We start from the raw sequence: 42021 nt of genomic DNA, 5'->3' as shown, positions 1-42021 counted from the left end.
GCTATTCCATTGCAGTACTCTTTTTGACTTCAAATGCTGCAGTAGAGGACACTCAGCTTTAAGCTCAGAGTCAACATGAAGCTCGAAATTTTGCAATGTTTCTATTAATTGCGAAATGGCTATATACGTATAGGGTATTGTCCATAATTTTTCTGCAGGGTGCCATCATCTGCCTTGAATCAATTTAATCGCTGTGACAATTTCTCCACTATATTCAAATTGAATTGCAAGTAATGAGTCTGTTAACTTTGACAAATAAACTCCCATATATATCCACCTCATTATACCTTTATTTTTAATATTTGGTAACAAAAAGAGGTCTGCAGTTCAGTCCTGTTGGACCTTTGCAAACCTCCGATTCTTTCGGAACATTAAAAATATATTTTTAATAGTTGTCTAAATTATTAAGTTCTAAAAACAAAAAAAATGCGACTAGATAGCCATTTATGTCAAGATCACATCTAAAGCAATTTTAGACCAATTTTCTAAATGATCATAATCCAATTTCAACTCTTCAGCCGAAGAAAGCTTCCCAGCTAATTGATCGACTTCTTTCACATGAATTTCAGCTCCTTCAGGGTATTCCAACTGAATCAAAATACCAATATGTACTTTCCCCACTTCATTAGAATCATCATTTATAAAGCCAAGTGTGGTTAGTTTAGGTTCAGCATTAGACTTAATTTCTAATTCTTCATTTAGCTCTCTCTGAAGATTTTCTAGAAGAAGCTCGTCCCAGCCTTTACCCTCTATTGTGTTCATATGTCCACCAAGGCCAATGGAGATCATATTATGAAGTCTTTCCTCTCCGCCTTTGTTGAGCCTCTTATATGTGAATAGATCGGCCCCGACTTTCACGATTGCATAAGGGATCGGTTGTTTATAGAGCGGATTTGTTTCAGCGTCTCCTCTTCTCATTTCTTCAAAATGCCTAGACAAATTCCTATTCATACACTCAACATTCTTTTTATCAGCTGTAAACCCTTGAAATTCATTAATTTCTTGAAAAAGCTTTTCTCTTTCTATAACAACGATAATTTCATCATTTTTACTCATTAACAATCTTCCTTTCAAAGTTAAAAATACTGTCTGTTATGATGGACCTTTCTCTATAATAACAGAATATGAGCATTAACTATATCGCTTATCATTTCCTCTCTAGGAACGCTAAAAAGCCGAGTGCATTTAGCACTCGGCTCATCAAATGAGCTTTGATTTCAAAAGCCCATGTCCAGTTATGAACTAATAATTGAAACTGCCTCTTGCTTTAACTTAGGGCAAGTAGAGCAATAATCCTCTTCAACGCAGGTCTGATAATAAAGACAGCATGTTTTCCGTATACGAATCGGCTCGTCGGATTTCGCTGTTAGCACTTTAGGTTGATCAAACTTAGCTAGCGGGTTTAGGGTTTCACCGAACAGATGCGCAGGTGCAGCTTTGAGCAAGTATCGGAAGTCATCTTCGATCCTCATTTTCTGTTCGGCCGTAGCACCCTCGCTCATTCTTTTCTCGTACAGCCAGTATACGTAAATGGAAGTGTTTTCCCATAACACAGACTTCGAAATAGAAGCTGTTTTAGACATCGAACGCCATACTACCGCGATATTTTCTGCAAAAATATGACGGATCACTTGATCCCGCCATTCTTCCCGTTTTCCATCAACAGGCTGGGATATATCCCAGTGGGCCAAACGCAGATTTGGGAGCCATAATTGTTCATCTTTGCTATAATCGATATAGCAATTTTCAATGGAATAATCAAATGCTTTATCGAACATGGTCATCGCATACAGGCTTGAAGCGATCATCAAATAACTGTATCTTTTAGAAAAGAGTGAGGCAGCCACTACTCGGGTAGAGGCGTTCAACAGCGTCGATACCTCATTCAAATAATCTAATAAAATGTACGGTTCCAATAAATCAATCGCATGTATGGAAAAGGAATGGTCAGCCGATTGTTCAAGCGCTAATCGATAATCCTTCGTTAATACATGTATCTCTTCAGGTTTAAACAAATTTGCCACCACGCTTTACTCCTTTTACCTATATATATGTGACTGATAATTTTTATTAACTTTCCTGCTACTCGAAAATTTCGTGCGTATTTATCAAAAATGATAATCATTATTAATTAGAATTTTATCGCATATTGCTGCGGTTGTCCATTCCCTTACATTCGAGAGGTATTTTTAATAAAGGAGGCAGATTTTTTTGGAAAAAAACTATCTAAAACATTAAAAAGACTGGTTATGATTATAGGAATAATTATCGGAGTATCAATCATAGCCTCAAGTTGAAAGAAGACATCTGCTCCTTTTTTGGATAGATGCCTTCTTTTTGTTTTTAACTGCGAAAGATTGAGAACTGCCACATTGTCGCTTTAACTTCGCCTTTGGGCATCCATACAATGCGATATAATTGCTGACCCCAAATATGCCTAAGCTTTTCATCGACAAGTTCAATCGGTTCAATCTTACATTCCAGGGACGGTCCGCTAATCTGAACTCGAGCAACCTCCCGTTCTTCGAAGAACAATCGAACTTCATTATTAGTTACAACCTTTGGTAAACAGGGAGTCATCCAATGCATGGCGATGTTAGCCGTTTCTTCACGCAGGATGACGTTTTCTTCTAGAGTTACTTTCGGCGTTGTCGTACGGTCGAGTATTAAACTTCGCCTCCAACGTTCCACTCCTGCCTCCACCGGATACGCACCTGCCAACTCCACAGTGAAGCTGGCCTGATCCTGTTTTACTTCATAGTCACAGGAACGAGCTGCGTATTCTCGTCCGGCCTGTTGTTGAAAACCGTTGATCGCGGGCAGATTGTGATAGGAAGATTGCATGCACCATATCTCATAACGCTGGTCGGAGAAGGTCTGCGCGGTATATATCTCTACTCCCGGGTCTATTAAAAGCGGCTTGCCATCAAGATAAACAATGAACTGCCCCACATCATTATGATTGTGGTTCTCTGCGTTGTTTCCTCCCTTGGCGGACAAGTAGAAACCTTCGGCCGATCCCGATGTTTCTCTTGCTGTTGCAATCTGCAAATCCGGCATCCATGTATCTTGAAGGAATATCTCTCCTTCCTCATCAGCTGTCAGACGTTCGTAACAAGCGAGTTCCTGCAGCTCGCGATACAGGGAATTTGCCTGTAACAGTTCGCCTTGCTTGCGCCCCTCTCGATGAAGACGTCTTCCCAGCGAGGCTAATCCCGCATCTACAATCCGCTCACCGTACCTGTATAGACAAACCGGTGTACCCAAATGACGTGCCGAGCCGTCCGCATAGTTCACAAAATAATCATCAGCTATATATGTCTTCAGCATAAAACGTCCAATCTCACCAATCAGCCGTTCATTGTATATACTAATTTTTCCACCACTGGCCGTATAGAGAAGTTCAAGGCAGTCAAACAGCGATCCTCCTGCACGATACCAATACGAGCTGCCTTCATCGCAGCCGCCGTCGGCAGGATAACTCGCAATGAACAAATCCAGCGTACGCATACTTTTGGATACAGCCTTCATGCGCTTGGATTCGTCCGCCTCCAGCAGCAGAATAACGCCTAGACAGTTAGAAGTGCACCAGGGAGCCCAATTATTGATTCCAAAAGGGTTAACTTCCAGCATCCACCAATAATCATTACGTTTCAGATAAGGATCTATGATTCGCCGCTTTAGCTCATGCTGAATGCGCTCTACCAGCAAAGGGCTTACTCCTGCGAGCGCTGGCTCGAGCAAATAATGCGCCCATGCAAGCTCGGCTCCCGTTTCGCTGGCGAATAAATCAATTATGGGCTCGGAGACATCCGCAATTGGTTCATGCTTCTTACTCGCCATATAAAGATGGGCAGGCAATATCCATGTCGTCTCTTCGCAAATCGCCCAAAGACCATTGATAATATCGTCCAGAAATCTCCCTTTCCCTTCGATCCACTCCCCCATAATCAAAGCATGGAGGGCATTACGACGGATGAAATAAGGTTTTTCATAACGTGCTCTGTTGCCCGTTCTAACAAAATCCATGAACAATGTTGCGCTCAAGGACGGCCAGTCAAAATGCAAATATTTTTCTGCACGCTCCAGAATAAATGACTCTAGTTCATCAGAAACTCCCCGTTGCGCAGACCATTTTGAGTCGAACGGAAGGAAGTTTTCCAAAGGCACAAGCAGATTCTTTAATTGACTTGCATATCGCTCAGTCAGCATTATAAATCATTCCCCACAATCCCTTTTTCAGCAGTTTGTCAACATCAAACGGGCAGTTGCCACCCCTTCTCCCTCCACAACTACCTGAATAGGTCCAGGCTCATCGCTGGAACGGATCACAGCCAAACATCGGCCCTTATATGCATGGCAACTGTCGGATCTGTAGCTTGTATTGCTAGTCAGATCGGCGGATATCACCCCCAGCAAACTTCCACTGCCCTTGACCTTGACAGTCACCCTGTTTGAAGCATCGGGTACCACAACTCCACTTTCATCTACAACAGCAATTTCAATTGCGGTATCCTCCATCCTCGCTCCCTGAATAGCGTTGTCTTGACAATTCAATTGAATCCGCGAAGCACGTCTGGAGGTCACAAGCTCGCTTGTGCATACAGGCTTGCCCTTTATATATCCGATTGCCTGCAAGATGCCTGGCGCATATTCCAGATTCCACTCCATAGCAAAAGGATTGTCTGGCTCCGTTCTGCGCAAGCCTAGTGATATCCCATTTAAGACGAGCTCTACCTGCTCACAATTTGTAAAGCAGTAAACAGTTTTGTTGGCTCCTTTGTCTGGAAAATTCCAATGCAAGTCAGCCTTCAAATAACGGTAATGTCCGTAATCTTCCTCGTTTTCTGCTTTTACGGCCAACTGAAGGACGGAGGTATCAGACCAAATACTGGCTCTGTAGAAATATTCACCATTAGGTGTATCAATGCTGTCCACCATACCGTAAGCATAGCCGTGTCGCAATATCCGATCCGCGCTTTTATTGGAACTAGCCAATCGCGAAATATCGAAGGTATCTCCCAAGCAGGCGTCCTCTCCAAAACGATCTATACCCTCTCCTATATAATCGTACCCAACCCACAGAAACTGACCTATCGCGTAGTTCTGCTTCTGGATAGCCTGCCAGTGCTCCGGATCAAAGCTTGTCTCCGATCCTACAACTACCTGACTGGGACGTTGCCGATGTATGTTGGCATAATAGGACTTTCCTTCACGATTGGAAACATAATTGTACCCGGCCACATCCACCTGATCCATGATCCCTTCATAAATGGGAAGCATGTGGATGCCCTCCGCACATACCGTAACAGGTCGGGTGTTATCCTCTTCCTTGCAAATCTTCACCAGTCTTTTTAGAATATCAATGCCATCTTTAAAATATAATTCCGGTATTTCATTTCCTACACTCCACATGATGACGCTTGGGTGATTACGTCCGCGACGGATCATCGCACGCAGATCGGTATCGTGCCACTGTTGAAAATCCAGGTAATACCCATATCTGTTTTTACCATAGGGCTGGTCGCTGTATCCCCTTGTCCACCCGGACTGCCATTCGTCAAATGCCTCATCCATAACCAGGAGACCTAAAAAGTCGCAGACATGATAGAACTCGGACGGGAACGGATGATGTGCCGTACGAATCGCATTGACTCCGGCTTTCTTCAGCAGACCAAGCCTCCTTACCCAGGTTTTATAAGGCACCGCTCCTCCGTAAATTCCCGCATCCTGGTGGAGACAGACACCCTTTAGCTTCATCGTTTTCCCATTAATAGAGAAGCCTTCATTCTGGTGAAACGAAAGCGTCCTTATCCCTAAAGGTGTCATGCAATCATCCACCAGTTCTCCATTCGCCAGCAGTCTGGAGCGAATACGATACATTTCCGGATGTGTCGGACTCCATAAAGAGGGCTTGTCTACCCGCAGCTCCTGTGTGAACTCATGCCTGCTGAACTCAGGAAACACCTTCGATTCCTGCGCCTCTGCCACGATGCGCCCTTTGCTGTCGATAATGGAGGTGATTAATACCGCATTTTTCTGTACCTCGTGATTATCTTTTATTCCTGTGCCTTGCCAGTTAAAGGCGTTCCATATTGTATCCTTATAGCGCTCAACGCGGACATTGGTGCGAATTGTAAGTTCAGCACGGTCTTCATCGGCGGCTGCGATGTCCGTCCTGATTCCCCATTGCTCGATATGCAGGGCATTCATGGAGATAAGAAAAACTTGGCGGTATAAGCCCGCCCCCGTATAAAATCTGGAATACGGCTGCAGGGAACTGTCCGCCCTAACAGCAATAATATTGACCGCCCCTTCTTCATGATGAATAAAAGGGGTGATGTCACACCAGAAAGGGGTAAATCCGTAAGGGTGCTGTCCCAGAAATTGTCCATTCAGCCATACCTGACTCTTCATGGCAACGCCGTCAAACAGTATATAATACTTCTCCTGTCTGTGACCGGTGGGCAATATCAAATGCTTCCGGTACCAGAGCACACCGCTTTGCACAAATCCGTTGGCCTCATGTTCTTCAGAAAATTGTCCCTCAACAGAATAATCATGTGGAATATTCAGCGTACGCCAGGAGGAATCATCAAAGTCTTCCCGAAATGCATGGGGAACATCGTGCGGACAAAATTTCCAATCCTTACATAAGGATCGCACTTCTCTGGCCTCCAAATCAGAGGTCATCCGATCCATGTATGATGCGATGGTAGAGTTAAGATTCGTGCTCATGACAAACCTCCGTAAACAAATTGTCAAAAATCCCAAGGCAGAAGGATGTTGCTGGGCTGCAGACGCAAAATAGACTCGTACAAAAAGTAATCTCCATAGATTAGACTTTGATTGGAATAGATGTACTTCCGATCTTTTTCTTCCTGGCTGCCCTCCTTGTACGCAGGCCCCACGCTTCCATGCAAAAGAAAAGCATGAACGTAAGGAGAGGTTGGGGGGCGATGGGCTTGAAGCAAGCGGGATATAATCCGCTCCGCCACCTCCTGCAATTCTCCGTCGACAGAATCGTGCAAGCCCAATTCTAGAATCCCGCAGCTTGCAATACTCATGGCGGAAGTATCCACAGGGAGCCATTGATTGCGTGGTGCGGCAAAATCCCAAGGAGCATCGCCTTCAGGTAGCGTAGACTGTATCCAATATTGCAGGCAGCGCTGTGAAGCCAGGAGGAAATCCTTGTTGCCCGTATACCGGTATGCTGGCGCGAATCCATATATGGCCCACGCTTGGCCCCTGGACCAAGCAGAAGTATGGGAATAGCCTTGCACAGTGCTCCCGCCAAGCGGACTTCCAGTTTCGTGATTGAAATTATAGGTATGGTATGTGCTGCCATCATCCCTCACAATGCAGCGTGCCAATTGGTTGGCATGAGCCTCCGCAGCTTTCCGGTAGCAGTCTTGACCTGTTTCTTTGGCTGCCCAGAATAGGAGCGGCACATTCATCAGACTGTCAATGATGGCCTTCCCCTTTTTTTCCTGCCGGAATTGCGGTGTATCCGTTTCCCAGTCATTCCATGCACGGATATAGCTGCCGTTCTTCTGATAACGACCTAGCAGCACTTCCGCTGACCGCAGCCCTACCGTCCTTGAAGACCTCGAACCAGTCAATAAATAGTGGTAAACAGCAGTGAGATGAAATATGAAGCCTACATCATGATCCAGATCCATATATCCCCTGCTTTTATTAACCAATGAATCATTATTTACCCGCTCCTCCAGAAACGGCATATACCGCTCATACTCTCGCAACAGCAGATCATCCTGATTTCCCGAGTATGCCAGCAAAAGCAGCCCTGGCCAGAAACCGTCGGTCCACTGTCCTTTTCCCGACAAGGCGTGCTGCCCATCCGCGGAACCGACAGCAGTGGGAATGTCTCCATTGTAATGCAGACAGTTTCTATATAATTTCAGATTTAGATCCCGCATCGCATCATATCGTTCTATTTCATAATCGGTCACGTTTGTACTATCATTAATCATATTCTTTTTCATCCCTTAACCGCCCCCAGCGTAACCCCTTTGACAAAGTATTTTTGCAAGAATGGATACAGCGCTACAATCGGCAAAGCTGTCAATATGACCGTTGCCATCTGAATGGAAACCGCCGGAGGCAAGGGGCGGTCCGAGTCATTGAGATTAAACATGTCGAACTGCCCGACCGTTACCACTTGCCGGAGAAGAACTTGCAGTGGCCATAATGTTGGCTTATTAATGTAAATAACGGCGGAAAAGTACTGATTCCAGTTGCCGACGGCATAAAACAAGGTGAATGTGGCAAGAGAAGCCGTGGAAAGAGGCATCATAATCCGCCAGAAAACTCCCCAATCAGAGCATCCATCAATTTTTGCCGATTCAATAATCCCTTCATCAATACTTCGGAAAAATTCCCGAATGATAATAACATTGAAGGCCGAAACCGCACTGGGAATCATCATGGCCCACAAGGAGTTGATGAGACCAGTTGCTTTAACCACCAGATAAGTGGGTATAAGTCCGCCTCCGAACATCATGGTGAATATGATCATCAGCATAATCCAACGTCTTCCTGAGAAGTTATGCCGAGACAAGGCGAAAGCTGTAAACGTTGTTAGCAGCATGTTAAGCGCAGTACCTAGCACAGTAACAATGACCGAATTGCGAAATGACTGAAAAAAGATGCCAGTGTCAAATATATATATATAAGAGGTAAAATCCCAAGTTCGTGGCCAAAGAATAAAATCGCCGGACATTTGATCCTTCACTGTCGCTGTAGACATAGCAAAAACATGAAAGAAAGGAAGAATGCAAAGCAAAGCGAAAATAGATAAAAACACCACATTTAAAATGTCAAACCATCGGGAAACCGCTTTCTCAGTCAAGGTATTAGCTCCTCTCCAAACCTCAGGACCTGTCAATACAGTCCCTGTCCGTTTATTTTCCGAACTATTTTGTTTGAGCCATAAATGAGCACAAAGCCAATCAATCCTTTGAGCAGCCCTACGGCAGTGGCAAAGCTATATTTGCCGCTTACCAGACCGGTCGAATACAGATAGGTTTCCAATACTTCTCCAACCCCGCTGACCCGTGCGTTCAGCATGAGGAATACTTGCTCGAAACCCACATCAAGGACATTACCCAAACGTAAAATGAATAACACCAGAATGGTCCCGCGCAGACCCGGGAGAGAAACATGCCATATTTGTCGAAACCGTCCGGCACCGTCAATTTTGGACGCTTCATACAATTCCGGACTAATGCTTAGCAAGGCGGCCAGATAGATGATTGTTCCCCAACCCGATTCTTTCCAAATCAGTTGAAGCACAAGCATCAGACGAAAATGGTCCGGATCGGATAATAAATTGAAATCATGAACACCTACTTGCCCCAGAAGTGTCGTAATTCCTCCGTTGCTGCTGAACATAAGGTAGAAAATGCCTGCAATAACCGGCCACGATAAAAAGTGGGGCAAATAAACAATGGTCTGGATCGGCCGCTTCAGCCAACTTTTACTCAATTCATGAATCATGATGGCTAGCACAATGGGAAATGTAAAGGCTAACACAATTTGATAAAAACTGATAACAAGGGTATTCCAAAGCACACGCGGTATTTCATCGTTTTGGATGAGATTTAAAAAATGCTTCAGTCCTACCCATGGACTATCCGTAACGCCTCGAATCGGATTATAGTCTTGAAAAGCAATTACGATGCCAAACATGGGAATATATTTGTAAATAATGAAAAACAGGACACCCGGCAGAACCATTAGCCATAAATACCGTTCTTCCTTTAATGTCTTCCAGATTTTTCTTCGTCTGGTTGACGCAGGAGCAACCTTTAACGCCGGAAGCTTTTTTGTATTCATTGTCGTGTCTCCTCTTAAACGAAACGAGCCTATCAAGATCAGGTATGAAATGCTAGATAATAAGCTGTTTCTCCAAAATGGAACGGCCCGCGACCGTGGGCCGTTCCGTTCCGTTTGCCCGTCTTATTTGTTTTGGCTTGCCTGATACGTTTCGTTCATTTCATCCAGAATTTTTTGGCCCCCCTTGGCCTTCCAATCTTCAAGCGCTTTGTCGTAGAATTCCAAAGGCTGCTCTCCGGTAATGACTTTTACGATATTTTCAAACAACATTTTGTTCAATTCCGTTCCTTTTTCCTTAAAGGTAGGAGATGGCACAAGCTTGAGCGCAGGATCCGAATAAGGCGTTCCTGTCAAGGCAGCCTTATAAGAGGCATTTTTTACATCTTTAATTTCCTGGCTGTCATTGGGATTATTCAAGTCGACAACATCCGTCGGTGGATTCGTAATGAGATATAAAGATGGTCTCTCTTTGTTGCCCAAGTCGGTATAAACGACTTTTCCATCTTGCATATTGTAATGCTCGCCTTCTATTCCATGTTTCAGCAATCGATACAGTTCAGAGTTTATATCCGATTCCATCTGATCATCCAGGAATTTAAGCATGCGCTTTACCTTTGCTTCGTCTTTGGCTTGAGTCGCCGGAATCGCAACAAAACCATTGAAGCCTGATCCCTTGGCATAACCCTGGAATCCATTTGGTCCCTTAAGCGCGGGAATCGGCTCCCATTGAAAATCGGGATTAATGGCCCTGGCTTTGTTCAATCTGTCTTCATTGTAAGCGTTCCAAGCGAAATCCCCGATTACCCCTGCACGGCCGCTCAGAAAATCATCTTCTGCCTGATTGCCTTTCATGATGACAAAATCCTTTGAAAGGATACCCTCGCTGTACAATTTGGCCAAGTATGCAAGACCATCACGGAAATTCGGATGCGCAAGGACAGGATATATTTTTCCATCCGTATGCTTGTTCCAATTTATATTCATGGGCGTGTTAAAAGAACCAAGAAGAGAAACCGCGCCAAGCGCACCGGATCCCGCATTGAAAGCCAGACCATAGGTATCTTTCTGGCCATTCTCATCTGGATCGCGCTCCACAAACTGCTTCATGACCGATTCCAATTCTTCGTAAGTCGTAGGCATGTCCAAGCCCAGGTTATCCAGCCAATCCTTGCGGATAGTTAATGTATGAGCTGCTTGGGAACGGAGCCTTGGGAGACCGTATATGTGACCGTTATACGTCATCAAGTCCATAATTTCTTTCGGCATCTTGGCCAGATTGGGTGTATCTTGTTCATTAATGTAGTTTTCGAGAGGCATAAACACACCATTCTCCACATAGTTGTACCAATTTTCATCCAGTGCGGGGTAAACTGTAAGATCCGGAAGATCGCCGGATGCTACCATAACCCCCAGCTTGTTATAATAATCGGCAGCTGCTACGGGAATAAAGCTGTAATCCATGTTGTATTTGTCCTCCAAAATTTTCATTCCCGAGCTCTTATCTGGAGGAGCAGCTGAATACAGTATGGTCATGGCTGATACATTAATCTTTTTTGTAGTATCGTCTTTTTCGTTGGCTTGATTTTGAGTCGGCGTGGATTCCGATCCAGGCTTATTGTTTTTGTTGTTATTGCTGTTGTTGCTGCATGCTGCTGTAAGCAACGTTGTGACCAGCACAAACGCTAGCGACAGCGTAATCATTTTCTTCATTTGCTCAACAGACCTCCCATAATAAAATATATTGTAACCGTTTATCTTTGGGTGACTTTCACCATCGGCCGAATGGTTGCTTTAACTTTACCTTACAGCTTAAATTGCAGGCAATGAAACTCTTTTGCCCCTTTGATTCCTTTGCGTTGCTGAATCCTCGCAATTAAGGTTCATTCGTTTGCAAAAGTTGTTCATAGATTTTGCACCTAGATATTATTGAATGAAAGCGGACTCCAGCAGCAGTCTTCGGATAACTGCCGCAGCTTCCGCCCGGGTGATCGCCGAACTGGGAGCAAGTTCACCGTTGGCGCGGCCGCCAATAATACCGGATTTCACAAAATCAACAGCCGCAGATCGGGCCCAGGAAGATAATGCTGCCGCATCCGAATAACGTTCAAGGCTTCCCTCCGCCTGATCGTCTATCTTATTCTTCAGTCCGGTCATCGCCATAGCTTTGGCCAAAATGACCATAGCTTGCTCGCGGGTAATGAAATCATGAGGACGGAAGCGTCCATCCTCATATCCGCTGACCAACCCATACGTATTAGCGGTAAGAATGTAGCTGCTGTACCAATCGGATGAATCCACATCCGAGAAGACCGAATTACCATGCACCGGCTTTAGACCTAATCCGCGAATAATAATGGCGGTAAACTCGGCCCGGGTAATCTGCTGATTCGGGCTGAACTTGCCCTCCCCTATTCCATTGACAATCATCCGCGAACCCATATCATTCACTTCGGTCCTGGACCAATGATTTGCAACATCGGCGAAATTCTGCGGATTCCAAATAACTGAATAAATGCTGTTGGTGAGACTGCTCATTTCCGCCCAATATATTTCACCCTTCCGTACAATTTTGGTCGGAATATGGCGGACGACACCGTCTGGTTCAAGCACGACACCAGTCGTGATCCTATCGGAATTGACATGATCGGGAATTGCGATAGACCTTTGCACATACTCATTGAATTTTTCCACTTCAATGGACTTATCTCCATATGAAGCTGTTACTTTAAAGCTGATGGGCGGAGCAACAAGAGTGAACCTTCCACGATCGGCGGCTTTTTCGAACGACAAAAAGCTATCTTGTTGAAGCTGGGCAACTTCAATCCGTACCATAATATCTTCAAGAGCCGCAGAGCTGCCGAGCTGCATGGCCAGATCTTCAATGTTGAGCTGTCTGGCAGGAAGGGTGTACACGGCCTGCTTCGTCTTGACTTCCAGAATGGCTGATTTCTCCTCCAGTTGCTTCACCATTCGGCCATCTATTTGGCCAATGAACACATCGGCCTCTTCTTCCCCGGCAATGGTCACCACTGTACTGGGGCCTTCACTGGCCAACTTGTCAGCCAACTTTTTTGAGTTCACTTTTAAAGTTAATACGGTTTGACCGTTCAAGCTTGTGAGTGATGCGTCTCCTATAGAGTCAGGCTTGTCGTTGATCGGCACATGAACGACCGGCGTCTTCGGAAGCGGAGGCAGCTTAATCAGAGCCGATGGAGCACTTGCAACACCGTTCACGCTTTGAATCGCATAAAAGGAAGCATCGGCTGTCAGACCGGCGAATCGATGAGTTCTGTCCGGCTGTATCGTCGGGCTGTCGGAGATCATTTCGTCGTCCCCCCCATATAGACGGACCGTCGCTTGCGGATACACATTGCCTACATCCACATAGCCGATTCCTGCATGGACTGTCGGCTCCCGCAGGCTAACCAATACTGAATTGGAGTTCAAGCTCTCGTTTCCATTTACCGTCTGGGTTACATAATAATGAAGATTATCGGGCAGCACATCGCTGAAGGTGTAAGTAGTCCCTGTCACATTCTCCGCCTGGGCTTTCAACGTATCGTCTGCAAGATACAGCTTGAGCGTTGCTCCCGGACTATAGCCGCTGACATCAACACTTTCTACACTGCCTTCAGCCGCAGGCGCAGCAGGGGTGACGGCAGCAGTCTCGCCATCGTCTACAAAAACCCAATCGATGGAGCCGCTCCACGTGCTTGCAAGAGAACCAATACGATAATTCCAGCGATAGGATGGCTGTATCATGAGACGCTCAATGGTTCCTGTCCATGCCGGAATGGTCGACATGTCCAAAACGTAATCAACCATTCCTCCACCAGGTACAAGCGGGATCGAGATTCCCCTCCCAAACACTTCATTAGCGGGAGGAAAGCCTTTTTCCGGGATGTCGAATGCCGGAGCTTCGCTGGTTGTAAATAATAGAAACGCCGTAAACCGGTTATCGGGGTTGGACATGCGGATATGCACGTAGCGCTGTGTTGCCGCATCGATGCCCAGACCGTCGGGGGAAAGAAGGGCCGGCTCGTAACGTCCGCTTCCAACGATCTTTCCGTCGGCTACCGTAACAGGTGTATAACCTTCGTCAACCGGGGTTGATTCGAATTGTGTGGCAGAATAGGTGCGGAAGCGCAAGCTCCGTTTTGAAGATCCCTCCGGTCCGCGCCAGACGCCCCGTCCGTCAACGCTGTAGTAAACGTTCCCATCCGTGTAGCGGCCGGTATCGTCATAACCGACGCCGTAGTTGCCGCCGTTCGGGACGACATAAGGGCTGAAAATTTGCCAGTTGTACAGTTCATTGGGATCAAGTCCCGTAAGCCGTGGATATACGCTGATGAAATTCCCGTTGGTTGATACCTCGCTAGGCGGAACAGCGCCTGTGAACAAAGCATTGTCATTGGCGTCCGCGACGCGGATATAGAGACAGCCGGCTGGGTTTCCGGTTTTGTACGCCCACACGTCCAATTGTGCCAACGTGCCCGTTGATACCTTAAAGGTTTGAGAACGGGCCTTGTTCCAGTTGATATCCGCTACTCTGCTAGTATTCCAATCCCCGTTGTTAATGTCGATTTCCGGATCGAGCGGGCGAATCCCGGGTGATGCGCAGCTGACGTCAGGGTTGATCTTCCACCCGCCATCGTTGTTGAAGTCCCAACGAGGCCCCGCTGGGCTCGCAAACTGTACCGAATCGATCTTCACTTCGCCTTCGCCCCCTGCGAGTTCAATACGAATCTGATCGATTCTTCCACTCCAACCGTCTGCTTCGGTAACCGGAATAAGCAAGTTCGTGAAGCCCTCGGCTAATCCCTTCTCTTCTCGTGGATTCACATGAAAGCGTACCGACCGGTTTTCCGAAAAATCTTCCCCATCTGTCCGGAACAGCAGCCGTCCGGAGCTTATGCCGCTGCGATTGGCTAATCGAAGGCGGATGGCGCTGCTCGACGCAGCCTCAATACCCAAGGAAGGCGGGGAGGTCAATTGGGTTCCAGTAGAAGTTGTCCCGACGACTAACGAGCCCGCCCTCACATGAAATGCGCTGTTCGAAGTCCAGCCTTGGGCGTCTTTGTCGACAGAAAAGTTCCATTCCCCGAGACCGTCTTGCGACTCGGATTCACCTGTGAAGCTCACTGAAGGCGTCCAACTGACTGCTGGTTCTCCAGCCGGCACAACAAAACGAACGACATCTCCCGCCTGTACTGTGATGTCGTCAGCCAGCAGCACAACACCTTGCTCGTCCACGGCAGCGGATGCTATCTCGTTTCCATTTACGGTGATGCTTACATTCGCTGTTCCTGCTCGCGAGATCGGGAAACTGCGAATCGCAATATTGCCAAGGCGTGGAGCCGTCCATGCAAGCCCGGCGTCAGAACTTGCTCCAGGGGCAAGCTCAAAACGGGAGATGTGCACATCGCCGTCTCGGTATGTCCCGGTTAAAGAGTCCAGAGGCAGATCTGCCCAGCCTGAGGCAGTCCATTGTTGGTAGGACCACAAACTAATCTCGTTTTCGTAGTCCACGGAGGATTGCGAAATCCAATCACCGTTTTCAAGCTGGAGATTGTTCATAACGGTGAGCCCCGAGGCATTCCCTCTTAAGTGTGCAGTAAGGAAAGCGTAAGGTTCATAGGCAATGTTATCGGCAATGACTGCATCCGGCACAATACCGTTGCCCAGCGTAGAGATGGAGCCGCCACCAAGATACGGGATGTTATGAATGTAGCCGTTGCGTACGAATACATTGGCCCGAATGGCGTTGCCGGTGGAATAGTCGTTAGAACCATGGATCGCCAAATATTCGATTCCGCCTCCGTAATTGTCTGCGAAATAATTGCCCGCGATCAGCACATTGTTAGTACCTGCCTCGTGGTCAATGGCTACCATATCCGGGTTTCTTGTATTAGGAGTGTTGGTGAAGATATTGTTGGCAATCACAACATCCTTGACCCCTCCCAGATAGAGGGCGGCGGTTCCCGAGTTGGTTCGACAGCCTGCTGAACCGTCAAAAATCGAGTTGCGAATCATAACGGAGGAAGCGGAGCCGATAGCAAGACTGTCGGGACATCCGGCATCAATCTGGGCGAATACTTGGGACGGATCAGGATTGTTGTTGTTGTCGTCATGTTGCCAAAGATTTTCAATAAGCACGTTGCGAAAGATCCGGTTGGCAGCGGTCTCAGGCGATGCCACAGGCGCAGGGTTGGTGACGGTGCCTTGACTAGCAAACACGATGCCGTGAGCGTTACGGGTGGTCTCGATATTGCGCAAGGTTATGCCATCCAACACGGTGTCCGTCCTCGATAACGACATTGTGTTGCGGACAAACATGCCGGTTACACGATTGTCGTGAAGGAAAAGGTCCTCAAACACAACATTACTGTTGCCAAGGGTGGAAAAATCCACACGCAGTCCATAGTGGAAGGCTCCTCTTCCCTCGGCGGTTGTGTCGCCGATGTCCAGATTCCGAACAATTACATGACTAGGATTGGTGATGGTCATGGCTGTATTGGTGCCATTGGCGACGAATTGTGGACGCGGTCCTTCGCCGTAAGCTTCGATGACCACGGGTTCGGAAGCAGTACCCTGGGGATTGTCGATTCTGACTTGCTCCGCAAAGCGGGTTCCTCTGGCAATGAGAAGCCGATCGCCTGCCTCCAAGTTCACTGAAGCAAGTGGCGCAAAACTGCACCAGGGGGCTTCGGGATCTGTGCCGCTTCCGTTATCGGAACAAGCAGCTGGTAAGCTATTGTCAATGTAGTAGTTTTGCCCTGCAGCCTCTACCATCTGTGGAAGCGCTAACAAAACAATCGACAGCAAAATAAGGAATAGAACAAGCATTAACTTGCTTCTTATACTGGCCGGACTGGATAAAGATATAGGTTTCAGCATATTGGAACAGTTACCTCCTTCAAATGAATAGTTAAGCAAAAACGCTTTTTTTTTGCTTCATGCCCCTGCAGTCTGATAAGACATTCCGCACTGGTCTGTTAGCCTCTCACCTCCTTACAGAACCAATTTAACTTTACCCAGACTTGTAAGTGACAGGCAATGAACCTGTTTTGTCGGCATATACAGGCTGATTCGGAGTGCATTTACAAAAAAGGTTCACTAACTGCAAAAGATGTTCATCTCTTAACAACTCCTATCCTTCCTTTCTATATTGACTTGTCCAACGAATAAAGATTATTCTGATTAATATTTGGATTAAGGAGGTGTCTGTGTGAAGCACAAGGTAATGCACTTTTTTCGACTGTCGTCCACACCTACACTAAAAACCAAAATGCTGGCCTATCTACTCCTTATGTCGAGCATTCCGGTTGCCCTCATGGGCATCTACTCGGCATACAGTACGTCTACTATCATCCGCGAGCAGGCGGGCGAATCCAATGCTGTACTGCTAAGACAAACAGAAAAAGAACTGAATAATTATTTCAAAAAAATCGACGATCTTATGCTCCAATATACACATGCATCCTCTAACTCAACCCTGCTGTTAAAACGATTTGTCGAGGATGATTTATCTGTAGATAATTGGAAAACAGTCCTGGATCTGAGCGAAATTCTCGTCAAGCTGCAAAGCGGGATGGAGCATGTACTGGAGCTTGACTTCTATTCCGTTCCTTACGGCAAAGTATTAAGCTCTCACGGCAATCTTTATACAGATGAGGAATTTGGTGATCCTATGGTCATCAATGCAGCCAAGAAATTGACTTACACCAACCGCTTCCTTAATCTCCGCATGCCTGCCTCTGAATATGAGACGTTGACGAGGCCCGTATTAACGATTATTAAGCCTATTTTGCAAAACAACCGAGTGAATGCAGCCCTTATCGTATATTTGGATGCTGTGTCCATCAGCAGCTATAAGCTGACCCCGCCTGCTCCGTATGAAGGCTCTTCGCTATTCGTGACAGATGAGCATGGTACTATTATTTTGCATTCTGAGACATCTCGAATCGGCACCCGAGCTGACGAAGCTGCTCTGGCAAAAATCAAGGATACCGCCGATGCAGACTGGATTATTCATGACAAGTTGAATCTTGACGGCGTTTATTCAAACACTGTGATGTTACATTCAGAATCGAAAAATTGGTTTTACTTTGCGAATGTACCGGAGAAAGCGTTTACTATGAAAGCTAACACCCAACGAAATATCATGCTTGCCATCAGCCTTGGACTTGTCGTGATTGGCTCACTTATCGGCTACGGCGCTTCCCGTTCGCTATATCGCCCACTCCAGAAACTGACCAGCAAGCTAAGACCTGCGGCTGCAAACATAAATATCGTCTCAGATGGCGATGAGCTAGCTTTGTTGGATCGCTATCTGGACCTTCTCAGTCTGGAGAACAGGCAGCTTTCTAAAGAAATGAACATTTATTTCGAACATGCCAAGCATTTTCTGCTGCACCAATTGCTCGTTAGAAGCATTCCGCATCAAAACATTTCTCTTGGCGAGCAGGAAGCGCTCCCTAATGAATGCTTCTTTATTCCCCTTCTGATCGTAGACTTGAATCGGAACAGGATGATGGAGAGTTACTCCCGACGGGATCGCTCCCTGTATTATTACGCTGTAGATAATATCACTATGGAACTGCTAGGGGATCAAGCCAAACCTCAGGTTATCATGGTCCAGCCCGGTATGTTCGTCACCATTATCCCTATGGAAAAGCGAATCACGCCAGAGGAGCTCCGCGGGATGGGCCACAAACTCCAAGATGCGCTGCTGCGCTATCTAAAGCTTAATTCATTTATCACCGCCAGTTATTCCGATACAGGAGCGGATGGCTTGCACGAAGCCTATGAGGAGGCCTCCGGCCTTTTGCGCTACCGTTTTCTTGTAGGTGACAATGAAGTGATGCTCGTTCACGATCTGAAGACTTCCGTCTCCATGCAAGCGGATGTATTGTTTCAAAGTGAAAATGAAATTGCTGCCGCCATCCGTTCGCGTCAATGGAACGAAGCAGAAAGGATTTTCCAGGATATAGTTGAAACACTCCAGGAATCCTTCAATATTTCGGAGGATCTGCTGCGTGGCTACTTTTCCCAATTACTTGGCACTATCGTAAAATCCGTCAGGACATCACCGCGAGATTTATTTGATGCCGATATTGTTAAAGAGCTTTTGCTCCATCTGGCCAAGTGTCGTAACCTTGAAGAAGTCCGAATATTTTTTCGAGACCGGATTTTTAACGTGCTGCGCCAAGAATATGAGGAAACAAGCACTGTGTCCCATCGCATCCGTCTGGTTGAGCAGGTGCAGGATTTTATTCAGAATCATTACGATACTGATCTCTCCTTACAACAATGCGCAGAAAGAGTCGGGCTAGCCCCCTTCGATTTAAGTCGCATGTTTAAACAAGTCACAGGAGTCAACTTCATTGATTACCTGATCGAGTTCCGCATGGAAAAAGCCAAGCTGCTTCTGGCCAATCCGGACTTGCGAATACAGGATATTTCTGATAGTCTTCGCTATTCCTCATTGCAGGGATTTATGCGAGCCTTCAAAAAATCGACCGGGATGACTCCAGGTCAATACCGCAGCAAGCTTAAGGGTTGAGTCATTCGGCACGATGGCCTTAAATACCAATAAGATCTGCGCTTCACGGATTTTGAAATAAGAAGGTTCTACAGGACTAGAAGCCTGACAGAACCTTCTTTTTAAGACTTACTCTAAATTTTGTGCCATTATCTAATCAATAAAAGCATACAAAAAAAATCCCCAAAGATTTCTCCATAATTGCATGGCTGTGTTATTCATACAACCAGAATTTAGTCGGATTTTCTTTAGGGATTGTTACTTTGTTACCAATCCAATTTATTAACATTCATTAGATGTATCTCTAAATCAGTATCTATTTTAATCGTATTGTTTAGCCGATTTTCAAGTTGCTATTATTCACAGTCTCGATCCAGGCTCTGGCAATCAGCTCATGACCGGCGGCAGTCGGATGCACGCCATCTCCTGCCCAATAAGAGGCAGCTGTGCGATTGCATGCTTCGTCAAACGGTTTCTGCAGCTCAACTAACACTGCCCCATATTCCCTTGCAAGCTCGCGAACAATAGATTGATAGTTTGCTACTAGAGTTCGCCAATCCTCCCAGCGCTCTTCTGCTGCACCGCATTTCAATATAAACGGCTCGCACAAAATCAGTCCGGTATCAGGCAAATACTGTTTTGTAATATCAAGCAAATGGCGATAAGCACTCTCGAAACGATCAGCTGCCCCTTCAGGAAGCTCATTCATAATTCTCCAAGCATCGTTAATTCCAATTAGGATACTTAAACGTTTCGGATTCAAATAGATAGCGTCTTCATTCCATCTGGCATATAAGTCAGATACCCGATTGCCGCTAATCCCCTTATTAATAAATAAAGGTGCTGCCTCTGCCAGTTCATGCCCCAGTACACCAGCAATACGATTCGCATATCCCTTTCCCAAGCAATACAGATCATTTCGATTACGCGACGTATCTGTAATAGAATCCCCTTGAAATAGCACATCAACGTTTTGCTCAAATTTCATGGCATTGATTCTCCTGTCTTGTCCAATTTTTGTATTTCTCGAGGTTAGTTTAGAACTGTAGGAAAACGTTGTCAATATGAAAGTAAAGAAATACTCCATTCGATGTCAATCTGAAGCATCCGACTTCCACTCCGGTAGACGAAGCGCTATTCAAAAAAAGAACTGGCTTGACGCCGACCGAATACCGCAACCGTGAGACTTGATCGTCTAACTTGCTCGATATAATAATAATCTTTACATTATCACGCCTGTGCAATTACCTTAAGAACGGCTTTCTGGTTGATGCCGAAGTCATTGCAGTTAAACGGACATTTTATGAGCCAACACAATGGCATTGACCGCTGTTACGGTATCCTTGGCTACCAGCTGCTCATCCAGCTTCAAATAAAGTTGTAAGGTAGAGAGTGGTGGATTTTTAGTAGAGATCATGAGCTCAACCTCATGAGTTGAAATCACCTTCGCTTGCGTGATTTGCAGCCAAGGGATAAGATCCGGTAATGATTTATCCTCTGAAGGGCCGGTTTCCATGCCATTCACCCCAATAGGTGAATGCCCATCGAAATACTTAATCCTGAGGACAGCATAAGAAGGAGGGCTGTTCCTATTCAAGGTCGCGGCCGCCTCCAGCCGATGGCGGGAGTTTTTTTTAGGACCGATAATTATATTCCACAAAACAATAAACAGAGAGGGGATAAGGAAGCCGAGCACCGCCAACCAAACACTGGAGGTATTGACATAGACAGTAAGAGAGAGGGCTGCAGATAGAATCGCAGCAAACCATATGTAGAGCTCCTGCCGCCATTTGGACTGGCGCTTCCCTGATGCTGGAGGAATGGACTGTGCTGGCTGGATTTCCGAAGCTTGCTCCGGTTGAGATACCTTACGTTCTCTCCATGGCAAATGCTCCCCATTCAGCATATAGCAGTTATCGGCTGCTCTCTGCCAGACCTTCTCCTGCGAGGGATGCGGCGAATGCCAGAGGGTAACGTATTCTTGAATGTCTTTCAAATAGAGGGCTGGATCGCCCGTGAACGAGAAATATTGTGAAAGCTCCAGATGAATAACAGCAGCAGAATACCTCTGTACATGGGTTGATAAGGTTTCTAGCCACTCCTGCACAGGAGCGGCAAGCGATGGGAAATGGGCCAGCGTGCCGGGTAAGCTCAGGCGCAGCTGCTCTGCAGCATCCGCCCATGGAATCTGCCATTGGAATGCTTCGGAAAAGCATTCCCACTCAGGCAGATCCTCCACATCCGGTTGGTCCATATGGGGTTGAATCTTGCTCCATGCTTGCATAAGCTGCCTGCTATAACGCTGGAACTGCTCTTGGCTGACCAGACAAAACCATACTGGAGCTAGAAAATTATTGGTCTCAAAAGCTGTATTTTCATAATCGACCGAATCTGTATCGGCATTTGTAACGCTCAGGAATGTCCGGTTTCCCATATAAGATCCTTTCCTCCTACCTTTGTTTCACATCCAATAATGGAATCAAATAGCCTTCGTATACCGTGATATTTTTAATGCATTTTAATACGAATACTACATGAATTAATTTAGAAAGCCAACATCGAATTTATTTCTTACCTCAATTGCTTTATTAATACTTTCAGCTGAAAGTTCTAATTTCTAATTTAAATCTATAATAAAACCATCTTTGAGTTCAATAATACTAACAATGCCGGGAAGCATATTATGAATCTTTTGATTTTTAAAGTAAGTTAAGTAGCCTACCCATATATTTTGACCATTAGTTTTAACCTTACGTCTAAAATCATTGGAAATAACAACAGCATAGTTTAGGCTGCCGGTCATTTCTATACATTTAATTATTTTTATCAAAAACTCTTTTGATATTAACTTCAAAAAGCTATCTGAAAATTCAACGTTGATACATGCTGTTTTATTGGCTTCGTAAGCCCCTTGTGTAATGCTTATTGATATTTCGCTTTCTTCACTTTCTTTATTTTTGTTAATGTAAAGTAAAGAGCTAAAGCCGGCCCAGCTTTTAGAGTTCTTTCTCAGTTCTTTATCATTTTCATTTTCATTTTTAAAAACATCTTCTTCTTTATTTGCAATTATTATTTTTTCAAGGTTTTCAACATTAAAATCTGACAGATTATTTTGGAAATGATAAACTGCATTCACACTGTCATCCCACGTAGATACCGTTACGTCCTGATGAAGTTCATCCTTTATACTAACAACAATCTCTTTACAAAAATTTATAAATTCATATGCATACATTTCAATGCTCTGTAAACGAGTAATTATTTTTATTTTATCCATCTTCGCTAATTACCTCCTTCTGTAGTTATTTTGTGTAATTCCATGATAGCAAATATAATCATCCTCAGGAACGAAATTTGAATGTCGAGGTGAGTATTAATCCACATGAGGCAGTACAATTCGAATCAGGGTCCCCTTGCGAATGCGGCTCCTAATCCGGATACGGCTCTGTTCCCCAAAATATAACACCAATCGTTCATAGACATTCACAATTCCAATATGATTCGAATGGTCCTCTTGATATTGCTCCTGCAGTCCCTAGACCAACTACAATAACGTCGTAACAATGTGTAAAATGGTCTTCGAATGGTGTCTGAACAATCTGATCGTTGATCTTATGCGAAATAATCATTGAAGCCCTTCCCTTCTAACGAATGGATTCATATGTGAATTGAAAGCCAGAACTGGATTAACGAATGCATTAGACGGCCTCCAAAACCAGTTATCACTGCTCCACTCAAGTGTTTCTTGTTTGAACTCGAACGTGCTCGCGATCGTTGTTAATCGCCATGATTGTAAAATCTCTGGTCGATTCTCCCAATATTCATTCAGCTTAAGCCTTGCGCTAGGCCAATCGTCCTCCGGGGATATCGTCAATTTAAAGATAAACTCAGTATCAAATCTCCCCTGAAGAATCTCAACATCCGGGTGACGTGATAAATCTGGCGGCTAGTCAATAGATTCCGACTAGTCATGTCCGAAATTAGCTCAAGAGCATGATCTTCCAGTGGAGATTGCCCCAATCCCTCCCCAGAATTCATACAAGCAATAAACTCATTTCCTACCCCTGAGGAAGGCTCCACAATCAGGCAAGAGGAATTCTCGGAGATACCCATCCCGATACCTGCAAACGTCGCCCCGCATATTAGAGTTTGATAAGACTTAACTAGACCCATTTAGATTAGCTCCTTAATTAGTAGTCTTCATTTATCTATCTGTGATCATTCTAACAATGCGTGAATCTGAAAAATATGCATGAAACTAGAGAAAATGTTCAGGAATGAGACAAAAAACACAAGAAGCACCCACCAAATGCAGATTCATTGATCGAGCTTTTGAAAACGACTTAGATGGAAGCGAACCTCATCTAGGAATGGTACAGAAATTTCTAAAGAAATGAACTGAGCTTTCAACGGGGAGCAGAAGAAGATACTTCAATCGAAACGAGTTCATAATTCTTTTGTTTATCTCCATTAGAACGTTACATAAGTGACACCATCCATTTATACGAGTTGCCATTATCTTTCTAACGTAGTGATGTATTAAAATATAAAAAGAACAAAATCACCAATCGGTGACCTAACTTGCCGTCATCGTGTGCAAGGAACAAACGATGCGATGTTATTTGCGGTGCGGACATCCATGACCGTTAGAACCAAAAAAGCAGTCTTTTTGTTGTGTATGCGGACACTTATGACCATTAGAAGAACATTCCGCCGAATTTTCTAGCTTTTTTCCCGCTAACAGACATTTCTGTCCGCTAGAAAGTGGAAGTTGGCGAAATATGAGCGCTAACGGCCATCAGTGTCCGCATTATTAGGATCAATTCAAGCTCGACATACTTATCCACAATTTTATCTGGCTCATAATTTCCTAAAAAACAAGAAAAACAGCCGATCATAATGATCAACTGTTTTGGGTTGCTGTTTTTGCTCAACACATTTTATTTATTAATTTACAATTAAACCTTATAAGCCTTCATCGCTTTACGGATTTCTTTCCAGCTAGGACGCTTGCCATACATCAATACGCCTGTACGATAGATCTTTGCAGAGATCCATACGGAGATGTAGATCGATACTAGCAAAATCCCGATGGAAGTCAGCACCTGCCAGGTTGGCGGGTCTGTTAATCCCAATCTGAGCAGCATAACAAACGGCGAGAAGAATGGAATGAATGATGTTACTTTTACGAGCATGCTGTCTGGCGAGCTGATGCTGAAGATTGAAATATAAAAGCCAGCTAGCGAAAGAATAGTGATAGGCATTACTGCTTGCCCAAGATCCTCTGTACGGCTTACTAGCGAGCCTACTGCTGCGAACATGGTCGCAAATAGGAAGAAGCCGGTTAGGAAGAACAGCAAGGAGTAAATTAACAGCATTGGATCAATCATATCCAGGCTAATATTGAAGCCTTTCATAACATCACGATTATGCGGCAGTGACAAATTGATAACGATAACTGCAACATATACAGCGATTTGCAAAATTACGACAACGAACATACCGAAAATTTTACCGAACATTTGCTTAAGCGGTGCTACGCTTGTTATGAGAATTTCCATAACGCGTGAGCTTTTCTCCGCTGTTATTTCCGAGGCAATTAATTGCCCAGAGATCATGACAGCCATGAAGAGCAAAATAATCATGAAGTAGATAATGCCCATATTTACGCCTTGCTCGCCTTCCGTCTTACCATCGCCAATGCTGCCGGCGCCTTCAGTAGCGGAAATTTGTACGGTCGCGATATTGATCGGCGCGTTCAGCAATGCCATTTGTTCCGCAGTAAGACCAGCATCCTTAAGGATAGACTCCTGGCGAATCAGCTGCAAAGCACCTTGAAGCTTTCCTTGCACTTCATATTCCAAAAGCTTTTCAGTTTTGTAGGTCATTTCCGGAAAGCCGCTTTCAGCTAATGCGCCGAACTCCAGGTATCCGTTAATTTCTCCATCAGCAATTGCTTTTTTAAGCTGCTTCTCGTTCTCATCTGCTGAGCCTTTATCCGCATATGCTTTTAGCTCGAGATTGGAGCCTTCAGCTGCTGCAAAATGCTTCTGCAGGCTAGCGCCTGTTTCACTGCCGGCTGCATCCTGAACGTACCCGACTGTCGTCAGCTTATCGCCGCCGCCAATATTAAACTCTTTGAAAAAGTACGGCAAGTTAATCCCTATGCTTAAAATTAATGCAATGACTAATGTAGTAATAAGAAACGCTTTTGCTCTGATTTTGTTGCGAACTGTAAACCCGACAACTGTCCAAAAACTATTCATTACGCTCACCTACCGTCTTAATAAATATTTCATTCAATGTTGGCTCTTTAATTTCAAATTTAGAAATTTCTGATTGGCCAAGTGCATGCCGCAATATGTTGCCAGCGACATTTTCATTCGAAATCATAATTTCATAACCGGATTCATTACGAACAACGTTGTTGACCCCAGCAATTGCTTCAAGGCCGCCTACTTCTTTTTCTGTGCTTAATACGACACGTTCTCTAGGGAACTGCTTTTTAATTTCACGGATATTGCCCTTCAGCACGGTGTTAGAGCGGTCCAATATCGTAATATTGCGGCAAAGCTCCTCCACATGCTCCATACGATGCGTTGAGAAAAGTATGCTTGTGCCAGAGTCGCGCAGCTCTTTAACAGTAGATTTGAGAAGCTCTACGTTAACTGGATCAAGCCCGCTGAATGCTTCGTCCAAAATAACGATTTGCGGCTTGTGAATGACAGCAGCGACAAACTGGATCTTTTGCTGATTTCCTTTTGACAGCTCTTCAACGCGTTTATTATAATACTCAGGCACCTCAAAGCGATCAAGCCAGTACTTTAAATTATCGTCAGCTTCCTTGCGAGTCATGCCGCGCAGCTGTGCTAAGTATATAAGCTGCTCACTCACTTTAATTTTGGGGTATAGACCGCGCTCCTCCGGCAAATAGCCGAGCAGTCTTAAATTCTCATTCGTGAACGGCTTGCCGTTGTATAGAATTTTTCCCTGGTCCGGATAGATGAGTCCGAGTACCATACGCATCGTCGTTGTTTTTCCGGCGCCGTTTGCTCCTAGCAAGCCATAAATCTCGCCTGCGCCAACCTCGAAGCTAATATTGTTGACAGCTGTTTTCTCCCCGTACTGCTTTACTACTCCTTCAACTACTAATGGGTTCATTGTAATACTCCCTTCGCATCATGTACTCTTTACTAATTCGGAATAATTGCCTATTATGTCTGACCTTGCAGAAGCAGCATACTCATAATTTCGTCAAGCTCCAATGATTGTTTGCTGGTAATCGGGATCTGCTTCTGATTGCACCACTGCTCAGCTTCCATCGCGTTGTCAGTCGTAACTGTAAAATAACCATTGCCAGCATGATCGATCTTTCGAACGCCAGGCATTTGTTTAAGCAGCGATCCTATATTCTGCTCGCCATTTATAAAAAACGTGAACCAGCTGCTGAACAGCTCATCCTTTTCGTAGGTGCCTAATACTTTGCCTTGATCCATAAATACGATATAATCGGCAAGACGTTTCACTTCATCGATAATGTGGGTCGTCATAAGCAAGGTGCGATCACCCGTGTCCATATAGCGGTGCAATATTTCGATCATTTGCTTCCATGCCAACGGATCAAGACCGGATGACGGCTCATCAAGCAGCAGCAGCTCTGGATGGTGCGACATTGCAATAACGAGCTCAAGCTTTCTTCGCATGCCTTTTGACATTTTACCCATATGCAAATGGTCATTTACCTGCAGCTGATGAACGAGCTGTTGATAGTAATTAATATCCCAATTACTGTACCAGTGCTGATTGAATTCAGCCTTTTGCCTGCCCTTCATTCCGTCCTCATATTCCCAGGGCGTCTCTGCTAGAAAGCCTATCCGCTGCTTATATGCCTCATTAGAATCAGGCTTTATTGGTTCGTCAAACAATATTACCTCTCCAGAGTCCTGCTTGGAAATACCAAGCAATATGCGAAACAAGGTGCTTTTTCCACTGCCATTCGGGCCAACAATAGCTGTAACGTATCCTTTTGGAATTTGCAGTGTGATCGGTCCGAGCTTAAAATTCGGTTTTTTCCTCTCTATATTATGGAACGATATTGCGAATTCAGAACTCAATTCATCCACCTCCTCTTTTCCGCTATCATGTCTTTATTAAAAATATTTATCGAGCACTTCTGTCATCAGCTGCTCCAGCTCTTGTCTTGTGCACTGCACGCGCTGCCCTGCTTTCACAGCCTCCTCCAGCTCTTCCCTCACTGCCGCCAGCCTTTGCTTGTCGAGCTCATGAGGATTAACTTTATTTACGTAGGTGCCCATCCCTTGCCTTGTACGCAGCAAACCTTCATTTTCAAGATCGCTGTATACTCTTTTTATTGTAATCACACTGCACTTTACCGATTGAGCCAGCTCGCGTATGGAAGGCAGCAGCATGCCCTCCTCCAGCTGGCCGCTGACGATAAGCGCGCGCAGCTGTACACTGATTTGATGGTAGAGCGGCTCAGCGCTCTGCTCATTGATTTGAATCGGCAGCCGCATTGCCTCACCTGCTTTCTATCAACCGATATACTCTCTCATATTCAATCTGCTGATTAACGCTTTTAATCCAAAAACATATACCAGTGTTGCAGCTGCTGCCGCTATAACAGCTGGCCAATAATTGCCGTTGCTGATCGTGTTAATACTCAGTTTTACCATACTCACTCTAAAAAGAGCTACATACAGCATTGTGAAGCCCATTACGACAACCATGAACAAGCTATAAATGACACTATACATTTTTCCAGTAAAGCCTAGCTCCAAATATATAATTAAGTAAGTAATAATTAAGCTGATGCTGAACCATGTAAGGGAAAATACAATAAATGTTGAGATTGGCAATTGAATGCTGCTGTAATGAATCATAATGTAAAAGGCTGTAAATAAAGGAACCTGAGTAACTACTGCTCCGAATAATACTTGTAAATAACGGGCAAGTGCAATTTGCTTGGAGCTAATAGGCATCGTGCGCCAAATGGCCATTTTTTTAGAATAAGGATCTGACTTCCAATATTGCAGCTGCAGCTTGCCGCAAAGGAGTCCAATCGTTGGCAGCATTGTATAAAATAAAAAGTCCACCGCCCACTCTAATGCAATATGCTTCTCGCCTTCCAGTATGCTTTTTAGCATCGGAAGCAGGAAAAAGATGAGATATACTAAAAAAAATAAAACGAGTATGTAGCTTTTCAAGCTTCTGCTCAACTCGTGCTTTGTAAGAATCAATGCTCCACGCCATGTTCCTATCATTAGCGCTCTTCCTTTCATAAGTGACTGCAGCTGTTCTGTTTCACAGTCGTTCTTTTGTTACTGTTTATTTAATGTTTATATACTGTATATATCTTTATACACAGTATACTCACACTTATATACACTGTCAAACATTTTTTTATCTATTTTTTACAAGAAGGTAAAAATCGTCACTGCGCTGCAGATTGGACTTCCGACCGCTGTTGTACGCCAACTTTTTAGAATGTGCAAAACCTGTAACGGTTAAAGTTGTCATACAAAGGCGGACGCTGCCGCTTCTCCAGTTCCATTCTTGCTCTCCCCTCCTCAATACCTTCGACATAAAACAAAAAAATGCAGCCCATCTCCAAAGAGATTGAGCTGCATATGTCGCGACTATAATTGATTAGCCGAAAATAGCATCCAGCAAAGGAGTTACCTCATTGCCCGGATAGATCAAATATAATAGCGAGTATACAAACACGCCTGTAATCGCTGTAATAAACCAGATAACAGAAGTGACTCTGCCCAGCTTGCGATGCTTGGCAAATTTTTTCTTATATCCAAGCGTCAACGTCATGATGCCGAATACGGCTGCGACGGTCGCCAATACAATATGAAACAGCAAAAATACAATATAAAACGGCTTTACGCTGTCCGGACCGCTCCAAGGCGTGTTGCCAATAAATACGGTTCTTGACAAATACACGATGAAAAATATAATAGCCGCTACAGCCGCATACACCATCATTCTCTGGTGCTCTTCCAGCCTGCGCTTAATCGCCAGCCTCCAGCCAATAGCTACTAATACAGCGCTTAGCGCAATAAAAAATGTGCTTATTGTTGGCAATAAATTAAAAGTATTCATACGATGCACACTCCAAAACTCGCCTCAATGGCATATTTATTAGACAGTACCTGGGTTGGAGTTAACCTCCGTATAGCTATCATCATCATCTGCATGCTCACGTTTGAACCACTGTCTAAATATATAAGCAAGAATTACGCCATACATTAGCTCTTGCACGATTTTCATAACTAATCCGCCTAGCTGCTGATCCTCAAGCACATCAAGGAAATTAAAAAATTGAGGGCCGCTAAATTCATCAAGCAAATAGCTGGTATCGCCAGGCAAGCAATAACCCATTGCAGTTGCCCACACATTAGGATCGCTATATGTTGCGAATAAAGGTGTACTTGCAAAAATAATTAGCGCACAAGCAGGCGTTAATAATACTCCATTAGCAAAAATATAGGCCATTTTTTTCACATCGGTAAGACGTGTCCACTCTTTCACAGGAGTTACGATTTGCCACCACATCATAAGTGCGGCAATAAACAAAACAATATAATACAAGCGATGGATCGTAAAATGGGTCATGACATAATCATGTACGAATGGCAAATGGTAAATGGAAAACAGTAGATTGAACAATACTAGCGTCGAAATAGGATGCATCAAAAAGCTCAGCTTTTGCCAAAAACGTTTTGCGAATATATGCTTCCATACAAAGCTTGGAATGGATAGCAATACTAGCGGCGGTACAATTAAATAGGAAATCGCCATACTGACCATATGAAAAGTAAACATCAAATGCCCTAGCAATTTAATAGGTCCGCCATGACATAAATAGATCAGAACAGTAGCAATAACGAACATAAATTTCATATTGCCGGATACAGGCTCTTCTTGCGGGTAATGCTTCTCTCTCCACGGGCCTATCACGTAGAAGTACAAAATATTAACTGCGATTATAGCGAAAATAAACAGCGGTGACCAAAGCTCTTCCCATTTGAAATATTGTAAGCCAAGCATGATGAAGACTCCTTTCTATTGCAACGAGGATGAGTTAAATGCTGCGCATTTATAGGTCCCCGCCTGAGGACTAACTACAATTTTCACAAAGTTAAACAACTATTGCTCTGAAACTTATACATTTTCCTAAAAAGAAGAGGGACCCAAGCTTTGGGACCCTCTCTTGTGACGGCACATCTTCTTGAAGAGCTATTACCACCATACCCAAGCAAGAGCCATAACTACGCATAGCAGAACTACAAACACGCCGCCCAAAATTCCAATAATAGCAAATGTGTGTCCGCGATCCTTCATATGCATCCAGAAGGCTAGCTGTATGAATACTTGAAGTATAGCTGTACCAACAAGAATAATGTAAACAAAATCGGTATTAATCTCGCCGCTCGCTACTGTAACGAATGCGATTAGTGTAAGCAATACAGAAAAGATAAAAGCAACAATATGCTTTTTAGGGCCTTCAACACGATGCTGCTCTTTTCTGTTTTCATTTGAAGCCGATTGACTTGTCATACATTAACCCACCTTTCCCATCAAGTAAACGACGGTAAAAATGAATACCCATACGACGTCGATAAAGTGCCAGTACATACTAGCTACATACACCTTTGGTGCTGTAGTCGTGTTCAGACCACGTGTTTTCAATTGGAAAATCAGCAGTGAAATCCAAACAATACCTAGCAAAACGTGCGCTCCATGGAAACCAACTAATGTATAGAAGGAGGAGCTGAAGGCACTTGTCGTAAATCCGTGTCCAAGACTTAAATAATGACTAAACTCATAAATCTCCAACACAAGGAAGGCAAGACCGAGAAGAACCGTAACAATCAACCAATTGATAAGCGACTTCTCATTTCTATTATGCAACGCATTAACTGCAAATACACTCATCAAACTGGATGTCAACAATATACCAGTTGCCAATGCAACAAGACCAAGGTCAAACAATTTGTCAGGTGAAGGACCGTCAAGAACTTGACCGCGCAATGCAAGGAACGCTGCGAACAATGTTCCAAACAACACGGTTTCTCCACCTAGAAACAACCAGAAGCCCAAAATTTTATTACGACCCTCGAGGGTCGCCTTTTCTGGCTCATGAGGCAATTGACCATCTACATGCGTATGTGCGCTCATGCTTTCCCCTCCTGATCTTTAAGTACTGTTTCTTTCGGGATATGGAAACCATGATCGTCGATCATAGAACGTGCAATCATACATCCGAAAGTAATGACCAATCCCAAAACGCCTACAGCGTGACCACTCTTGAAGTTGCCGAACAAAGTACCCCAATCCGGAGCATACATGAAGCCAATACCTGCGATAAACAAGCCGATACCCATGATGAAAGGAAGAATGGACGGATTTGGCATATGAATATCGCCAATTGGTTCCGCAGGCGTCATGCCTTTGTGACCTTCCATTTTCTCTTTCCAGTAAGCGTCATAGCCGCGTACCAATGGAGTTTGAGCAAAGTTGTACTCAGGTGGCGGAGATGGAATAGACCACTCAAGTGTACGGCCATCATGCCATGGGTCATTCTCGACACCTTTTGGCTTGAAGCCAGTAATAATAGCATTTAAAACAAAAATAACTGTACCAACACCCATCAGCAATGCGCCGACAGTACTGATCATATTCATTTCAGTCAATCCTAGACCGTCGAGATATTGCCAAATACGACGAGGCATACCCATTAGACCAAGGAAATGCTGAACGAAGAATGTCAAATGGAAACCGATAAAGAAAGTCCAGAATGTCCATTTTCCAAGCGTTTCGTTAAGCACGCGGCCGAACATTTTTGGCCACCAGAATGTCAGACCTGAGAACAAGCCGAACACAAGACCCCCAACGATAACATAGTGGAAGTGAGCTACAACGAAATAGGAATCGTGATACTGGAAGTTCGCTGGTGCAACAGATAGCATAATACCTGTTACCCCACCCATTACGAACGTTGGGATAAATCCAACCGCGAACAGGTTTGCTGTAGGGAACGTAATCGAACCGCCCCACATGGTGAATATCCAGTTGAAAATTTTAATACCTGTTGGTATTGCAATTAGCATCGTTGCTATTGAGAACAAGGAGTTCGCTACTGGTCCCATACCCGTTGTGAACATGTGATGCGCCCAAACCATGAAGCCAAGGAACGCAATCAGCAATGTTGCAAATACCATGGAGCTGTATCCGAACAAACGCTTGCGGGAGAATGTACTTACTACTTCTGATATGATACCGAACGCCGGAAGGATCAAAATGTAAACCTCAGGGTGTCCGAAAATCCAGAAAATATGCTCCCAGAGTACAACGTTACCGCCCATATCCGGGTTAAAGAAGTTAGCGTCGAACAATCTGTCAAACATAAGTGCTGCCAAGCCTACTGCAAGCGCAGGGAAAGCAAATAGGATTAGAGCAGATGTTGTAAATGCTGCCCAAGTAAACATCGGCATACGCATAAATGTCATACCAGGAGCACGCATATTGATAATTGTTACTAGGAAGTTAATACCTCCGATTAGTGTACCGATACCTGCAATTTGAAGTCCTAGCACATAGTAGTCCATACCATGATGGCCACTGTATGTAGTGCCGGCAAGTGGAGCATATGAAGTCCAGCCTGCGTCAGGCACATGGCCTGTAAACCAGCTGACATTCAGCAATACCCCGCCTGATACGAACGTCCAAAAGCCTAGTGAGTTAAGAAAAGGGAACGCAACGTCGCGCGCACCGATTTGAAGCGGAATAACTGCGTTCATAATCGCAAATATAATTGGCATCGCCGCCAAGAATATCATTGTTGTTCCGTGCATTGTAATCAGCTCGTTGTATGTTTCCGCACCTACAAAGTTATTGAGCGGCTTCCATAGCTGAATACGTATAAGAATGGCTTCCAAACCGCCGATTAGGAAGAACAAACCTCCCGCGATCAAATACAATATACCGATTTTTTTATGGTCTACTGTAGTCAGCCAATCCATAATTCCTGTGTACCGTTTAGCTGGCATAGCATGTGCATGAGCCAAGGTAGCTACCTCCTTCGATCAAAGATGAATTATTATTCAAAATCAAGCGTTAGCTTCGACAAGTAGTCGGCAATGCCTTTAACCTCTTCATCAGTTAAATCATATGCCCCACTCATGTGGTTTTTCGGCTTGATTGCTTCTGGGTCTTTGATCCATTTGTATAAGTTGTCATAAATTGAACCTTCATGCTCATACTTCGGATCGTCTGTATTCACGAGAATACCGCCTACGCTTTCGCGACTTCCGATACCTGTAAGGTTAGGATATGCTTTACCGCCTTCTGTTCCAATAGCATGACAAGTCAAGCATTGGCTTTCAAGCGCTGTAGCGATTCCTGGGTCGCTTGGCATTGCAACCGGTTCCTGAATAGCTGCTGTCCAACGATCGAATGAAGATTGGTTTACTACTTTCACCTTGAAATCCATCAAACCGTGCGAAGGACCGCAAAGCTCAGCACATTTACCTAGATAAACGCCTTCTTTTGGTGCGGAGAAGTACATTTTGTTAACGTTAGCTCCAGGGTTCGTATCGATCTTACCTGCAAGCGCAGGGATCCAGAAGGAGTGAACAACGTCATTAGATGTCAACTCAAGCGCAATGTTTTTTCCTGCAGGGATTACCAGTTCTTGTGCAGTCGTGATACCCAATTCAGGATATTCAAACTCCCACCAGTATTGGTGAGCAATTACTTTTACTTTAACTGCATCTGGATCATTGCTATAATCCTTACCCAAACCAAATACCGTTTGAAGGGTAGGAACAGCAAGAACTACAAGCAAGATAATTGGAATTACCGTCCAGATAACCTCCAATTTGTGATTCCCTTCGACTTGTACAGGAATCTTTTTGTCTCCAGGGCGTCTGCGGAAACGAATAATAACATAAATACTAAGCACAAACACGACTACGACAACTAGCGCCATAATAGATATGGACAGCACCATCAGGTCAAATTGCTTTTGCGCTACAGGTCCTTGCGGATTAAGCGCAGACAAGTCTTCCCGTCCGCATGCCGCTAGCACTAATGTCATAAGAGCCATTAGCGGCGCAAGCCGTTTTACAAACTGCCACCGTTTCATCATTCATCAACCCCACTTTTGACTTTTTCGCAACTGCCAATTCTAATCGTGGCATGCGGCCAGTTGCGTCTAACACAGCTGTTTCTGCAATTTCTGCATATTGAATCACTTTATTAAATATAAAGTTGAACCCCCTATTTGTCAATGTTCCACGGAGAGTTCACAAATTGTTCTCAAAGCTGTCAAAATCGCGCTATGACTGCAATTATGGCTTATTTCACGCACGTTTCCCTTATACCGCGGATAGCTTGACACCGCTTCATAAATATATAGCTGCTTGCATTTCCTTTCTTTAAATTAATCTGTGACTTATCCGATTGCAAAATCCTGCATATCCTCTTCTCATTTTCATCTTCACTCCTACATTGTTCGCCAAAAGTATGGACAATTATGTATAGACATGATGTGTATAATTACATGCTGATGATTGAAAACTAACTGCATCATTTATTTGTGAAGGAGCATAAGCCATCATGAAAAAAATAGCATCGCTTGTACTCATCCTTTTGGCAGTTAGCACTGGCCTCATTGGCTGTTCAGACAAGGTGAAGGTTGAAAATACAAATTATGATTACGGCAGCCGGAAATCAAATGATCCTAAAGTGCAGGGCGGGAAAGCATATGGCTCTGCCAACCCTTCGCCGGATCAGCATAATAACGCATTTTTCGAATACAGCAATGAAATTTCCTCCAAAATAAGCACATTGTACGGTGTAGGTTCCGCTACGGTTATGCTGACTGACAAAAATGCTTATGTTGCAATCTTGCTTGATCAAAGCGCTGTCGGCACAAGAACTGCAAAAGACAATGACAAACGTGTACAAAACAATGACAGCAGCTATTCAGGAATATATGGGCTAAGCAATGGCAGCAGGCCCGATAAGCCGCGCGCATTGGCTCGTTATTACAATTCTGATTTTACGGTAAAGGACCATAAAAACATTTCCGGAGAACTAAAGCAGACGATTGCTCTAGAAGTGCGCAGATTAGCTCCGACTGTACAAGAAGTGCATATTTCCGCCAACATGGATTTTGTGAATAAATTTGTGCAGTTCGCCCGGGAAGCTTGGGGCAGCAGACCGCTTACGCCTTGGCTTGACGATTTCAACACAACTGTACAATATTATTTTGCCGATGGTGTAAAAGAGCCCGCGCCTTTTCAGTAAAACAAGACAACGTTTGGAACGCAGAATTTTTCTTTCTATTATATATGCGGTTTGATGTAGTTAGATCAGATCCTTACCTGTTTTAAGGACCTGATCTAACATTTGCTTTTTTCACAGCTTGCTCTTGCTCATAGAACGCACCTTATTAAGCGCTGCTTCGTATTGCAGACGATCGCTGTCATTGCGTGCAAATTGCCCTAAGCGCTCCAATTCGAGCTCTAACTGGTGGGTAAGCTGTTGAATCTTTTTTTGCGGCCTTACCTTTTGATCCTCAGGATAGGTTTTACCATCCGCCGTTTTGATATTTAACTGGCCATCTGTATCAATTTGAGCAATTAAAACATTTTCCATGTTAACTTTGTATTGGTCAAGTTGATAATCAAGCCATTCTTTGCTGTAGCCAGCAATGCCTAGCGGACCGTCAAGCATGATGCCATCCATAATGACTGTCTGTGGCGGCTGCTCACTGCTCATCTTCCAGCCAAGCATGTCACCTGTAAGTGGCTGATGCTCTTTTTTAAGCATAGCATTGATGACCCCAGACGATTCCATTACTGCGAACTCTACATCTGCAATAGCAAAAACATCTTTTTGCCTTAGTTGGCTTAGTAATTCGTCAACCGTCAGCTTTTCTTTTTTTAAATTTCCTCTAATCAGCTGACCATCCTTGATTAAGACGGTACCTTTACCGTCAACAAAGTTTTTGACTCGTCTGTTTTTGATAGTCCAAAATTCCATGCTGGCCGAAACAGCTACCCATACAGCAATAGACACTAAGCCCAAAAACCAAAGGTTGTCCAAATCCAACGAAACATAGGCTGCAAGATTGCCTATTGAAATACCCGTTATGTACTCAAACAAAGATAGCTGTGACAGCTGTCGTTTACCTAAAATTTTTGTCATAAAAAACAATACCACAATCGCTACTAATGTTCTTAAAATAACCTCTAACCAATCTGGCATTCAGGGTTCACCTCTTAACATTTATCTTATCCAGTAATTTCTATGATCATTCAGGATAACATCCATTTTGTTAAATCAAGGTTGAGGAGCGCCTTATTTGCTTCCTCCATAGAGTTTACTGCAATCGCGGCTTGATAACGAGGCGATTCCTGAAGCTTCTCCCAAAGATCTTCTACTAGCAGATTGACCATCTTGACATGCTCCTTAACAAATCTCATTTAACGCCCTGCGAAAGCGTGAAAGGGCTGACATTTCTACAAAACAATAACATAAGAATTTTACAAATTTACAAATATAACAATTGCTTTTTCCGTTACTTTCTGCTATAGTTATTTATTAGATCATTTAACCTCGAATACTTAATCCCTCAGTAATATTCAATTTATCCCACTTTGTTGATTTTACTGTCAATTCGAAACATCTCACAATCGTATTATGTAGCAGTTCTGATTCATACTGGCGCGGTCATTGGAGCCGTAAGGACGGAAGAGAGGCAGGGCTTTCGTTGTTTTGGAGTGCAAGTCTCACCGCATTGCAACATACTGCTGCTATGGGAAGCATCATGGCGCATCATATATAAAAGGTTAAATACAATAAGGGCTTAGCGCTCGCTTAATCATAAGCGAATGCTAAGCCCTGTCCAATTCATAAAGCATTATCCGGCTACGTCATAGCCCTGTTCTTCAATTGCTTCTACAATTTTTTCCAGCTTCACGATTGCTTCATTATAGTCAACCGTAACTTGCTTGGCCGCAAGGTCAACCTTAGCGCTTGCTCCAACCTCTGCTACTGCTTTCTCCACTGAATTAACGCAATGTCCACAGCTCATGCCTTCTACCTTCAATATTGCTTGACTCATGATAAACTCTCCTCTCATTATTTCATTAAGCGATTAACAGTTGTCATCAATTCATCAATGACCTCAATGCTCCCCTGCTTCAATCCGCGAATTTGGCCTTCAATCCGATTCAATCGTATGGCCTGGTTTTGCTTTGTCCACTCGGAATTGATGACTCATTCTCTCTGAGCTAGTATGACAATCTTGTTCTTCATTCATACTGCAAGGACTGTCTCACTTCATGTTTGAATTCATTATTATACCTCCATGGGGTATCGTAATACGTCCATTTTACTTTACCCCCCAAGGTATGTAAAGTGAGTTTTCAGCCGAATTTCTGCCCGTTTTGATTACGATATCTTTACTAGGAATATGTAACTGATTGTGCTATTATCCAACTACAGAACCATAAACTAAAATTATAGGATATTACAGTAAAAGGGAAAGGATGCTTACATACGATGAAAAAACCAATTATATTCGCTCACCGCGGAGCAAGCGGATATTGTCCTGAGAATACAATGGCCGCTTTTGTGAAAGCGCTTGAAATGGGAGCGACAGGCATTGAAACTGATCTGCAGATGACACAGGATGGCCAGCTGGTGCTTATGCACGACGAATATCTTACACGCACTGCGGGCCTGAATAAGCTGCTTGCCCATACTACGTGGGAGGAAGTGCAGACGCTTGATGCAGGAAGCTGGTTCCACCCTGACTTTTCCGGAGAAAGAGTTCCTTCACTTGAAGCTTTGCTTGAGCTCACAAAAGGCACTGAAATCATCATTAATATCGAGCTAAAAAACGGCTTCGTGCAATATCCTGATCTAGAGAGCAAAATGATTGAATTGATCCACCGCTACGGCATGGAAAAACAAATTATTTTATCCAGCTTTAATCATTATTCCTTATTTCTTTGCCATCAGCTTGCACCAGATATAAAAACAGGCATTTTGTATATGGAAGGATTATATGAGCCTTGGAAGTATGCCAAATCGCTTGGCGCAACCGCTCTGCATGCTCCTAAATATGCGGTTCTCCCAGAATGGGTGGCCCAAGCAAAGGAACATCAGGTCGTCTATCATCCTTTCACCGTCAATGACGAAGCAGAAATGCAAAGCTTGCTGCAAGCAGGAGTAGCTGGCATTATTACGGATTATCCTGATCGGCTGGCCAATATTATAGCGAAGCAAAGCGAGGGATAGTATGAAAAAAACTTGGCTGTTAGGGCTTGGCTTTTTCAGCATCAGCATTACTTGGGCTTTGTATAACGCATTTGTGCCTTTATTTCTTGAAAAATTTTTAACGAGCACAGCACTTATCGGCTTTATGATGACTATCGATAATTATTTCGCGATAATTCTTCAGCCTCTTATCGGCCGCAAAAGCGATCGGACAAGAACAAGATTTGGCAAAAGAATGCCCTTTCTCTTGATTGGGATGCCGCTTGCCGCCTTGTTTGGTGCGCTTATTCCTTGGCATAACGGCCTTCTGCTGCTTATTATTTTTATGGTGCTTATGAACTTGTCGATGAGCTTATACCGCTCTCCTACCGTTGCTTTGATGCCTGATATAACGATACCGAGCAAACGGACACAGGCTAACGGCATTATTAATTTCATGGGCGGGCTCGGCTCTATTCTTGCCTTTGGCGGGGGCGCGATACTCTACGACAAGCATATTTCATTGCCTTTTTTAGCATCAGCAATTATTACGCTAATCTGCTTGTTTGTTTTGCTTAAAGTAATTAAAGAACAAAGAGATGTCATTAACTATACTCCCGCTGAAGAAGCCAAACAACCTTCGTTCGGCTCGTACAAAAGGGAATGGACCCGTCCCACATTATTTTTGCTGGGCGCGATCTTTTTCTGGTTTTTCTCTTATCAAGGAGTTGAAGCGCTATTTACCTTATACGGCAAAAATCAGCTGGGGCTTACCGATAGCGAGGCGACCTTCTCGCTCGCCTTTTTTTCCGTCGCCTTTGTAGCGGCAGCTATACCGAGCGGCTTGCTCGGTAACCGCTTCGGCAAAAAACCAATCATTATGATCGGCGTGTGCGGCTTGATTATTGTTTTTGGCCTTATCAGTCTGATAGATTCCTTGCTGCTGCTGCGCATAATGCTGCTGATCGGCGGGATATTCTGGGCTTGCATCAATATTAATTCCTACCCGTTTGTCGTATCGCTCGGCAAAGAATCAAGCATTGGCGCAAGAACAGGCATCTACTATATCGCATCATCTCTCGCGGCAATACTGTCTCCTGTCTTGATGGGTCTAATGATTGACTGGTTCAGCTATGCTGCGCTGTTCATTATCGCCTCATGCGGCATGGTCATCGCTTTGCTGCTGTTGCTAAAAGTAAAAGATAATTCAGCAGCTGTTACGAATGCGGCTTAACAAGCAGTAGAAAGCATACTTCGGCGAATCATGCAGATTAAACAAGCAAAAGAAAAAGACAGCGAGCAAGTTTGGACTTTCTTTTGCATCATGAATAGTTGTCTGCAATGAACATTTGCCTACAATGAGTAATTGCCTACAACGGGTAGTTGCCTACTATGAGCTGTTGCCTACTATGAGCTGTTGCCTACTATGAGCCGTTGCCTACTATGAGCAGTCAGCCTCAATCCGCTTACGCTTGAAGCAGCTTCTCTATTGCCTGCTTCAAGCGTATTGGTTCTGTTGTGGAGCCGAATCGCTTCACAACAGAACCATTGCGATCGACTAGAAACTTCGTAAAGTTCCATTTAATATTTTTCGAACCGAGCACTCCGCGCGCATCATCAGTCAGCTTTTGAAACAATGGATGGCTATTATCGCCCTTCACGTCAATTTTTGCATGCATCGGAAACGTTACGCCAAAGTTAAGCTCGCACACCTCTGCAATCTTGTCATTGCTGGCCAGTTCTTGATTGGCAAATTGCGAGCAAGGAAAGCCCAGCACGCGAAAGCCTTTGTCTTTATACTCCTTGTAAAGCTCCTCCAAGCCGCGCAGCTGTGGTGCAAAGCCGCAGCCTGTAGCGGTATTCACTATCAGCAGCACATCTCCCTTGTACTTCTCCAGCGTCTCTCTTTGTCCTGTAATCGTAGTTACTTCAATTGTATAAATCGACATTTGGCATTCACCTCATACATATCAATTTTAAGAAGAAATTTAAAGATTCTTGTATCTCAACTTTCGCGGATTAATTTCAGAAGATAAATCTTAAGGTAATTGGTGTTGCATTTGTTCATAATTTAGTTTTTCACTGCTGGTATAGGTAGTTGGATGTTCGGTGTTGCGTGTTACGTGCTGAGTATTGGGTGCTTGTTATGTGCTGGGTGTTAGGTGCCTGTTGTGTGCTGAGTGTTGGGTGCTTGTTATGTGCTGGGTGTTAGGTGCCTGTTGTGTGCTGAGTGTTAGGTGCTTGTTATGTGCTGGGTGTTAGGTGCCTGTTGTGTGCTATGTGCGTGCTAGATATAGTATGTTGGCTGCTGGCTGCGAAGGAGTAATAATAGGTGCACAAAGAGAGTTTGGGCGCGAATTTGAACAAGTGGAGCCTAAAGAACACCTAGTCAACCTACTGCGGCCTAGTCAACTTCTTAAGAATTAATCTTGAGAAATCGGGTTTGTTGAAAAGTATACAATGAAGAATGGGCAAATGCTCGTGGTGGCTAAGTACATTTTGTGCATCTAGTTTCATCCTTTTTATAGAAAAAACGATTCTAAATGTATTTCATGCATCTAGTTTTACTAAATTACCTTGAATTTTGCGAATTGCGCCAAACTAGATGCAGTTTTTCCCTTTAGTATCATAAAAACGTCATATTTCTCAAAACTAAGTACAGAAAATGTAGTTAGTTTTGATGCGTGAGAGCTCGATTAGCATACATTTGGCCATTTCCAGGCGGCACCGACCATTTCTATATGAAATTTCATATACAATCGCGACTTTCAGGCCTTTTCGGCTTATTGTATATGAAATATCATATACATTTGGCCATTTTGAGGCCGCACCGACCATTTATGTATGAAATTTCATATACATTTGTAACTTTCGGGCCATTTCGGCTTATTGTATATGAAATTTCATATACATTTGGCCATCTCCAGGCAGCGCCGACTATTTCTATATGAAATTTCATATACAATTACAACTTTCGGGACTTTTCGGCCTATTGTATATGAAATATCATATACATTTGGCCATTTTGAGGCGGCACCGACCATTTCTATATGAAATATCATATACAATCGCGACTTCCGGGCCTTTTCGGCTTATTGTATATGAAATTTCATATAAATTTGGTCATTTCGAGGCCGCACCGACCATTTATGTATGAAATTTCATATACAATCGCGATTTTCGGGCCATTTCGGCTTATTGTATATGAATTTTCATATACACTTGGCCATTTCGAGGCCGCACCGACCATTTATGTATGAAATTTCATATACATTTGTAACTTTCGGGCCATTTCGGCTTATTGTATATGAATTTTC

The 42021-nt window shown here is 44.1% G+C and carries 32 protein-coding genes; 5 read left to right on the top strand and 27 right to left on the bottom strand.

Going from position 1 to position 42021, the window contains the following annotated elements:
• Window positions 1-444 precede the first annotated feature (444 nt).
• From V1L65_RS25665 to V1L65_RS25625, 9 genes are all read right to left on the bottom strand, one after another.
• On the bottom strand, window positions 445-1056 hold the full coding sequence (locus V1L65_RS25665) for a hypothetical protein (protein ID WP_331702140.1): 612 nt from the start codon (window positions 1054-1056) through the stop codon (window positions 445-447).
• 179 nt (window positions 1057-1235) lie between these two features.
• The gene (locus tag V1L65_RS25660) at window positions 1236-2024 is read right to left on the bottom strand and encodes an IucA/IucC family C-terminal-domain containing protein (protein WP_331702139.1); all 789 of its coding nucleotides are present in this window, start codon (window positions 2022-2024) and stop codon (window positions 1236-1238) included.
• A 319-nt stretch (window positions 2025-2343) separates the two neighbouring features.
• Entirely contained in the window at window positions 2344-4212 is a 1869-nt protein-coding gene (locus V1L65_RS25655) for a heparinase II/III domain-containing protein (RefSeq protein WP_331702138.1), read from the bottom strand.
• Window positions 4213-4239: 27 nt separating this feature from the next.
• The gene (locus V1L65_RS25650) at window positions 4240-6738 is read right to left on the bottom strand and encodes a glycoside hydrolase family 2 TIM barrel-domain containing protein (protein WP_331702136.1); all 2499 of its coding nucleotides are present in this window, start codon (window positions 6736-6738) and stop codon (window positions 4240-4242) included.
• Window positions 6739-6761: 23 nt separating this feature from the next.
• Window positions 6762-8006, bottom strand: a complete 1245-nt coding sequence (locus V1L65_RS25645; RefSeq protein ID WP_331702135.1) for a glycoside hydrolase family 88 protein — start codon at window positions 8004-8006, stop codon at window positions 6762-6764.
• Entirely contained in the window at window positions 8003-8872 is an 870-nt protein-coding gene (locus V1L65_RS25640) for a carbohydrate ABC transporter permease (protein WP_331702134.1), read from the bottom strand. The genes V1L65_RS25645 and V1L65_RS25640 overlap by 4 nt, the downstream gene beginning before the upstream one ends.
• A gap of 32 nt (window positions 8873-8904) precedes the next feature.
• The gene (locus tag V1L65_RS25635; RefSeq protein WP_331702133.1) at window positions 8905-9858 is read right to left on the bottom strand and encodes an ABC transporter permease; all 954 of its coding nucleotides are present in this window, start codon (window positions 9856-9858) and stop codon (window positions 8905-8907) included.
• Between the two features lie 123 nt (window positions 9859-9981).
• On the bottom strand, window positions 9982-11568 hold the full coding sequence (locus V1L65_RS25630; RefSeq protein WP_331702132.1) for an extracellular solute-binding protein: 1587 nt from the start codon (window positions 11566-11568) through the stop codon (window positions 9982-9984).
• A gap of 213 nt (window positions 11569-11781) precedes the next feature.
• On the bottom strand, window positions 11782-15363 hold the full coding sequence (locus V1L65_RS25625; RefSeq protein WP_331702131.1) for an S-layer homology domain-containing protein: 3582 nt from the start codon (window positions 15361-15363) through the stop codon (window positions 11782-11784).
• Between the two features lie 849 nt (window positions 15364-16212).
• On the opposite strand from V1L65_RS25625, the gene V1L65_RS25620 reads away from it, so the two are divergent.
• Together V1L65_RS25620 and V1L65_RS25615 are read left to right on the top strand one after the other, a co-directional pair.
• Window positions 16213-16533 carry a hypothetical protein gene (locus tag V1L65_RS25620; protein ID WP_331702130.1) on the top strand — a complete coding sequence of 107 codons (321 nt, stop codon included), beginning with the start codon at window positions 16213-16215 and terminating at the stop codon, window positions 16531-16533.
• Between the two features lie 553 nt (window positions 16534-17086).
• Window positions 17087-19423: an AraC family transcriptional regulator gene (locus V1L65_RS25615; protein ID WP_331702129.1), complete on the top strand. Its 2337-nt coding sequence runs from the start codon at window positions 17087-17089 to the stop codon at window positions 19421-19423.
• 313 nt (window positions 19424-19736) lie between these two features.
• Here V1L65_RS25615 and V1L65_RS25610 read toward each other — a convergent pair whose 3' ends face one another.
• The 14 genes from V1L65_RS25610 to coxB all read right to left on the bottom strand — a co-directional run bounded on the left by V1L65_RS25610 (window position 19737) and on the right by coxB (window position 34580).
• On the bottom strand, window positions 19737-20390 hold the full coding sequence (locus tag V1L65_RS25610; RefSeq protein WP_331702128.1) for an SGNH/GDSL hydrolase family protein: 654 nt from the start codon (window positions 20388-20390) through the stop codon (window positions 19737-19739).
• A gap of 300 nt (window positions 20391-20690) precedes the next feature.
• Entirely contained in the window at window positions 20691-21836 is a 1146-nt protein-coding gene (locus V1L65_RS25605) for a hypothetical protein (RefSeq protein WP_331702127.1), read from the bottom strand.
• A 183-nt stretch (window positions 21837-22019) separates the two neighbouring features.
• Window positions 22020-22679, bottom strand: coding sequence for an Imm52 family immunity protein (locus V1L65_RS25600; protein WP_331702126.1), 660 nt, complete (start codon window positions 22677-22679; stop codon window positions 22020-22022).
• A gap of 1681 nt (window positions 22680-24360) precedes the next feature.
• Entirely contained in the window at window positions 24361-25668 is a 1308-nt protein-coding gene (locus V1L65_RS25595) for an ABC transporter permease (protein ID WP_331702125.1), read from the bottom strand.
• Entirely contained in the window at window positions 25661-26563 is a 903-nt protein-coding gene (locus V1L65_RS25590) for an ABC transporter ATP-binding protein (protein ID WP_331702124.1), read from the bottom strand. Before V1L65_RS25590 ends, V1L65_RS25595 begins: the two co-directional genes overlap by 8 nt.
• A gap of 53 nt (window positions 26564-26616) precedes the next feature.
• Complete coding sequence (locus V1L65_RS25585; protein WP_331702123.1) at window positions 26617-27516, bottom strand: ABC transporter ATP-binding protein; 900 nt, start codon at window positions 27514-27516, stop codon at window positions 26617-26619.
• A gap of 36 nt (window positions 27517-27552) precedes the next feature.
• Window positions 27553-27936 (bottom strand): GntR family transcriptional regulator, encoded by a 384-nt coding sequence (locus tag V1L65_RS25580; protein ID WP_331702122.1) that lies wholly within the window; start codon window positions 27934-27936, stop codon window positions 27553-27555.
• Window positions 27937-27954: 18 nt separating this feature from the next.
• The gene (locus V1L65_RS25575; protein ID WP_331702121.1) at window positions 27955-28683 is read right to left on the bottom strand and encodes a hypothetical protein; all 729 of its coding nucleotides are present in this window, start codon (window positions 28681-28683) and stop codon (window positions 27955-27957) included.
• A 385-nt stretch (window positions 28684-29068) separates the two neighbouring features.
• On the bottom strand, window positions 29069-29530 hold the full coding sequence (locus V1L65_RS25570; RefSeq protein WP_331702120.1) for a DUF420 domain-containing protein: 462 nt from the start codon (window positions 29528-29530) through the stop codon (window positions 29069-29071).
• A gap of 39 nt (window positions 29531-29569) precedes the next feature.
• Complete coding sequence (gene ctaG, locus V1L65_RS25565) at window positions 29570-30478, bottom strand: cytochrome c oxidase assembly factor CtaG (RefSeq protein WP_331702118.1); 909 nt, start codon at window positions 30476-30478, stop codon at window positions 29570-29572.
• A gap of 192 nt (window positions 30479-30670) precedes the next feature.
• Complete coding sequence (locus V1L65_RS25560) at window positions 30671-30988, bottom strand: cytochrome C oxidase subunit IV family protein (protein ID WP_331702117.1); 318 nt, start codon at window positions 30986-30988, stop codon at window positions 30671-30673.
• 3 nt (window positions 30989-30991) lie between these two features.
• Window positions 30992-31609 carry a cytochrome (ubi)quinol oxidase subunit III gene (locus V1L65_RS25555; protein WP_331702116.1) on the bottom strand — a complete coding sequence of 206 codons (618 nt, stop codon included), beginning with the start codon at window positions 31607-31609 and terminating at the stop codon, window positions 30992-30994.
• A complete protein-coding gene (gene ctaD, locus V1L65_RS25550) occupies window positions 31606-33453 on the bottom strand; it encodes a cytochrome c oxidase subunit I (protein ID WP_432505558.1) in 1848 nt (615 codons plus the stop codon). The genes V1L65_RS25555 and ctaD overlap by 4 nt, the downstream gene beginning before the upstream one ends.
• A gap of 77 nt (window positions 33454-33530) precedes the next feature.
• Window positions 33531-34580: a cytochrome c oxidase subunit II gene (coxB, locus tag V1L65_RS25545; protein ID WP_331702114.1), complete on the bottom strand. Its 1050-nt coding sequence runs from the start codon at window positions 34578-34580 to the stop codon at window positions 33531-33533.
• A 470-nt stretch (window positions 34581-35050) separates the two neighbouring features.
• Between coxB and V1L65_RS25540 the strand changes: the two genes are divergently transcribed.
• Window positions 35051-35743 (top strand): YhcN/YlaJ family sporulation lipoprotein, encoded by a 693-nt coding sequence (locus tag V1L65_RS25540; protein ID WP_331702113.1) that lies wholly within the window; start codon window positions 35051-35053, stop codon window positions 35741-35743.
• Window positions 35744-35854: 111 nt separating this feature from the next.
• On the opposite strand, the gene V1L65_RS25535 is transcribed toward V1L65_RS25540, so the two are convergent.
• From V1L65_RS25535 to V1L65_RS25525, 3 genes are all read right to left on the bottom strand, one after another.
• On the bottom strand, window positions 35855-36706 hold the full coding sequence (locus V1L65_RS25535; RefSeq protein ID WP_331702112.1) for a DUF421 domain-containing protein: 852 nt from the start codon (window positions 36704-36706) through the stop codon (window positions 35855-35857).
• A 50-nt stretch (window positions 36707-36756) separates the two neighbouring features.
• Window positions 36757-36924, bottom strand: a complete 168-nt coding sequence (locus V1L65_RS25530) for a hypothetical protein (RefSeq protein WP_331702111.1) — start codon at window positions 36922-36924, stop codon at window positions 36757-36759.
• Between the two features lie 437 nt (window positions 36925-37361).
• Window positions 37362-37565: a cation transporter gene (locus V1L65_RS25525; protein WP_331702109.1), complete on the bottom strand. Its 204-nt coding sequence runs from the start codon at window positions 37563-37565 to the stop codon at window positions 37362-37364.
• A 440-nt stretch (window positions 37566-38005) separates the two neighbouring features.
• On the opposite strand from V1L65_RS25525, the gene V1L65_RS25520 reads away from it, so the two are divergent.
• Together V1L65_RS25520 and V1L65_RS25515 are read left to right on the top strand one after the other, a co-directional pair.
• Window positions 38006-38746 carry a glycerophosphodiester phosphodiesterase gene (locus V1L65_RS25520; protein ID WP_331702108.1) on the top strand — a complete coding sequence of 247 codons (741 nt, stop codon included), beginning with the start codon at window positions 38006-38008 and terminating at the stop codon, window positions 38744-38746.
• A 1-nt stretch (window position 38747) separates the two neighbouring features.
• Window positions 38748-39938: an SLC45 family MFS transporter gene (locus tag V1L65_RS25515; protein ID WP_331702106.1), complete on the top strand. Its 1191-nt coding sequence runs from the start codon at window positions 38748-38750 to the stop codon at window positions 39936-39938.
• 232 nt (window positions 39939-40170) lie between these two features.
• Here V1L65_RS25515 and V1L65_RS25510 read toward each other — a convergent pair whose 3' ends face one another.
• A complete protein-coding gene (locus V1L65_RS25510) occupies window positions 40171-40653 on the bottom strand; it encodes a glutathione peroxidase (RefSeq protein WP_331702105.1) in 483 nt (160 codons plus the stop codon).
• Window positions 40654-42021: the final 1368 nt, after the last annotated feature.

It is taken from the genome of Paenibacillus sp. IITD108 (genome assembly GCF_036541265.1).
Classification (GTDB): Bacteria; Bacillota; Bacilli; order Paenibacillales; family Paenibacillaceae; genus Pristimantibacillus.
Note: the sequence above shows the minus strand (reverse complement) of the source record. Positions and strands in the feature narration are given on the sequence as shown.

Coding starts and splice junctions, on each gene's coding strand:
- V1L65_RS25650 (WP_331702136.1), bottom strand. CDS start 6,738: ATGAGCACGAATCTTAACTCTACCATCGCATCATACATGGATCGGATG.
- ctaG (WP_331702118.1), bottom strand. CDS start 30,478: ATGCTTGGCTTACAATATTTCAAATGGGAAGAGCTTTGGTCACCGCTG.
- V1L65_RS25610 (WP_331702128.1), bottom strand. CDS start 20,390: ATGAAATTTGAGCAAAACGTTGATGTGCTATTTCAAGGGGATTCTATT.
- V1L65_RS25530 (WP_331702111.1), bottom strand. CDS start 36,924: ATGAGATTTGTTAAGGAGCATGTCAAGATGGTCAATCTGCTAGTAGAA.
- V1L65_RS25540 (WP_331702113.1), top strand. CDS start 35,051: ATGAAAAAAATAGCATCGCTTGTACTCATCCTTTTGGCAGTTAGCACT.
- V1L65_RS25595 (WP_331702125.1), bottom strand. CDS start 25,668: ATGAATAGTTTTTGGACAGTTGTCGGGTTTACAGTTCGCAACAAAATC.
- V1L65_RS25645 (WP_331702135.1), bottom strand. CDS start 8,006: ATGAAAAAGAATATGATTAATGATAGTACAAACGTGACCGATTATGAA.
- V1L65_RS25525 (WP_331702109.1), bottom strand. CDS start 37,565: ATGAGTCAAGCAATATTGAAGGTAGAAGGCATGAGCTGTGGACATTGC.
- V1L65_RS25590 (WP_331702124.1), bottom strand. CDS start 26,563: ATGAACCCATTAGTAGTTGAAGGAGTAGTAAAGCAGTACGGGGAGAAA.
- V1L65_RS25665 (WP_331702140.1), bottom strand. CDS start 1,056: ATGAGTAAAAATGATGAAATTATCGTTGTTATAGAAAGAGAAAAGCTT.
- V1L65_RS25580 (WP_331702122.1), bottom strand. CDS start 27,936: ATGCGGCTGCCGATTCAAATCAATGAGCAGAGCGCTGAGCCGCTCTAC.
- V1L65_RS25635 (WP_331702133.1), bottom strand. CDS start 9,858: ATGAATACAAAAAAGCTTCCGGCGTTAAAGGTTGCTCCTGCGTCAACC.
- V1L65_RS25630 (WP_331702132.1), bottom strand. CDS start 11,568: ATGAAGAAAATGATTACGCTGTCGCTAGCGTTTGTGCTGGTCACAACG.
- ctaD (WP_432505558.1), bottom strand. CDS start 33,453: ATGGATTGGCTGACTACAGTAGACCATAAAAAAATCGGTATATTGTAT.
- coxB (WP_331702114.1), bottom strand. CDS start 34,580: ATGATGAAACGGTGGCAGTTTGTAAAACGGCTTGCGCCGCTAATGGCT.
- V1L65_RS25600 (WP_331702126.1), bottom strand. CDS start 22,679: ATGGATAAAATAAAAATAATTACTCGTTTACAGAGCATTGAAATGTAT.
- V1L65_RS25575 (WP_331702121.1), bottom strand. CDS start 28,683: ATGATAGGAACATGGCGTGGAGCATTGATTCTTACAAAGCACGAGTTG.
- V1L65_RS25515 (WP_331702106.1), top strand. CDS start 38,748: ATGAAAAAAACTTGGCTGTTAGGGCTTGGCTTTTTCAGCATCAGCATT.
- V1L65_RS25535 (WP_331702112.1), bottom strand. CDS start 36,706: ATGCCAGATTGGTTAGAGGTTATTTTAAGAACATTAGTAGCGATTGTG.
- V1L65_RS25655 (WP_331702138.1), bottom strand. CDS start 4,212: ATGCTGACTGAGCGATATGCAAGTCAATTAAAGAATCTGCTTGTGCCT.
- V1L65_RS25605 (WP_331702127.1), bottom strand. CDS start 21,836: ATGGGAAACCGGACATTCCTGAGCGTTACAAATGCCGATACAGATTCG.
- V1L65_RS25560 (WP_331702117.1), bottom strand. CDS start 30,988: ATGACAAGTCAATCGGCTTCAAATGAAAACAGAAAAGAGCAGCATCGT.
- V1L65_RS25510 (WP_331702105.1), bottom strand. CDS start 40,653: ATGTCGATTTATACAATTGAAGTAACTACGATTACAGGACAAAGAGAG.
- V1L65_RS25520 (WP_331702108.1), top strand. CDS start 38,006: ATGAAAAAACCAATTATATTCGCTCACCGCGGAGCAAGCGGATATTGT.
- V1L65_RS25570 (WP_331702120.1), bottom strand. CDS start 29,530: ATGAATACTTTTAATTTATTGCCAACAATAAGCACATTTTTTATTGCG.
- V1L65_RS25555 (WP_331702116.1), bottom strand. CDS start 31,609: ATGAGCGCACATACGCATGTAGATGGTCAATTGCCTCATGAGCCAGAA.